Consider the following 57,671-nt stretch of genomic DNA (forward strand, 5'->3'; position numbering starts at 1 on the left):
CTGATCCTTAACTGATCGGCATTACGCCATCCGGCGGGTTTTTTTCGTCTGCTTCAGTAAAAAGTACAAAAACTTGACCGCCAGGCAGGAATTAACAATTCAAAATGGGTTATAGTTTTTTGAATAAATTATTCTTTCACAGGAGTGCGTGATGCAGATCGACCTCAGCCAGATGATCACCGAAGGCCGTAACCCGGCGAGCCAAAACATTGACGAGCTATCCACCGAAGCGATGCTGCGCGTCATCAATGATGAAGACAAAAAAGTGGCGCTGGCGGTGGAGGCGATTGTGCCGCAGATCGCACAGGTAGTGGATGCGATTACCGCAGCCTTCAGCAAAGGCGGACGCCTCATTTATTGCGGAGCGGGCACGTCGGGCCGTCTCGGTATTCTCGATGCCAGTGAGTGTCCGCCAACTTTCGGCACGCCGCGCTCGCAGGTCGTCGGTTTAATTGCTGGCGGCCACACCGCGATTTTGCAGGCGGTGGAGAACGCGGAAGATAACGTCGAACAGGGCGCACAGGATTTAAAGGACATCAATTTCAACGCTAATGATGTACTGGTGGGGATTGCTGCCAGTGGCCGTACGCCCTATGTATTGGGCGCGTTAGCCTATGCGAAACAGCAGGGTGCTTTCAGCGCGGCATTAACTTGCAATCCCAACAGCCCCATGTCGCAAGCCGCCGATGTGGCGCTCACCCCGGTGGTGGGGCCAGAAGTCGTCACCGGTTCCTCGCGCATGAAAGCGGGTACAGCGCAAAAGCTGGTGCTCAATATGCTGACCACTGGCGCCATGATCCGCAGTGGCAAGGTGTATGGCAACCTGATGGTCGATGTTGAAGCCACTAACCAAAAGCTGGTGCAGCGCCAAATCAATATCGTGAAACAGGCCACTGACTGCGACGAAGCCACCGCGCAGCAGGCGCTGAACGCGTGTCATGGGCACTGCAAAACCGCCATTGTGATGGTGCTGGCAGGATTGGATGCCAACGAAGCCAAAGCGCTGCTGAAGCAAAACAGCGGCTTTATCCGTAACGCATTGCGTGACGCAGGAGCGCAATAATGGCCGCCATCACCGAAGGACTGCTGCGCGATATCCTGCAAGCGGTAGGAGGCGCGCATAACATCGTGCAGTGCGGTAACTGCATGACGCGCCTGCGCCTCACGCTCGCGGATGCCGCTCTGGTGGATCACGCCAGGTTGAAAACGCTGCCCGGCGTATTGGGGGTGATCGACAGCGATGCGCAACTGCAAATCGTTCTTGGTCCCGGCAAAGCGCAAACTGCCGCAGAGAAAATGCAGGGATTACTGAATAACGATGAAGCGGAAAAGCCGCAGGATCTCAGCACCCTTGCCGCCGCTCAAAAGCAGCAGATGAAAGCGAAGCAAACCAGCGCGCTGCACCGTTTTCTTTCCTGTTTTGCCACCATCTTCACCCCCCTGATCCCCGGTTTTATCGGTGTCGGTTTGCTGCTGGGATTTGTCACGCTGATTGAGCAGATTTTCCACCTCAACCAGCCCGGCGAACATGCGCAGTGGCTGCTGGATACCGTGGCCTACATGAAAGTGTTCGGCAAGGGGCTGTTTACCTTCCTCAGTATCCTGATTGGCTATAACGCGCAGAAAGCCTTTGGTGGCACTGGAGTGAACGGTGCCATTATCGCCTCGCTGTTTGTGCTGGGTTATATGCCAAAAGCCACGGTGGGTTATTACAGCGGAATGTCAGATTTCTTTGGCATGGCGATTGACCCGCGCGGTAATATTATCGGCGTATTATTGGCGGCGATATTCGGTGCGTGGATTGAGAAACAACTGCGTAAAATTATCCCCGATAATCTCGACATGATTTTGACATCGTTACTCACGTTATTAATTACCGGTGCCATTACCTTTATGGTGATTATGCCGATTGGCGGTGAGTTATTTAAAGGCATGTCGTGGTTGTTTATTCATCTCAATAACAATCCCTTTGGCTGCGCTATTTTGGCCGGTCTGTTTTTGATTGCGGTGATGTTCGGGATTCATCAGGGCTTTATCCCGGTCTATTTCGCGTTGATGGAAACTCAGGGATTCAACTCGCTATTCCCGATTCTGGCGATGGCGGGCGCAGGCCAGGTGGGCGCGTCATTGGCGCTGTGGTGCAAGGCCGATAAGCATTCTCTGCTGCGTACGCAAATCAAAGGCGCAATCGTGCCGGGCCTGTTGGGCGTGGGCGAACCTCTGATTTATGGCGTTACGCTGCCGCGCCTGAAGCCATTTATTACTGCCTGTTGTGGCGGTGCGTTGGGTGGATTCTTCATTGGCTTGGTGGCCTGGCTCGGTCTGCCGGTGGGGATGAATACGGTGTTTGGGCCTTCCGGATTGGTTACGTTGCCGCTGATGACCTCTTCACAGGGGATCTTTGCCGGTATGGCAGTCTACCTCGCGGGGTTAATTGTCGCGTGGGTCGGCGGATTTGCCTTCACCTGGTGGGGCGGGACCAAAGGCGTCGATTTGAGCTGACACCGTCGCTGTTCACCGTAGTGGCGCAACGTATTGTGTCGCTGCGGTGGACCGGAAAGTGAGTCTGATATCGCCCGCACAGTGGGGAAAAGCCGCTGTCCCCCTCGATATCGCGCGCTCGAAAATGTGATTTTTGTCACATTTTTGCATTTCACCGTATCGCTTAGCCTGGTGCTAATGTCGCCAATAATGCCGTGCCATTTGTAAGTAAACTGCTAAGGAAAAATAAAGAAATTATTAATAAGATAGCAGGCTAATGATTGTAAACTTCTGGACTCAATTATCGCCCAAAGTATTTCCCGTCTCACAAATATTTCGCCATGATGACAACGGGTTATCCCGAATTACCTTTTGCGTCCGATGGCAGAAAAGTCTATACCTAAAGCCAATTAATCTATAAAAACAGAATTAACTCTTTATTCGCTGCACCAGACTTTCTTCACACAGTGGTTCTCTGAAATGAATTGCACATCGGGGTTGGTGTTATTCCTGCCGCTTTATCCCCTCGCGATGAATTTAACGCTGTTGCAATAACAGCGTCGACGCTGCACGCCCACTGGAGGAAGTATGAAGTTCACATTAAATCCGATTGCGTTCGGAATATTAGCCGCGCAAGCGCTGTTTTATCCGGCAATAAGCGCGCAAGCCATTACGTTGGGAAGCTATTCACCGCAGGTGAATGACAACCTTTTTGGCGAGCAGAATATTAACGTCAACGGCAGCAATGAAACGCTGACCGGCAATCCAGATTTTGCCCCGGGAAAGGATGGTTCCGTGAGTTCGAGCCTGGGGCAGGTGAATATTACATCGGGTGCGCAGTTTCTGAATCAGACGCGTCTTGATCCCGGTCCGCAGAACTTCGCCATCACCGTACCCGATCCGACCACGGGCGGTAACACCACCTTCCAGGTCTACAACTCCGCCAGCCTGGTGGCACAAACGCCAGTGACTTCCGATACCGCCGTGCCGGACGTGGTCAACGTTAACGGCGATCAATACATCAACACGCGCATCGCGGATGTTTCCAACGGTGGTCTGCTTGATGTGAATATTGGGCAAGCGAATGCCGCCAGCAGCGCCAGCACCAACAGCTGGAGCATGGCAGCGAAGCAAACCACGCTGTTTCAGGTAGGCAGCAACAGCACGCTGAACTGGAATTCCAACAATCGCATCAGCTTCTTCGGCACTGCCGCGACACCGGATGGTGCAGGCGCCACGCAATCCTTTCAGGTGCAGAACCTTGCGACCTACAACGGCAGCGTGAATGTGCAAACGCTGGATGGCGTCACACACACCTTCACCGTCACCAGCGCCAGCGAATTGCAGACTTACAATAACTGGCTGATTGGTCAGTTGCAGATGGGCAATCTGGATAAAGCCAACTACCTGACCGAGTTCAACAAAGCGGTTACCGTCACCAATGGCAATATTGTGTACGACGTCAGCGCCACGCCGCCGGATGAAGTCACGCAGCCGATTGGCAACCGCATCGTGGTCAATGCCGATGGTCCAGACGCCCGCGTCAATCTCGCGGCGGGCAACACACTGGAAGTCGTGGGTTCGACAGGCGGGGCGATTAAAGCCTCCAACGGCGCGCAGGCGGTGATTGATGGCAAGCTCGCCAGCCGCGGCACCCTCGCCAATAACGGCACGGCACTGGTGCTCTCTGACCAGAGCAGTGGCAGCACCAGCACCACTGGCGTCATTAATGGCGGATTCCTCAATCGTCAGGATGGCACCGGCATCGGCTCCACCGGTTATGGTGCCAACGGTGTGCTGGTGCAGAGCGGCAGTGCGTTTAACAACAACGGCATCGTGAATCTCGCGACCATCGGCAGTAACTCGCAATATGGCGTGGCGGGGATTCGGCTGGAAGATGAGGCGACATCCAGCAACAGCGGCAATATCAACGTTGGCGTAAATGGTTCCAGCGCACGCGGCACCGCCTCTGGTGTGCTGCTGACAGCACCGACCTCCCTCTTCACCAACAATGCCGATGGGCAAATTTATATTGGCCGTGGCCCGCAAAATAGTCTGACCGACAGCGTAGCGGATACCGCGATGAATCAAAGTGGACTCACCAGCGGGATTGCGCTGGTGGCCAACGGCAGAGCGATCAACAACGGCAATATCGTGATTGGCTCAAAGGTGCAGAACGCGGCAGGCATGTCTGCAACGGGAGCCAGCGGCGTCACCATGGTCAATAACGGCACTATTGATGTGAATGGCGCTGCCGCGAGCGTGCCGCGTGAGAACGTGGGGATGTTGGTGACCAACAGCAGCGGCACCATCGATAACAGTGGCACCATCAACCTTAACGGCGTCAACGGTACGGGTGTGAAGGTGGTTGCCACCAATGGCAATACCGCGTCTGCCAGCTCAACGGGGAGCATCAACGTGGCCGGGGGGGCCGATCCGGCCAGCGGCACGCGTAACTTTGGGGTGTGGGTGGAAGGTCAGGGCTCCGGGCAGGCGAGCGCGGACGTCAACGGCCCGGTGAATCTAAGCGGCACGGGCGCGATTGGCGTGCACGCGCGCGGCAATGCCACAGTGGAAGTTGATGCCAACGCGATACCGACGTTCAGCAACGGCAGCAATCAAATCGCTTTCTTTGCCTATGGCCCCAATGCGCGCATCAACGTGGCGGGCAATAATCCCTTCAATGTCACGACGTCCAATTCGACACTGTTCCGCGTTGAGCAGGGCGCAGATTTTGATGGCACCGATCTGTCGCTCACGGCATCAGGTGCAGGTTCTGTGGCGGTAAACGGCAGCGGCACCGGCGGTACCGAAGTAAACACCCGCAATGCCACGCTGAACGTCAGTGGTGCGGGGGCGACCGGCGTCAACATCGAAGGCGGCGCAACAGGCACCATCGACAATGACACCACTATCAACCTCACCGGCAATAACGCCATTGGCGCAATCGTTGATGGGCAGAAACATACGCTGGCGGGCAGCAACAGCGGGGCGCCGGTGGCCAGCACCACGTTGAGTTCTGCAGCGGCACTCAATTCGTCGCAAAGCGGGTTGATCGGCTATCTGGCACGCAATCGGGCCCAGCTCACTAACACCGGCGACATTGCTTTCAGCGGCGCGAATGCCACCGGCATACGCGTGGAGAGCGGTGCGACTGGCACCAACAGCGGTAATATCAATATTAATGACGGCGGAACCGGCATTGCGCTCAACAGCAGCGGCAGCACGGCCAATACCACGGCTAACAACAGCGGCAATATCAATGTCAACGGCGGCAGTGCCACCAACCGCAGCAGGGGCGTAAGCGCCAGCGGTAGCCGGGCGATTGCTAACCTCAACAGTGGCAGCTTGAATCTTAACGGTACTGGTGCGATAGGCGCGGAAGCGCTCAACGGCGCATTGGTGAATATCGCGACTGGCTCGGCGCCTGACTTCAACAGCAGCGATCAGATTGCTTATCACGCGGCGGGCAATGGTTCACGTATCAACTCTGCCGCCAACGCGCTGGACGTGAATACGCTGAATTCCACCGGATACCGCATTGATGATGGCGCTGGGCTGAGCTTCAGCAACCCAGCGACGCTCACCGCCAGCGCGGCCAACAGCACCGGCGTGATCGTCTCTGGCCGTGGCAGCACGCTGAACACGGCGAATGTCAATCTTACCGCCAGCGGCCAGGGCAGCACCGCGATCCGTACCGAGGGCGGCGGCGCGACCACACTCGATAGCGGCAGCAGCATTAACCTGAGCGGCAATCGTGCCGTCGGTGTGCTGGTCAATAATCTGCGCACCGATCTGAGCAACGCGCTGGATGGCACGTCAGCAGCCACTATCGTTACCAGCAATGCCAATCTCAGTGGCGCAGGCAGTAATGCCATCGGCTTTGATGTCACCAACGGTGCCACGGTGGTCAACAACGGGACGGTAGACCTCACCGGCAGCAACAATATCGGTATCCGCTCGCGCGCGGGCAGCACACTGACCAATAACGGGTCGGTCAATGTGGCGAACGGCACCGGGTTGGATGTGTCTGGCAGCGGCAGCACGCTGGCCAAAGGCGGCGTGATCAATGTCGATAACGGTGTGGCAGGCGTGCGCATCAGTGACGGCGCACAGCTGGCATTAACCGGCAGCGATACCGTGATCACCACGCGTGGCAGTGCGCACGGCATCCTGGTCGATAACGGTGCCAGCGCGCTCAGCGCCAGCGATGCCACAGTGAATGTTTTGGGGAGCGGCAACGGCATCGAAAACCGCGCCGAACTCAGCAATGTTAGCTTGAGCAACCTCACGCTTAATGTGGCGAATGGCAACGGTATCCGCACCGCAGTGCCGTTTGATCCTGACTCAACGGTGACCACCAATGTGTCAGGCAGCGGCACCGGCTTGAACATCGCCAATGCGGATGGATCGACTACCCGTGGCGATTTAACGCTGGGCTCGGGCTATCAATTTAATGTCACCGGCGCGGGTGGCACCGGTATTCGCGCCAACACCACCGGCAATGTCACCACCGCCGCAGATGTCACGATCGATAATCCGGCGGGCGGATCGGCACTGATCTCCAGCACGGCGGGCACTATCGTCAACACCGGGACGTTCACCTCCAACAGTCTGACTGCGCCGGTAGTGGATTTGCGCGGCGGTAAAACCCTCTTCGAAAACTTCGGCAACATCATCACCGTCAATCCACAAACCGTGGCGGTGGCAGGCAGCAATGCCAATGATGAAATCCTGCTGACCGAAGGGGAGGTGCGTGGCGATATCAACCCCGGCGGCGGGTCCGATGTGTTCCGCTGGACGGGCGGATCGCTTAACGGCAGCCTGACCATGGGCAATGACAATAACAATAACGCGGAGGTCAGTAAGGTGGATCTCGGCACCACCTATCACCTCACCAGCGGCAGCGGAACCGGAAATACGCTGACGTTTAATCAGATCGATTCTCGTGGCGGCAGCCTGGGCGCTGACGATCTCAATAAAGGGGTAAACCTGGGCAGCGGTTGGAGCACCATTAACTTTGCCGATACCCAATGGACGCTCACTGACAACCTCAAACTGGCGCACAGCACCATTAATATCGATGAAAATTCAACGCTGTATGCGGGCAACAATGTGCATCCGACGTTAGCGGGCGGCACGGCGGATTCACTTACTGTGAACAACGCCGGTATTCTCGACCTGACTAACGGCGCGGGATCGCCGGGCAACACCTTGAATATCAATGGTTCGCTGGCTTCCAGCGGCGGTCAGCTTAATCTGATCACTGACCTTAACGCAGGCGGCGCGCTGAGCAACCAGTTCACCGACCATCTCAATGTCACGGGTAATGCCACCGGCACCACGCTGATCAACGTCAAACTGACCAACAGCAGCACTGGCGGATTAACGGACTTGAATCGCAATGGCGGCATTGAGGGTAACGAGGGGATTTCACTGGCACAGGTCGTGGGTAACGCTGGCCCTGATAGCTTTGCCCTGAAAGACGGCTATCTCGCTGCGGGGCCGTGGCAATATCGTCTCTACACTTTTGCACCGGGCAGTACCGATCCCAGCCAGCGTTTGGTTAGCGGCAGTGGCAACAATTACTGGGATTACCGGCTGGCAAATTATTACGTGTGTGAAGATGGCGCCAGTTGCCCATCGACCTTTATCACCGATGCATTTGGTTCTGAGCACTCCTACAATACGCGTCCCGCAGTGGTGCCGCAGGTACCCTCCTACATCTCCGCACCGGTTGGGCTGGCGTATTACACCTCCGCGATTATCGACGATTTGCATAAGCGTCTCGGCGAATTGCGTCATGAGCAGACACGGCCGGAAGGTGAGGGCGGCGAGATGTTCCTGCGCTACATCGGCTCCAACCTGAAGTACAAAAGTGACCAGAGCTTCCGTGATTACGGTTACGACTTCGATCTGGATTACAGCGCGGTGCAGGTGGGTGGCAACGTTCTGCGCCTCGACGGTGACAAAGACAGCCTGCGCGGTGGCTTAGCCTACACGCGCGGTAATACGCGGATTCGACCGGATGCCACCGACGGCTACAGCAGCACCACCTTCGACAGCGACAGCCTGGCCTTTTACGGCACCTGGCAGCGTCAAAACGGGTTCTATCTGGATGGCGTGCTGTCGTTCGACTGGCATCGTGGTGAAACCGATATCGCACGGCAAAAACAAGAGGCGAAGCTAAAAGGTCATGGCTGGACGGCCTCACTGGAGAGCGGTTATCCATTTGATCTTGGCGATGGCTACAAACTGGAGCCGCAGGCGCAGTTGATGTACATGAAGCTGAACATGAACGACTTTACTGATGAAGACGGTAACAAGGTGCGCTACGGCGACTACAACCAGACCATCGGACGTTTAGGCGCAAGGCTTGATCGCACCTGGACGGATGACAGCAACCGCCAGTACACCCCTTACCTGCGCGCCAATTATTACAAAGGTTGGGGCGGCACGGCGGACACCAACATCTCTTCGGTGGAGAACCCTGCATTGAGCGCCACTTTCACCAGCGGCCACTTTGGTCAGATGTGGGAAGTGGGCGCAGGCGGGACCGCCACGTTGCAGAAAGATGTTTCACTGTATGCGGAGGCGGATTATCGCAAAGAGATCAGCGGCAACGGTGCCAAAGGTTGGCGCTATAACGTGGGCGTAAGGTGGCAGTTTTAAGTGAGGACATTGCAAGAGTCGCCTTAAATATCGTCGTCAATGGACTGCGGTATGTGGACAAGTCGCGATAAATAGCGTCAATAAGCGGATGCGGTGTTCGGCCTTGTCGCCATCAATTGTGGGATGGGCTTAGGTACACATTGATGTGCACCTTGCTCATCTTGCGCCCCGGCAAAACCTTGATTTCATATACTCTAAATAAAATTTTATCGATCGATTTCTGCCATAAAAAACAGGGATATTATTCACTGCGGCTTTAATTCAGGATAAAAATTAATTCTCATCGCTAAAGACCGCTCCCTGCGCTGCCGAAAAGGTAAAAAAGTGTAATTGATTTTTTCCTTTAGCCTGCATCTTGCAAGGACAACACACATGCGGAACAACCAGCCCATCACACAGCGTGAGTTCATTTTTGATGATAACGCTACGCTGATGTCGACCACCGACCTCAACAGCTATATCACCTATGCCAACGACGCCTTTATTGAGGTCAGCGGTTTCGAGCCGGAGGAGGTCAATGGGCAACCGCATAACATGGTGCGTCACCCGGATATGCCGCCGGAAGCGTTTGCCGACATGTGGGCCACCCTGAAACAGGGCGAACCCTGGACCGCGCTGGTGAAAAATCGTCGTAAGAACGGTGATCACTATTGGGTGCGAGCCAATGCGATTCCGGTGGTGCGCGAAGGAAAGGTGCAGGGCTTCATGTCGGTGCGCACCAAACCTTCCGCCGAAGAGATCCGTCAGACCGAAGCGCTGTACCGTGATTTCCGTGAAGGGCGTGCTAAAGGCCGTCGTTTCCATAAAGGGCTGCTGGTCGGCACCGGCTGGCGTCGTCTCGGCTCACTGCTGAAAACCCTGCCGCTGCGCTGGCGGATTCGATCCACCTTGATCGCCGTGCTGCCGTTGTCCGTGATCGGCGTCTGGCTGCTGGGAGTCGCACCGATGGCGCTGGGCGGTTTTGCCGCTGGCATGGCCGGTTTGTTGCTGTTGGCGAGTCTGTGGCTGGAGCAGCAGATTTCCCGTCCAATGGAACGTATTTGCCGCCAGGCATTGAGCGTCGCCACTGGCGCCAGTCATAAGGTGGATCAGTTAGATCGTGTGGATGAAATCGGGATCACGCTGCGTGCGATCGGACAGCTCGGCCTGATGTTCCGCTGGCTGGTGGATGATGTCAGCGGCCAGGCGATCAATGTACTCAGTGCCAGCGGTGCGATAGCGCGCAGCAACGACGAATTGAGCCGTCGCACTGAGCAGGCAGCGGCCAACGTGCAGCAGACCGCCGCCACCATGAATGAAATGACCGCCACGGTGAAAAGCAACACCGATACGGCTAATGAAGTGAATAAGCTGTCAGAAAATACCAGCCACGCCGCGCTGAAAGGCGGTGATGTGATGCAGGAAATGGTGGGGATGATGGCGGAGATCGCCGACAGCTCGAAACGCATCGCCAATATTACCAGCGTGATTGACGGTATCGCTTTTCAGACCAACATTCTGGCGTTAAACGCCGCGGTGGAAGCGGCGCGTGCCGGTGAGCAGGGCAAAGGGTTTGCAGTGGTCGCGGGTGAGGTGCGCAGCCTGGCGCAGCGTAGCGCCAAAGCCGCCAGTGAAATCAAAACGCTGGTGGAAACCAGCGCGGGTCGCGTGCAGTCGGGTAGTCATCACGCTGATGCGGCCGGGCGCACCATGCAGGATATTGTCGACCAGGTGCAAAACGTCACGGCATTGATTGCCCAGATCAGTTCTGCCACGGCGGAACAGTCCATCGCGTTAAGTGAAGTGAGTACTGCAGTGGAAGATCTCGACGATATCACGCACCAGAATGCCGCTCGCGTGGCGGAAAGCGCCGAAGCGTCCGGGCGCATGACGCGTCAGGCGAATCGCCTGGTGGAAGCGATCAGCGTATTCCGTTAAAGGAACTCGCACGCTGCGCGAAACGCGCCAAAGCGTCAGCCGAATCGCGTGCTGGAAGCGATCGGCGTGTTTCGTTAAAAGGTTTCGCTCGCTGCGAGGAATACGCCGAAGCGTCAGGCTAATCGCCTGGTGGAAGCGATCAGCGTGTTTCGTTAAAAGGTCTCGCACGCTGCGCTAAATACGCCGAAGCGCGTGCTGCAAGCGATCGGCGTGTTTCGCTAAAGTGTCTCGCGCGCTGCACGTAATGCGCCGGGTGGTGAGCCGACAATGCGTTTAAACGCCCGGCTAAACGCCGCCAGCGAGCCATAACCGAGGTGGAAGGCGACGCTTTCCACCGCTTCGCCCTCATTGACGATCCGCTCTACCGCCAGCCGCATGCGCAGTTCAGTGAGATAGCGCAGCGGCGTCATGCCAGTGGCCGTTTGAAAGCGGGCAGCAAACACCGAGCGTGAACTGCCCGATTCTTTCGCCAGACGTTCCACCGTCCAGTTTTCGCCCGGCGCACGATGCATGGCCGCCATCGCCTGGCTCAGACGCGGGTCGCGCAGCGCCTGCACTAATCCGCTGCCCTTACCGCAGCCGTTCTCAACCCAGCCGCGCACAATCTGCGCTGCCACCACATCTGCCAGACGGGAAAGAATGCCAGCGAAACCGGCTTTGCGGTCGCGGGTTTCGCGCTCCATCGCATCAAGAATCGGCTGGATTTCAGGGTACTGCGCCAGCAAGGTACTCACCAGCATGACATCCGGCATGGTGTGTACCAGCGGCTGCATACCGCCGAGTTCAAACGCCATGCAGGCGCTAAACAGAATCACATCGCTGTCGTCCGGGCAGCCTTCGCTGCTGTCACCAATGTCACAGACGCTGTCACAGATCGGTTTGCTGTTGAAGGTGTCGATCGGTTCACAGATGGCATCCTCGCTGGAGATCAGCGCGTGCGCTTTGCCATGCGGGATCAGCAGCGCATCACCCGCCTGCAACGGATAGATCACGCCAGACGCTGAGCGGATCATTAACGATCCACGGCCAACAAAGTGCAGCTGTGCCTTGCCCGGCGCGTCATCGTATTGCAAACCAAAAGGGGTATGTAAGGCGATACGCTGATATTTCACGCCATTCAGGCGCATGCCCATCAGCAGTTCACTGGTCAGATCTTCATAGCGGCTCATACGAATCCAGACGAATTATCAAAAAACAAAGTTTTTGTATCATAGATCGTCTTGCGTCGTCTCACTATGCTTACAACCTGAATTTTTGTGATGGGGATCGCAGATGAGTCTGGATACTGAAGTAGTCGAAACAAGTATAGCGGTGGATAAACCTGCATGGGGCGCGGTGTTTGCCATGGCTTTTGGCGTGTTCGGTCTGATATCTGCCGAATTTCTGCCGGTGAGCTTGCTGACACCGATTGCCGACTCGCTGCAAGTGAGCGAAGGGCAAGCGGGACAAACGGTGACCGTGACCGCGCTGGTGGCGCTGCTCACCAGCCTGGTGATCGGTAACATTACGCGCCGTCTTGACCGTCGCCTCGTGATGCTGGCCTTCACGCTGCTGCTGATTGCCTCGGCGCTGCTGGTGGCATTTGCAGAGAACCTGCCGATGATTCTGCTGGCGCGCGTGCTGCTCGGCATGGCGATTGGTGGCTTCTGGACGCTCTCGACCGCGATTACCATGCGGCTGGTACCGAGCGATCAGGTGCCGAAGGCGCTCTCGATAGTGTTCAGCGGTATTTCACTGGCGACCATTATTGCCGCCCCGTTGGGAAGCTATCTCGGGGGCCTGATTGGCTGGCGTAACATTTTCCTGCTGACTGGTGTATTGGGTGTGCTGGCGCTGTTCTGGCAGTTCTTCACGCTGCCTGCGATGCCGCCAGAGAATAAAGCGCGCAGCGGCGGCGTGCTGGATCTGCTGCGCAACAGCCTGATGCGCTGGGGCATGCTGGCGGTGATCATGATGTTCACCGGACACTTTGCCTTCTTTACCTATCTGCGTCCGTTCCTGGAAAGTAGCGCACAGCTCAACATCAATCAGCTGTCGCTGGTGCTGCTGGCGTTTGGTGTGGCGAATTTCTTCGGTACTTCGCTGGCGGGCTTCCTGGTGACGCGTAGCGTCTCTCTGACGCTGACCGGCATGGCGCTGGTGATGAGCGTGACGGCGGTGGTGCTGGTGAGTTTTGGCAATCTGCCGTGGCTGGTCGGTGCGGGCGTCGCCATGTGGGGCCTGGCGTTTGGTTCGATGCCAACGGGCTGGTCAACCTGGATCTCCCGTGCGGTGCCGGATGATGCCGAATCCGGCGGTGGTTTGCTGGTGGCAACCATTCAGCTGGCCATCACTGCGGGTGCTGCGGCAGGTGGCTGGATGTTTGATCTTAACGGTGCGGGCGGTGTGTTCCTCGCCAGTGGCGTGCTGATGCTGCTGGCGGCGATCACTATTTTCACGCGCGTTCGTCATCACGGTTAATTACCTGTGGCACCGGTGTGAAGTAACGCGTGATCACGCAGGCTGGGGCCGCTTTGGGACTGGCGTCCTCGCGCCGCTCCGCGGTGCCCTCACGTCATTCGTCGGCCTGACGGAACGGCGGGGGATGGCACATCCATGTGCCGCCCCGCCTTTCGTCCGCGTCCTATCCTGGCAGACTCATGCTGTTCGGCGCTGCGGATTGCCCGTCCTAAAGCGGCCCCAGCCTGCTCCTAAACACTTGTGCGTATTGTTATCAATCTCCTGGAAATGCCTGCATCAAGCCATGAACGGCGACAGATTGGAAAGCAGATGTTCCAGACATAAATCCTGTACCACTATAAGAATCCAGTTTTTTAACCCTTTGCACACAGGTTAATCCAAATGTGCTTTTTTTGTTCAAATTAATCGAATAAAAACGGCAAATCTCTCCGCTTTTTTGTGATCGGTTTCACACCTATTATTATCTCAACAAGGCGATGCTGCCTTATCCGATAAAAAAACATTGAGGAATTGACCATGAAATCTATCAAAACTTTTGTTGCTGTTATCGCTCTCTCTGCTCTGCCATTTGCTAGCTTCGCGCAAAGCGTCACCGCATGTGCTTCAACGCTGGATGGTGCCGAAGCGCAAATCGCTGCTCAGGCGCATAAAGCTGGTGCTTCCTATAAAGTGACTGAAGCCAACTTCAATAACGGCGTGCACATGACTGCCGAACTGACCAAATAAGTCTGCGTTAACGTTCTGTGCTGACAGGGTGCCTTAGGGCGCCCTGGCGGCGTTGGTAACCTGATAAAAACCTGTCGCTTTCCTCTCTAAATGATTACTATTCTCAAAAAAAATCATCCTTCGTCAGCTCGCCTCGGGCTGTCTTTTTGAAATTGGTTGCACTGTCGAGCTTTCACTTCACTGCCATGAGGCGGTGGATTTGCTATGGAGAAGTTATGAAAGCGATTAAAACAACATGGGCGCTGCGTCCATTGCTGCTGGCAACGGCGCTGTTATCTTCCTCTGCGGTGCTGGCTGCGGAGTCTCAGCCGCTGAACCAGGTGATTTCCAAAGGGGCCTACGAACTGGCGTTCAGCAACAGCGATAACGCGCTGTTCCTCGCCACGGCGCAAAACGCCAGCGGCAAAGGTGGCACCGTCTATCGTCTCGATCCGCAGGATCTGTCGGTGAAGCAGACCATCAGCACCGATCTGCCCACCTTTGGCGCTGCCATCAATCAGAAAACCAACACGCTGTTCTTTGGTAACACGCGTGACGCGGCGCTGACCTCGGTGGATGCCAGCAGCGGTAAAGTGCTGAACTCGCTGGTGCTGGATGCGCGTCAACGCAGCGAAACTGTCCGTCCACTACAGCCGCGTGAAGTGGTCGCCGATACGGCAACTGACCGCGTGTATGTCACTGGTCTCGGTGAGCAGAGCGTGGTGTGGGTGGTGGATGGCAAAACCCTGAAGCTGGTCAGCACCGTACCGAACACCGGTAAGATGGGCACCGGTTTAGCTATCGATTCTGCGGCGCAGAAATTGTATGTGACCAACGCCGATGGCGAACTGGTGACCATCAACACGCGCCTCAACGCGATTGAAAAACGCCAGAAAATTGATGGTGATAAAGATCACTTCTTCCTGAATATCGCGCTGGATACCCAGGGCCATCGCATCTTCCTGAGCGACTCTAAACAGCCTCAGGTGCTGGTGCTGGATTCCCGCACTCAGCAGGTGATTCACAAGATTGATGTGCCAGAATCTCTGGCGGTACTGTTCAATGCCGATCGCAACGAACTGTACGTCACGCATCGCAAAGCGGGTGAGATCAGTATCATCGACGCGAGCAGCTATAAAGTGAAACGCACGGTGAAAGCACCTGGCCTGCCGAACAGCCTGGCGCTGTCAGCAGACGGTAAAGCGCTGTTTGTCAGCATCAAGCAGCCGGGCACGCGTAAAGAGCCACCAAAAAATCCGGATAGCGTTTTGAAAATCCATCTCTGATCGTAGTTTTCCGAATTAAAGGGCGGCGCGTGCCGCCCTTTGCATTTCCGCACTTTCCTTTCCCGATCCCCCCGCGATATACGCTACCTTTACCTCGACAACACCAATGGAGAGGAAGCAATGAGCCAGTTTTTTATGCATGAGAAAAACGATCTGGTGAACGAAGCCATCGAAGGGGTTTTGCTGAGCACGCCATGGCATAACCTGAGCCGTCTCGATCTCGGTGATGAGATCCGCGTGGTGGTGCGTACGGATTGGGATAAGAGCAAAGTGGCGCTGATCTCCGGCGGCGGATCGGGGCATGAACCGGCTCATGCCGGTTTTGTCGGTAAAGGCATGCTCACGGCGGCGGTGTGCGGAGACATTTTTGCCTCACCGAGCGTCGATGCGGTGCTCAATGCCATCATCAATGTCACTGGCGATGCCGGTTGCCTGTTGATTGTGAAGAATTACACCGGCGATCGCCTGAACTTCGGGCTGGCGGCGGAGAAAGCGAAAAACCTCGGCTACAACGTCGAGTTGGTAATGGTGCAGGACGATATTGCGCTGCCGGAAAATCCACAGCCACGCGGCATTGCCGGGACGGTGCTGGTGCATAAGATCGCCGGTTTTGCCGCCGAGCAGGGGCAATCACTGGATGAGGTCAAAGCGCTGGCACAACGCGCGATTGATGCCACCTCATCGATTGGTCTGGCGTTCGCGACCTGCCATATTCCTGGCGAAAAGCGTGATGAACGCGTGGAAGCAGGCCATAGCGAACTGGGCATGGGCATCCACGGTGAGCCGGGCGTGGTGACGCTGGATACTCAAAACAGCCGAAAAATCAGCAGCATTATGACCGATAAACTGGCGCAGTCCTTGCCAGACGGCAAACAGGCGCTGCTGTTGATTAATAACCTGGGTGGCTTCTCCCAACTGGAGCTGGCGGTGTTGACGCGTGAAGTGTTGCAGTCGCCACTGGCGGCGCGGGTCACCCATCTGATCGGCCCGGCAACCCTGGTCAGCGCGTTGGATATGAAAGGGTTCTCACTGTCATTGCTGGCGCTGGAGGAACCGTTTCTGGAGGCACTGAATGCGCCAGTGCAAGTGCTGGGTTGGGTGCCGGTCTATGACTTCGCCCCGATCAGTTTGCAGAGTGCTGAAAAGGTTGGCAGCGTGCTGGATTTCGATCCGTCCGAGAATGCTCAGGTGGCTGAGTTGGTGGATCGCGTGACGCAGACGTTGATCGATCTGGAAAGCGAACTCAACGCGCTGGATGCCAAAGTCGGCGACGGTGATACCGGCTCAACCTTTGCGGCAGGTGCGAAGAAGATTCAGCGCGGTCTGCGTGACAAGCAGCTGCCGCTGGATGAGCTGCCAACCCTGATGGCGTTGATCGGTGAACAACTGGCCACGGTGATGGGCGGCTCAAGTGGTGTGCTGATGTCGATTCTGTTCACCAGCGCCGGTCAACAGCTTGAAGAGGGCAGCGCTTTGCCGCAGGCGTTGATGCACGGTCTGGAACGTATGAAGCATTACGGTGGCGCGCAGCCGGGACATCGTACGTTAGTGGATGCGCTGCAACCGGCGCTGGAGGCGTTAGTGGCGGGTGAGTCACTGGCCGCTGCGGCGAAAGCCGCTCAGCAAGGCGCGGATGCCACAGCAAAAATGCAGAGTGCCAAAGCGGGACGTTCGGCTTATCTGAACCAACAGAGTCTGGATGGGGTGAAAGATCCGGGTGCTTACGCCGTTGAGAAGGTGTTTGCGGTGCTGGCTGGTTGATTGTTGCTGTTCTAATAGCATGCAACTTTATGGATTTTAGGGGGGAGCCTAAAGGCTCCCCTACGCATAATGGTAGCGGCGCGATGTATCGCGCGCACATGAAGCGATGTTACTGCTTACGACTGTTCATTGTCGTTCCCCTACTCGTTGGAGTAGTGCCCAACTTTCGGGGTTCACTTCATCAATTACGCCGCTAAAACGCAACCTTACTCAGCCGACTCCCGCATCATCTCTTGATGCGGGATATCCGCCAGAATTTGCTCGAAGCTGCGCAGACGTTTGTAGATCGACATCAGTTCTACCAGCGTTGACCACGACGAGATCAGATACTGGAACGACGATCGTACCTGATCAAACACATTGGTTATCTGGTTGAGCAAACCGAGCGTAATGGTCCCGGCCACAATCGACGGGAACAGCAGGAACAGCCCGAACACGTTATCGACCTGTAGATAGAGAATGCGGGTGATGTTGAAATAGAGATAGTGGAAATAGAGACGGAAATAGTTAAAGCGCACGCGGCTAAACAGCTCATTCACCGTCGGCGGTGACGCGCGATCGGCGTTGTCTTCGCCATACACCAACTCTTTACGATAGGCAGCTTCAACTCGCTGATTGCGGAACTCCAGCCCCGGTAATTTAATCCCGACGATCGCCAGCAGTCCGGTACCAAACACCGACCACAGCACCGCCGCAATCACCAGCGCATACGGAATGTTGCCTAGCAGCGGGATATCTTTGACGTGGTGTGACAGGGTGATCAGCACCGGCAGGAACGCCACCAGCGTCATAATCGCCTGAATAAAGCTCACGCCCCAATCTTCCAGCGTGCTGGCAAAGCGCATGGTGTCTTCCTGAACACGCTGTGCGGCACCTTCAACATGGCGCAGGCGCTGCCAGTTATGCATGTAATAGTTGTTCATCGCGGTGCGCCAGCGGAACACCCAGTGGCTGATAAAGAATGAGTTCATCACGCCAATTACTACCGCAATCAATGCGATACCTAAAAAGGCGAGAACCTGCTGGTAAAATTCAGCAATCTGCACCGATCCAGCTTTGGTTAAGGCCTTTTGAATCAAATCATAGAATGGACCATACCAGGCATTGACCGCTACGCCGACCTGCACACCAAACCAGGTGACAAAGATGATTAAGGCTGCGCCCCACACTGACCAGCGCTGCCACGGATGGTTATCAATCACCTTCCAGGCAAGGGCGAAAATCGCTGCAACAATCCAGTAATAGGCATAGAACCATAACTGGCTGGCGTGAATAAAACGGCTGGCATTGGTGGGCAGCGGCTGTTGCATTGCCGCATGCAGCGAAGGCCACAGGGCAGGCAAATCATTGGCAAAGCCGAACCAGGCGAAAATCGCAATCAAACTCCAAATCGCGGCTGAGCTGAAAAACAGCGCTGGCCGCGGAAAATAGGACTTAAACATAGGCACTCCGCTGTTGTGTGTACTCTTTTATACCGCGTCAGACAGTGTTTTGTCTGTTGTGGGTTGTATCTGACGATGACAGCATCGGCGCAGTTATGTAAAGCAGTGCTGCGAGTTGTTAAGTAATTTGTGCGCATTTGTTTCTAGAAACTAAATTAATACTGTTAGTAGTGTTACACTATGCGCACTGTTACCGGTAACAGTGACGCTGTATCCCTTAAGCCACAACTAAAAAAACAATACAACGCAACGAGTTAACTTTCATACCGCATTCATGTGGTAATGAGGCAATGTCATGTCAGAACAAAAAAATGGTCACAGTCGCAGGGATTTTCTGCTGAGAACCATCACCCTGGCGCCAGCCATGGCCGTTGGCGGTTCGGCGATGGGCGCGTTGGTGGTACCAATGGCCGCAGGAGCAGCAGAGCAACCCGTCGCACCTCAACAAGCACGCGCTTATCAGCCCACCTGGTTTACGGCGGAAGAGTTCGCCTTTATCACTGCGGCAGTGGCGCGCCTGATCCCCAATGACGAACGCGGCCCTGGCGCACTGGAAGCTGGCGTGCCGGAGTTTATCGATCGTCAAATGAACACGCCTTACGCCACCGGCAGCAACTGGTACATGCAGGGGCCGTTCAATCCCGATTTGCCCAAAGAGCTGGGCTATCAGTCTCCGCTGGTGCCGCAGCAAATTTATCGCCTCGGCCTCGCTGATGCGGATGGCTGGAGCAAAAAACAGCATGGCAAAGTGTTTGCCGAGTTAACCGGTGAACAGCAAGACGCACTGCTCACTGCGTTTGAAAGCGGCCAGGCGGAATTTCCGCAGCTGGCAGCTAAGACCTTCTTCTCCTTCCTGCTGCAGAACACCCGCGAGGGTTACTTCAGCGATCCAATCCATGGTGGAAACCAGGGCATGGTGGGCTGGAAGCTGATTGGCTTCCCGGGCGCACGCGCCGACTTTATGGATTGGGTAGAGCGCGGTGAACGTTATCCGTTCCCGTCAGTGGATATTCGCGGGGAGAGGGCGTAACCGTGGCAAATGAATTGAAAAAAGTAGATGCAGTGGTCGTGGGTTTCGGCTGGGCTGGCGCGATCATGGCGAAAGAACTCACCGAGGCCGGTCTGACGGTGGTCGCACTGGAGCGCGGTCCGCATCGTGATACCTATCCTGATGGTTCTTACCCGCAGTCGATTGATGAACTGACGTATAACATCCGCAAAAAGCTGTTCCAGGATCTGTCAAAAAGCACCGTCACTATCCGTCACGATGCTTCGCAAACGGCGGTGCCTTATCGCCAGCTGGCAGCATTTTTGCCGGGCACCGGTACCGGCGGTGCGGGTCTGCACTGGTCCGGCGTACATTTCCGTGTCGATCCGGTGGAGCTGAACCTGCGTAGCCACTACGAGCAACGCTACGGTAAAAACTTCATCCCGGAAGGCATGACGATTCAGGACTTTGGCGTCAGCTATGATGAGCTGGAGCCGTTCTTTGATCAGGCTGAAAAAGTATTTGGGACGTCCGGCAGCGCCTGGTCGATCAAAGGCCAGCTGCAGGGCAAAGAGAAAGGCGGTAACCCTTACGCGCCGGATCGTTCTAGTGCTTTCCCACTGCCTGCACAGAAACGCACTTATTCTGCACAGCTGTTTGCACAGGCCGCTGAATCAGTGGGTTATCACCCTTACGATATGCCGTCGGCAAACACCTCAGGCCCGTACACCAACACCTATGGCGCACAGATGGGGCCGTGTAACTTCTGCGGTTACTGCAGCGGTTATGCCTGCTACATGTACTCCAAAGCGTCGCCGAACGTAAATATCCTGCCTGCACTGCGTCAGGAGCCGAAGTTCGAACTGCGTAACAACTCCTACGTGCTGCGTGTGAATCTGACGGATGACAAGAAGCGTGCCACTGGCGTGACCTATCTGGATGGCCAGGGCCGTGAAGTGGTGCAGCCAGCGGATCTGGTGATTCTATCCGCATTCCAGTTCCACAACGTGCATCTGATGTTGCTGTCAGGCATCGGCAAACCGTATAACCCGATCAGCAACGAAGGTGTGGTAGGCCGTAACTTTGCCTATCAGAACATCTCGACCCTGAAAGCGCTGTTTGACAAGAACACCACCACTAACCCGTTTATCGGGGCTGGCGGTGCGGGCGTGGCGGTGGATGACTTCAACGCGGATAACTTCGACCACGGTCCACACGGTTTTGTCGGCGGCTCACCGTTCTGGGTGAATCAGGCGGGTACCAAGCCGATCTCCGGTCTGCCAACGCCAAAAGGCACGCCAAACTGGGGCAGCCAGTGGAAAGCTGCTGTCGCCGATACTTACAACCATCACATTTCGATGGATGCGCACGGTGCGCACCAGTCGTATCGCGCTAACTATCTCGATCTCGATCCGAACTACAAAGATGTCTATGGCCAGCCGCTGCTACGCATGACGTTCGACTGGCAGGATAACGACATCAAGATGGCGCAGTTTATGGTCGGCAAGATGCGCAAAATCACCGAAGCGATGAACCCAAAAATGATCATCGGCGGCGCCAAAGGACCCGGCACGCACTTCGATACTACCGTGTACCAGACCACGCACATGAGCGGCGGTGCGATCATGGGTGAAGATCCGAAAACCAGTGCGGTAAACCGCTATCTGCAGAGCTGGGATGTGCCGAACGTGTTTGTCCCTGGTGCGTCTGCGTTCCCGCAGGGCCTCGGCTACAACCCAACAGGCATGGTGGCGGCGCTGAGCTATTGGTCAGCCAAAGCTATCCGCGAGCAGTATCTGAAAAACCCCGGCCCACTGGTTCAGGCATAAGGAACACGGCGATGATCAAAAGCATTTTGGCCCTGTTTCTGGGCACGATGACGTTCGCCGCGATGGCGGACGAAGCAGGTTCGGACGCACTGGTAAAGCGCGGTGAGTATCTGGCGCGCGCGGGTGACTGCGTGGCCTGTCACAGCACTGCAGGCGGCAAGCCGTTTGCCGGTGGCTTACCGATGGCGACGCCCATTGGCACCATTTACTCCACTAACATCACCCCGGACAAAACCACCGGTATTGGTGACTACAGCTACGACGATTTCCAGAAAGCGGTGCGTCACGGCGTGGCGAAAAATGGCGATACGCTCTATCCAGCGATGCCTTATCCGTCTTACGCGGTGGTCAGCGATGACGACATGCAGGCGTTGTATGCCTACTTTATGCATGGCGTACAGCCGGTGTCGCAGGCTAACAAAGACAGCGACATTCCCTGGCCGCTGTCGATGCGCTGGCCGCTCTCCATCTGGCGCGGCATGTTTGCACCAGACGTGAAAGCGTTCCAGCCAGCCGCGCAGGAAGATCCGGCGCTGGCGCGTGGTCGTTATCTGGTGGAAGGATTGGGTCACTGCGGTGCCTGCCATACGCCACGCAGCATCACCATGCAGGAAAAAGCGCTGACCAATGGTGAAGGCAATGATTACCTGTCAGGCAGCAGCGCACCGATTGACGGCTGGACCGCCAGCAATCTGCGCGGTGACAACCGTGATGGTTTAGGCCGCTGGAGCGAAGATGACCTGAAACAGTTCCTGCGCTATGGCCGCAACGATCACACCGCTGTGTTTGGTGGCATGACCGACGTGGTACAGCACAGCCTGCAGTATTTGAACGACGAAGATATCGGCGCCATTGCTAAGTATCTGAAATCGCTGGGTGCGAAGGATGCCAGCCAGACAGTGTTTACGCAGGACGATGCCGTTGCCAAAGCATTGTGGAAGGGCGATGACAGCCAGCCAGGCGCATCAGTGTATGTCGATAGCTGTGCGGCCTGTCATAAAACCGACGGCAGCGGCTATCAGCGCTTCTACCCGGCGCTGCGTGGCAATCCGGTGGTGATGGCCGAGGACCCAACTTCACTGATCCATATCGTGTTGGTGGGCGGCACCTTGCCTGGCGTGCAGGGTGCACCGTCAGCCATCACCATGCCGGCGTTCGGCTGGCGTCTGAACGACAACCAGGTCGCTGATGTGGTGAACTTCATCCGCGGCAGCTGGGGTAATGGCGCGAAGTCGACGGTAACGGCGAAGGATGTGGCGAAACTGCGCAAGGATGAAGCGGTAGAGTCGAAGCAAGGCAGCGCGGATATTAAGGTGCTGGAAGGGCAGTAAAGTAACACTGTGTTTTAAAGCACGATAAATCGCGCCGCTACAGACTGCACTGATAGCGGCGCAATTTATGAAGTGAACCCTTAACCTGGACAGTTAAAACATCGCGTGTTCATGCTGTGTTCGGTATTGTACCGGACTCAGTCCACCTAACCCCGTATTGATCCGTTCGTGGTTGTAATAGTGTATCCAGCTTCCTGTCGCTTTCTTTAACTCACCGACCTCACTGACTAAATGAAGCATTCATACCTACCGTTGCAATAATTGTGTTCTTCACCCCCCTCAAAAATTACATCCCTACAAGCCTTGTCTCATTTTTCATCCCTCTCATTGCAAGGCCATCGTTAAGCGCACATAATTCCGGTTTATAAAATTGTAAAAGTTACTTTTTTTATAAACCAACGGAGGTCAGTGTGTTTGGAGAACGTTTATTGCGCGCGCGCTCCGCTGCGGGCTTATCCATGAAGCAGCTGGCTGAAAAGGCCGGCGTCAGCGCCAATATGATCAAGAAATACGAGCATAACGAAAGCATGCCGGGGTCTGCGGTGCTGGTGAAAATGTCGCGCGCGTTAGGCGTGCGTAACGAATATTTCTTCCGCCCGACGACGGTGGCACTGAAAAATATCGAGTACCGCAAACGCCAGACGCTATCGGCCAAAATGTTGGCGCAGATCCATGCTGATGTGATTGATCAGGCTGAACGGTGGCTTGAACTTGCCAATCTGTGGCCTAACTTCCCTGTGCCTATATTTGCTCAACCTCAGCTGCCTGCTGGGCAAGTTGAGAACTATGAGCAGATTGAAACGATTACCGATCACGTTCGGCTGCAGTGGGGACTGGGTCAACAGCCCATTACCCACTTGATTGATGTGCTGGAAAGCCATGGGATTCTGGTTATCGTCACGGATATCGATCACTCTGACAAGTTTGATGGCTGCCAGGCGATGATTGATGCCATACCTGTCATCGTTATTTCTGCTAAATGGCCCGGTGATCGCCAGCGGTTTACCCTGGCGCATGAACTGGGGCATTTGATTTTACAGGGTCGCCTTGCATCTCATCTTGATGAGGAGAAAGCCTGTCATCGCTTTGCGGGGGCTTTGCTTTTCCCTGCGAGTGCCGTGTTTCAGCACTTTGGTCACCGGCGTGCTCGTCTTGAGGTGAAAGAACTTTACCTGCAAAAAATGGATTATGGTCTGAGCATGTTGGCCTGCGTTTACCGCGCTGCCGATCTGAACGTGATAACAGAGGGCAAACGTAAAGATCTGATCATGATGTTCTCTGCGCGAAAATGGCGTAAACAGGAGCCTGGTGATCAGGTTGCGCGTGAGAGCACTATGCTTTTTCCCCAGTTAATTTATCGCGCGTTAGGCGAAGGGATTATCAGTGAAGGTAAAGCGGCTGAGCTAATGGGCATCTCGTTAGTCACCTTCCTCCGCGAGCGACAGATGGGGTGGTCTGATGATCATTCTCATCAGTGATGCCAACATATTAATTGATATGGAAGAGGGCGATTTATTAGATGCGCTCTTCGAATTGCCCTACCAGTTTACCGTGCCAGATTTACTCTATTTTGATGAGCTTGAAACCCACCATGCCGATTTGCTTGATAAAGGATTGGTCATTGGAGAATTAAGCTCAACCACTATGACTTACGCCATAAAACTCATTGGGCGTGTGCGTGCGCCCAGCCGAAATGATTGTTTTGCGCTAGCCCTGGCTAAACAGGAAATCTGCCCGCTATTAACCGGTGACAGAGCGCTTAATCGAGTTGCCAAGAAGAGGGTATAGAGGTTCGTGGAACGCTTTGGGTTGTGGAAGAAATGATTGAGCATCAGATTATTACAGTGGATGGCGCACGCCGGGCTTATTGTCAGATGCGAGACAGTGGCAGGCGTTTGCCATGGGATCTCGCCTTCGCGCAGTTAGACAAACTTGCGAAATAGTGGGCGGCATATTCCCGCCCACGGCCGATTGATTACTCAAATATTCTCCAAATCCAGCCCGCGCGTCTTCGGACCGTAAATCCCCACTGACAGCATGACCATCAGCATGCTCAGCACGATAAAGGCGATCACGCCCTGACTCCCGGCGTACTGCAAAATAAGGCCAATCAAAATACTGCTGAACACCGTCGACAGGCGGCTGAACGAGTAGCAGAAACCCACCGCGCGAGCGCGAATATGCGTAGGGAAAATCTCGGTCTGATAGGCGTGGTAGCTAAAGGTCAGCCACGCGTTGCTGTAGGTGATCAGGAAGCCACAGATGATCATCAGCACCGGATTGGTTGCCAGCGCAAACAGCGTACCGAACACCACCGTCATCAGGGAGGAGAAAACGATTTGCCATTTATTCTCGAGTTTATCGGCGTAGCGGCTGCAAATCAGTGAGCCCAGCGGATAGGCGAGAGTAATGAAAAAGGCATAAAGCAAGCTGTGCGTCACGGTCGCACCTTTACCGGACAGCAACGCAGGCAGCCAGTTACCGAAGCCGAAGAAGCCAATCGCCTGGAAAAAGTTCATCACCACCAGCATCAGCGTACGCTTGCGGTAAGCCGGTGACCAAATCTCGCTGAAGCGACCTTTTTTCGGCAACGCTGCGGAGGCATCGCTGTCAGAGAAATCTTCGCCCGGCGCAATACCGCAGCGTTTCTCCATCTCACTCAGCACCCTGTGCGCTTCCTGATGACGGCCCTGCTGTGCCAGCCAGCGTGCCGATTCCGGCAGGTTTTTACGAATCAGCCAGATTACCAGTGAACAGACAGCGCCAGCGATCACCACCCAGCGCCAGCCTTCAAGGCTCAGGATAGTTTGTGGCACCAGCCACCATGACATCAGCGCCACCGCGGGTACGGACAGGAACTGGATAAAGAAAGAGTAGGCAAAAGCGCGGCTGCGGAGATGAGCAGGCACCCATTCAGACAGATAGGTATCGATGGTCACCAGCTCAACGCCGAGGCCGATACCGACCAGGAAGCGGAACAGGATGATCATTTCAGCGCTCTGCTGGAACGCCATCAACAGCGAGAACACGCCGTACCATGCCAGTGCGCACATAAAGGTCAGACGACGACCAAAGCGGTCGGCATAGGGTGCTAACAGGCTGGCACCGACGAACAGGCCGAGGAAAGTGGCAGAAGCAAAGGCAGCCTGGTCAGCAATGCCGAAGACCCCTTCCGAGCCGGTATGAAACACGCCAGCAGCCAGTAGACCAGAGCTGATATAGCCGGTTTCAAACAGGTCGTAGAGCTCAAAAAAACCGCCCAGTGCCAGCATCGTAATAAAACGCCATAAGCCTGCGGATGAGGGCAGCGCATCGATGCGCCCGGCTAAGGTGCGGCGATCCGCTGCGATGTGATCGTTCGCCATCCCTGTCGAAGTGAATGTTGTCATTATTGGATAAACCTCGGTGTTTGCAGAACTCGCCCGGTTTTATGGGTTTTAAAAATAATTAACCGTTAGCAAGCGAAGGAATAGCAGGATAATCAATTCATCGCGGGTTGCCGAGAGGGGCAACGGTGACATTTTCGCAATCTACGTTGCAGTTCACAGAAGTGTGATCGCCGTCCATGGCGATGCATTTAGTGCAGGCTCGGGTAGACGCCTGGACCAATCGGTAAACCTAGTGCGTACCATGCCAGCAGCAGCACGATCCAGCTGATAAAGAACACCACAGGATACGGGAAGATCAGCACATAATAGGTACCAAGTTGCGCATCTTTTTGGTATCGCTGCAGGAATCCAAGGAACAGTGGCAGGAACGGCGACATTGGCGCCAGTGGCAATACGGCAGAATCCGCGATGCGGAAAATCATCTGGGCAAATGCCGGATGGAAGCCGAGCAGCATAAACATCGGCACGAATACCGGCGCCAGAATCGACCAGATGGCCGAGCCGCTGGCGATAAACATGCACAGAAATGCCGACAGGAACATCAAACCGAGGAACGCGGGCGCGCCACTGATGCCGGCACTTTCCAGCATATCGGTCAGACCGATCGCCATGAATTTGCCCATGTTGCTCCAGTTAAAGAAGGCGACAAACTGTGACAGCGGGAACACCATCACAATAAAGCCTGCCATGCTCTTCATCGGATCCACCAGCAGCTGTGGGATGTCATCAGCCCGACGAATCTGCTTTGTCACCGCGCCGTAAGCAATCGCCACCACAAAGAAGAACAGGATGATGATCGGCACAATGCCCTGAATAAACGGCGAAGGGATGATACCGCCAGTTTTTGGGTTACGCAGCGGGGCATGTTCCGGCACCACCAGCAGAGCCATCAGCGCGATAAATACCAGTGCGGCAATCCCTGCGGCTTTCAGGCCACGGTTCTCCAGTGCGGTCAGCGGCGGCAGGCGATCGTTGTTGACGCCATTCCATACAGGCAGGCGTGGCTCGACGAATTTATCAGTAAGGATGGCACCGGCAATCGTCAGCACAATCACCGAGCTGGCCATAAAGAACCAGTTATCGATCACACTCACGTGCACGGTATCGCTCACCGCTTTCGCCGCTTCGGTACTGATGCCGGAGAGCAGCACGTCGGTGGTAACGATCAGCAGGTTGGCGGTAAAGCCGGAAGCCACACCCGCGATAGCCGCCAGTAAACCCGCCACCGGATGACGACCCACGGCGAGGAAGATCAGCGCGCCCAGCGGTGGCATCACCACCAGCGCGGCATCGGATGAGATATGGCTGAAGAAGGCGATAAACAGCACCATATAGCTGGCGTAGCGGCGGCTCACGCGTGAGGCCATCTTCACCATCAGCGATTGCAGCAGGCCGACTTTCTCCGCCAGGCCCGCACCAATCACCAGCGCCAGAATCGAGCCCAGTGGGGTAAAGCCGCTGAAGTTTTTGATGATGTTCGGCAGAATCCATTGAATCCCTGCCACGCTCAGCAGATTGTTGACCCGCACCAATTCGCCATTGGTGGGATTTTTCACTGCCAGATCGAAATAGCTGATAATCGCGGTGGCGACCATCAATACCACGATCAAATAGACAAACAGTAAGAACGGGTTGGGCACTTTATTGCCGACCCGCTCAATCCAGCTAAACAGCTTCCCTGGGCTGCGGTTCTCCGTGGTCACTTCCATCGGTATTTCCTCGTCATGTCTGTTGTATTTGCATGCCCGCGTTGGGGCTGTCATTTTTATAGTGTTTTGGCTATTTCTGGGCGCATAAATGCGCCCACTACAACTGCGGTAAACCTCCAATTGCGGCATGCCCCATAACTGCAGCAAACCTACAATTGCGGTACAACCCATCACTGCGCCCAAGCCCCGCAGTGTGCGCATTTCTGCGCACTGAATCTGAGCACCGCGTTTATTTCAGGATGACAACTTCGATGGCGTCACATCCGCCGGAATTGGGCAGTTATAAGGCTGTTCGCTGCGTACGCGACGGAACTCTTCTGTGCAGCGTGCCAGTGCTTCTTCATCCTGTAACAAGGTCAGCGCGGTGGCGGCCATGACTTTGGCAGCCAGGCACATGCCTTTGTGGCCTAGCGAGGTGCGACCCTGCGCCACCAGTTGCCAGGTGTGCAGCGGCGTACCAAAGGCGAAGCAGGGCGCAAAGCACTGCGCGGTTGGCGTCACCCAACTCACATCGCCGACATCGGTTGAGCCATACAGCAACTCACGCGTCACGGCGTAGGGTGCCACTTCGTCCATCAAAATTTTGTCGCCCAGCGCCTCGGTCCAGGCGATACCGGCTTCACCGCCAGTGCGCGCTGCGTTCAAACGCGCATTGCGCAGATCGTCCTTTGTTAGCGTGGCACGAATCTCGGCGGCGAACTGCTGCTCCTCCGCGCTGTACTCGGGCAAGCCAAACTGATGCAAGTTGCGCTCCATTACCGCTTCCAGCGCGCGATTGGGAACGTAATTAGAGCAGGCTTTGTCGAAGCGTACCGTCATGGTGGTGTCGGTCATCAGGGCCGCGCCTTTGGCGATGTTGATTACCCGCTGATAGATATCCTGTGCCTGATCGAGTTCTGGCGCGCGAATCAGATACAGCACTTCAGCATCGGCTTGCACTACATTGGGGGAGACGCCGCCGGTATTGGTCACGGCGTAGTGTACGCGCGCTTCCTGCACAATGTGCTCGCGCAGGAAGTTGGCACCGGTGTTCATCAGCGTCACGGCATCCAGCGCACTGCGTCCCAGATGCGGTGAGTTAGCCGCGTGTGCAGCTACGCCTTTGAAGTGAAAAGCGGCCTGGATATTAGCGAGCGTGCTGAGATTGAACATGCCGCTGAAACCTTCGGGATGCCAGGTCACTGCCGCGTCGACATCATCAAACAGGCCTTCGCGCACCATGAAGGTTTTGCCGGAACCGCCTTCCTCGCCCGGACAGCCGTAAAAGCGCAGTGTGCCGCGTTGGCCGTTTTCGGCCCACCATGCCTTGATGGCAAAGGCAGCGGCCAGTCCGGCGGTGCCCAGCAGATTATGGCCGCAGCCGTGCCCATTGCCGTTTTCCACCAGCGGTTGTGGTGTGGCACAGCCTGATTGCTGGCTCAAACCGGCCAACGCATCAAACTCACCAAGGATGGCAATCACCGGCTTACCGCTGCCGATGCTGGCGATAAAGGCGGTGTCGATGTTGCCCACACCACGTTCAACGGTAAAGCCTTCCTGCTCCAGCGCATCGGCCAGAATCGCCGCGGATTGCGTCTCTTCAAAGCGCGTTTCGGGTACATCCCAGATCGCATCGCTGAGGGCAGTAAAGCGCGGCTGGTTTTCGTTGATGTAATGATCGATAAAGTCGTGATGGCTCATCGCTGGCCTCCAAACTGCGCCTGATTCAGCGCTAAGGTGGCGAGCGTTTGCACTGCGGTGGCCATGATCGCTTCGTCAAAATCGAACTTCGCGTTGTGGTGGCCTGCCGCCAGGTCGCAGCCGAAGATCACATACGATGACTGGCCGCCGCGCTGCTGCACGCGCTCCAGCATGTAAGTGGCATCTTCTGAACCGGCGGCCTGCTTTTTGGTGTCAATCACCGAGCTGAAAATCCCCATGGCATCGGCCTGCTGATGAATAAAGTCGACCCACGGCTGACTAGGGGTGCAGCTGCGCGCGCCGCCCATCAGTTTGATGTCGTACTCAACGCCATACATCGCTGCCGCGCCGGAAATCACGCGCAGGGCCTGCTGATAGATGTCGTCATTGACCTGATTGCTGACGCCACGGGTCTCCACTTTCATCAGGGCATAATCGGGTACCACGTTGCGTCCGGATCCCGCCTGCAACACACCCACGTTGACGCGAGCTACACCGCCGCTGTGTTGTGGCAGGTTGTGTAACGCCAGTGTGGCTTGCGCGGCGGCCAGCAAGGCGTTACGACCCTCTTCTGGTTTACCGCCCGCATGGGCACCTACGCCGGTGAAATTGACATCCAGTTTGGTGGTGGCCAGGAAGCTATCGCTGCCGCAAACGATTTCGCCTGCGGGCACGCCTGTGCCGAGATGGATAGCGGTAAACAGATCCACATCATCCACCACGCCCGCAGCGACCATGGCTTTTGCACCGCGCACACCTTCTTCCGCTGGCTGAAAGATAATTTTAATCGTGCCGCTGAGCTGATCTTTCATCTCCATCAACACGCCCGCCAGCGCCAGGCCGATAGTGGTATGGCCGTCGTGGCCGCAGGCGTGCATCATGCCGGAATTGCAGGAGGCAAAACCTTCGCGAGTGGGGATGTGGTCAGCATCGCGGCTTTCGTTCTGGTCCAGCGCATCCATATCGACACGAAAACCCATCACCGGGCCGGGACGGCCGGTCTCCAGCGTGGCGACCACGCCGCAGAAACCACCCGAGAAGTGTGAAATCCACTGTGGCAGGGCGCCTTGCTCCAGTGCACGAGCTTCCTGCTGCGCCAGCACTTCATCAGAAGGCAGTCCCATGCGCGCATCGGCATCGATCACTTCACGGCCCAGCTTAAGCTGATAACCAAGACGATGCAGCTCTTCTGCCACTATCGTTGCGGTACGGAACTCCAGCCAGCCCGATTCGGCAAAATGGTGCAGATCGCGACGCCAGCTTTGCATCTGTGGAATCCGCGCGTTGACGAGGTCGGAGAGGGTTTTCATAGGCATATCCTTTGTGTTGGTTTTTTATGCATTATCCCGAATCTACACAATGGTATTGGTGCGCATAAGATGCGAATATCTTGTCACTGATAAACAACGGTTATCACAAAAATTATGCCTGCCAACCTTAAACTTCATCAGCTGCGCGCCTTTGTCGATGTGGCCCGCCAGGGCAGTATTCGCGCTGCCAGCCGCTTATCGGGACTTTCACAGCCTGCGCTGACCAAAGCGATTCAGGAACTGGAATTGGCACTCGGTGCGCGCTTGTTCGAACGTCGTCAGCAGGGCGTCACGCTGACGGATATCGGTGATAACTTTTTCCGCCACGCCAGTCTGGTGCTGGAAGAGCTACGTGTGGCGCAGGAAGATATTCAGCAGCGATTGGGATTGGCGGGTGGAAGAGTGAATATCGGCGTGGGCGGCAGCATTGCGCGTACCATCATGCCGCAGGTGATCACTCAGTTTCATCGTGAATATCCGCTGGTGAAGGTGCGCATTGTTGAGGGGCAACTGGTGTCGATGGTGCATGAATTGCGGCAGGGCGCGCTGGATTTCACCATTAATACCTACGATCAGCATCACCTGGATCAGGAGCTGATCTTTGAAAGACTGATGCAGCGCGACTATCAGGTGGTGATGCGCAAAGGGCACCCGATGGCGCATGCCCGCTCGTTAGCGGAATTGCAGCACTGCGACTGGACCATGCCAACGCCGCAGGGCAGCTATTACCGCTTGCTGCACGATCTGTTTGGCGAACGCGGTATGGCACCAAAGATCGTAGTGACCTGCGAAACCTTTATGGCCTGCACCAGCCTGGTCGCGAAAAGTGACTTTGTCAGCATTATCTCGCGTGATGTCATCGAAGATCCGACGCACGGTGGCCAGCTCATTGCCCTCGATCTTGACGATCCGCTGCCGAAAGCGACTTTCTATTTGATCCAGCGAAAAGACACCGCGCTGACGCCCATGAGTGCTTACATGGCTCAGCTGTTCCGGCGCTATTGTCAACAAAGGTAAGAGTGCGGCCTGGCTCGCAGCGAATGAAAATGATTGTGTGAAACCTCATAAAACCACAAAGTAACTGTGTGTTATTGGTTGCTTTTGCTTTATATTAATGAATCTATTGATATTAACAATAAATTTTCATCCTGGATTTTTCAAATTATATAATGGTGAGAATTTCATGAGGTGACCCGCTTGGTAAAATATGAGTGTTCAATGGACTTTCACTCGGTCATAAACACAAGGAGCGACAAATGCAGTACAGGACTGAAGTTATTTCTTATTTACAATCCAACAAAATCTTATCGTTGAAGCTAGATCATGCAGTTTCTGAAGTAAGCGAGCAAGTGGTTAAACAGATTAAAACTTTAGGTGCAGGTTCTCAACGTATATTGTTTTATGCGTCTTGCTTTACTGAAGAATACCTGGATGTATGTCAGCAACAGAAATCTGAGGACATCAGGTTTTTATTGGGTATAACTAAATTAATCGAAAATAATAATATTATCTTTGATATGCTTAAACTCTATTTCGATGAAGTTTTCAGATTCAAAAATTATGAGCAATTAGAAAATATTAATAAATATCTGATGGCGTTAAACGTACGCATTTCCGTCAGCACTTTAACAGGTGCTGGCTTGGCGCTATCCGTAGCAACCGTGGTAGCGCTGAGTATAAATATGAGGCTTGAAATGAGCGCGCTGGCTGGGCGAAGAGTGGGCGCGATAGCTGGACTGGTCAGCATATATGGCATAGTTCAGAAAGCAGCAGATTGTGCCCATTATCTGCAACTCAGGTTTCCTAACTACTACGCTGCACTTTATACCAGAGAACTCGAAATGATGTACTTCCTGATTGAGCCTATATTTGTGCGTTCAGGAGCATACAGAGGAGAAAATGTTTCCGAATATGAGTTGGCTAGAATTATCAACCGGATGATCAATAATCATGATTAACTATTTAAAGAGGTTTATAAAATGGCAGTTTAAATTTTTATTTTCATATTATGGACCTGCGTTGCTAACCATCATCTTTGGCGTTGTTTTTGTGCATTACTTTCCTCAGGGGCCTATTTGGCCAGTGGGGGCTTTTGCCCTTCTCATGGTTATCCTCGTTTTTCGTTATTTGAAATAAAAAATTGGCTTATCGCATATCTTTAAGAGTGAAAGTGATTTTTCCACGATTTAATTAAAGATCCCACGCACGGTGGCCAGCTCATTGCCCTCGATCTTGACGACCCGCTGCCGAAAGCCACCTTCTATATGATCCAGCGAAAAGACACCGCGCTGACGCCAATGAGTGCATACATGGCTCAGCTGTTCCGCCGCTATTGTCAACAAAGGTAAGAGTGCGGCCTGGCTCGCAGCTGATTACTTATTGCCCACTACACTTGCACTGGACGTTCCAATTGTGGAGAACTGACCATGCAAATTACACCTTATGTGTTTTACAACGGCCGCTGTGAAGAGGCGATCGCCTTCTATCTCGCGGCCACTGACGGCGAATTGCTGTTCAAAATGACTTTCGGTGATATGCCGGATGAAACCCCTGTTGAGGATGAAGGCTGCCCCTCTGGCGCCACCTTCTCGCCAGAACAAATCATGCATGCCCATTTACGTATCGGACAGGGTGAATTGATGATGAGTGATGGTGCACAACAAACAGACTACGCCGGATTTTCCGTGAGTCTATCCACGCCAGATGAAGCGCAGGGAAAACGCTGGTTTGATGCGTTGTCAGCGGGTGGGGAAGTGACGAAAAAGTGGGAACCGACGTTTTGGGCGCACGGTTTTGGCATGTTTACCGATAAATTCGGGGTGCCCTGGATGGTGAATGCTTATAAACCGCAAATTTGACGGCCCGGTTTTTTACAGCCCGTCAGCAACGTTGCGGCGCAATTTAATGCACTTCTGAAGCGATATTAAGGCTTAAGAAACACGCGAAAATTGCGCCGCTATAGCATCAGCGTATTAGAAGTTGTAACCCACGACCAGGTAGTAACCCCAGCCCGTCGATTTCACTTCAAACGGACCGTTGCCGAAGTTCAGCTCCTGACCATCCGCCCACTGGCCGCCATTGTGGAAATAACGTGCCACGGTAGAAACGTGCCAGTGATCGTAGTTCAGCGAAAGAATATGGCTGGATGCGATCGAGTTGCTGGTACGGCCAGAAGCATCACCCAGATCGGAACCCCAGTCGAAGTTGGTGAAGCCGATGTAGCTCAGCTTGCCGCCCCACAGATCGGTAATCGGCACAAAGTATTTCACTTTGAAGCGATATCCATCCCAGCTATTTTCGTTCGCTGCACCGTAGTTCTGCCACTGGTATTTTGCATAAACGTTCAGAGACAGGCCGATATCGCTATGGGTATCGATGTCGGTACCCAGACCCATGTACCAGGTATTCTGACGCTGTGAAGCGTTGCGACCCATGTCATAGATATAGTTATTCGCGAAGTACCACTCTTTAAACGGACCAAATGCCAGGCTGGTGCCGGTCAGTTTATCAATTGAGAAACGTGGCTCAATTTCCATGAACAGCGGCGAACCGTGGTCGAAAATGCCGTTAGCGTTGCTGTTACCCACGCCAAAGAAGTTGGTCAAATCCGCATAGCCGTAGAAATCGAACCAGTCTTTTTTAGCAAAGGCTTCGTATTCGAGATACACGTCATTGTTGAACTGCGGTCCGAAGCGGGTGTGGGTGCTACCCACCACGTTAACGCTCTGGTGCCACCAGTCTGAAAGATACTGCGGATCGCTGTCTGCCGCTTGTGCCGCGCCGGTCCAGCTGCTGGCCAGTAAGGCCCCTGCTATCAATGCTTTAAATTTCATTATTTTATTAACCACATGCTAGTGATTGCTGCGGTTACGCCGCAATCGAGTGAAATCGATCCCAGGGGATGGGCCGTGTGTTGTTTTTATCCGGTCTGAATCGCCGAATTTTCAAATGTGCGTAATGTGCCTGTAACAGAGCGATAGGAAATAGATTTTGATCACGTTTGTCAAAATTTGTTGCATTTTGATTCACTGAATATGTGACTATGATCACATAAATGCTGTGTAACGAACGGAACCCCGCAACCGTTTACGTTGTCGCGTACGGTGGCAAAGAGGTCAGATGTGGATAAAGGATAGGGCGGCACGATTCATCGTGCGTCTTTGGAATTTAATAGCGGAAAAATGTGTGATTCATCGCGTGCCGAGGGAGTTTAATGATGTGGAAAATGACCCAAAGCCCAAAGCCCAAAGCCCAAAGCCCAAAGCCCAAAGCCCCAGGCCAAAGCTCAAGGCCAAAGCTCAAAGCCCAATAGCCGATACCCCCGCCGCTACCACGCTTGATATTCAAGGCGGTAGCGACACGCTGGTCATGGCAAGGTAACGCGTACCTGCAGGCCGGAAATCTGCCCCTGGGCGTTATGGCAGTTAGACAGCGCGACCTGCATCTGATGCTTCTGCGCCACGCTGCGCACAATCGACAGACCTAAACCGCTGCCTTGCGCCTGCACATCTGGCGAACGGGTGAAGCGATCAAAAGCGCGTTCGATAAAGGATTCCGGCATGCCTGGCCCGTTATCAACGATATCCACCACCGTGTGGTTACCAACACGATGCAGCAGCACATCCACCAGGCTGCCTTCCGGGGTGTGCAACATCGCGTTGCCGATCAGGTTATCAAACAGGCTACGCAAATCGGAACGGCTGGCGTGCAGGCGATAGTGCGTGGTGCCATTAAATCCGATATCAATACCGCGTTTATCGGCGACGACCATCAACTGCTCAATGCTCTCTTTCAGCAGATCATCGAGCTGTATGGTTTCCACCGTGGCCACCACCGACTGATCTTCCTGGCGCGAGATATTCAGCAACTGCGTCACCAGATGGCGCGTCCGCGTGACGCCCGCTTCCAGCTGATCAAACTGACGGCTGGCTTCACCCGGCTGAATGTGCTGGCGCAGATTTTCCAGCTGTAAGGTGACCGCGGTGACCGGTGTGCGCAGTTCATGGGCGGCATCTTCAAGGAACTGGCGCTGTGATGACCATGCCGCACGCAGTTTATCCAGCAATGAGTTGTAGGCCGCCACCAGCGGCAGCACTTCATCCGGTAAGCCATCCGGTGACACCGAGTGCGGATGCATCGTCTCCTGAGCCGCAATCTGGCGCGAGGCAACGCGTAAATCCCGCGTGATGGCGCGCACCACCAGCCAGATCACCAACAGTGACAGCGGCATCATCAGTATCAATGGAATGATGGCGGACAACACGCGTTTCACCATCAGACTTTTCATGTAACCGATGTTGTGCAGTACCTGAATATTCCCGATTTCACTGCCCAGTTCGCCGGGGCGGGTATACACGCGCCAGTCACAGTCATCGCCACAGTCGCCAACTTTTAAGTCGGACCAGCCTTTTTTCGCCTGCAGCGGCGCCTGTAAGGCAGGCCATGAGCTGGCACGCAGATGATTGTTGGTGTCCCATAACTGAACGATATAAGTGCTTTTCAGCTTCTCTTGCTGCATCACCATGGGCATTAACGCGGGCATGCGCTGACTGGAAGACCAGGCATCGGCGATCTTGGCGAGCTGATCGTCCTTCATGGTACCCATCATGTCGCCATAACAGTGGTAGAAATACCAGGTGACGCCGCCGATCATCGCCAGATGCAGCAGCACCAGCGTGGCGAGCAGTTTGTTACGCAGGGATCGCATAAAGGTGAAAGGTTTCATATTGCCGGTACCCGCCAGCCTAAACCGCGCACGTTGCGAATCACTTCGTTATCGAGCTTGCGGCGCATACCGTGGATCAGCACATCAACAGCGTTACTGGTGACTTCTTCACCCCAGCCATAAATGCGGTTCTCTAATTGTTCGCGTGACAGAATCGCGCCCGGTCGCTCCAGCAGGGCGTAAAGCAGGGCATATTCGCGGGCAGTTAACTGTTCGCGTTGGCCTTTGTACAGCACTTCGCGCGTCATCATATCCAGCTGCACATCGCCACTGCCTAACAGGGAATCCGCCGCTCCGTGACGACGTCGGGTGATTGCACGCATGCGCGCCAGTACCTCTTGCAGATCAAAGGGTTTAAGCAAATAGTCATCGGCGCCACTGTCGAGACCCTGAATACGTTGTTGCACCGTGTCACGCGCAGTCAGCACCAGCACGGGCGTCATGTCGCCTCGCGTGCGTGCGCGCTTCAGCACGTGAATACCGTCTTCACGCGGTAAGCCGAGATCGAGCAGCACACAGGTGTAGCCGCCGTCGGCCCAGGCATTGGAGGCATAGACGCCATCACGCACCCAGTCCACTGACCAACCTGCCGCTTCTAACGCCTGCTGCAAGTTGGCGCCAATCATTTCATCATCTTCTACCAGCAGCACACGCATAGTGTTCTCCCAAACTGATGGACGCAGTGTAACGCCAGATAATTAGGCCAGAATTACCCTCAGTCATCCTTCCCGCTACAGATGTGTGAGCAGTGAGCGCTTATCCCGAGACTGACTTAGGCAAGCTCCCGAGGATTCCTACTTTTACTGCCTTTCTGCCGCTGGAATGATTTAGACGGAGTACGCGTTTTCCCCCCTTGCTAATTCTGCGCTAATTTTCTGCTAATTAAGGGATAAATTTAACGCGCTACAGTGACTGCACTGGACATTTTGTCGAAGCAGGAGGTTCCCATGAATCAGCGCGAATTTATCCGTAGTTTGCTGGACTGGATTGAAGACAACTTAGGTCACGATTTGCATCTGGATGAAGTAGCACGCCGCTCGGGATACTCCCGCTGGCATCTGCAGCGTCTATTCCGTCAGCACACCGGTTTTTCTCTGGCAGAGTACATCCGTCAGCGTCGGTTAACTGAGTCAGCGCTCACGCTGATCAACAGCGACGAAGCGATTTTGCAGGTGGCGATGAGCTACGGCTTTGATACGCAGCAGGCGTATACCCGCACCTTTAAGAACTATTTCAGCGTCACGCCGGGCCAATTGCGTCGTCAGCGCCGCGTTGAACAGGAACGTCTGTTGTTCCCGCTGGCGGTGGCCAGTTGATCGATGACGCTGAGATTGATCTGCACAGAAGACGTAGCGGCGCAATTTATTGCGCAGTAAATCGCGTAGGGATTGCGCGATAAATTACGCCGCTCCACCACGTTCGCTGATTAAATTCGGTGCTTATTGCGGCTTTTACTTTTAAGCTGCTGTTCTCCGTTTGTTACCCACCAGAGAACATGGACAACAGCGATAATCTCACCGCCATGATGCTGTTTGCGCGCGTCGTTGAGCGGCAAAGCTTTAGCGAAGCCGCGCGCACCTTAGGCGTCTCTAAATCGCATGTCAGTCGCGAAATCGCGCGGCTGGAAGTGCGGCTCGGCATCAAACTGTTGCAGCGCACCACGCGGAAAGTCGCATTGACCGAGTTGGGTCAGGCTTACTATCCGTTTTGTACTCGCATGCTGGAGGAGATGCACCGCGCCGATGCGTTTGTGCAGCAGGTTCATCAACTGCCCGCGGGTAATGTGCGCTTGCAGGCACCGATTACCTTTGGCTGTCAGTGCGTCGTTCCCACTCTGAATGACTTTATCCGCCGCCACATTCATATCAACGTCGATCTCGAATTGACCACCAGCGACGACCCGCAGCCCAGCGCAGATGTGGCGATAGTGATTCGTGCGCGTGCGCCGGAAGTGGCCAATTATCGCGAGCTGAGCACCATCGAGTGGGGACTCTATGCCACACCGGAGTATCTGGCGGCGCATCCTGCTATCGACCATCCTGAACGCCTGACGCGGCATGATTTGTTGCTGTTTCACGGCCCCGCGCACACGGCCGCACTGCCGTTTCGTCGTGAAAAACAGCGGCTGGCGCTGGATGTGCACAGCCGTTTTCGTGCCAACAACAGTATGGCGCTGCTAAATGCGGCTCTGGCGGGCACCGGCATTGCTTATCTGCCTGCGTATATGACGCAGGACGCCCTGCGGCGGGATGAAATCCAACAGGTACTGCCCGAATGGCAAATGGACCGCTTACACAGTTATTTGTTGCTTAAAGAGCAGCCGCAACCCTCATCACCCGTGACGCTACTGTGTGATGCATTGATCACGGCACTCAGCGGCAACTGATTGTTGTTTGCTGGCAACAATACTGCGCTGGTTGGCAAATATCCCTCCCTCCCTGTTTTAAGTCGTGCTCCCCTGTTAGCCTGCTAAAAAAAGCAATAACAGGGAATCACTATGTCGCAATCATCAACCGTGTTAGCGCCTGAGCAGCAACACTGGAAGCGTAATTTGTTTGTCTGCGTGCTGGGTTCGTTCAGCACCATTGTGGCGATGACGTTGCTGCTGCCATTTCTGCCACTTTATGTGCAGCAACTTGGCGTGCAGGAACCTGCCGCGATTGCGCGCTGGTCGGGTGCTGCGTATGGTGCCACTTTCCTCAGCGCCGCGTTAACCGCGCCGTTGTGGGGCAAACTGGCGGATCGCTATGGCCGAAAACTGATGTTGATCCGTGCCAGCCTCGGGATGGCGATTGCCATGTCGCTGATTGGTATGGCGACGGCGCCGTGGCAACTGGTTGCTTTGCGTTTGCTGGCGGGATTGTTGGGGGGCTACGCATCGGGTTCAACCATCATGGTCGCGGCGCAAACGCCAAAAGAGCAGACGGGTTGGGCGCTTGGCGTGTTGTCCTCCGGCATTATGGCAGGCAACGTGGTGGGGCCACTGCTGGGAGGGGTATTGCCACCGCTGATAGGGATTCGCCACACTTTCTGGCTGACTGGGGCCGTGATTTTCCTCGCCTTCCTTGCTACGACTTTTTTATTAAAAGAAGCACCGCGTCAGCCGGGTAAAAAAGTGGCGCAAACCCACAATGAGAGCGAAACACCGGTCAATCTGCCGCTGGTACGACTGATGTGGCTGTCCGGTATGTTGCTTATTTTCGCCAATATGTCGATTGAACCGATCATCACGCTGTATATCGGTCAATTCGTGCAGGGCGATCATGCGATCACGGTGACGGCGGGCGTGGTGATGGCGGCGGCTGCGCTGGGCAGTATTCTCTCGGCTCCGCGTTTAGGACGCCTGGCGGATCGGGTAGGTCATGGGCGTGTGCTGGTTTACGGCCTGGTTGTTTGTGCCCTGTTGTTGATACCACAGGCATTTATCACCCAAGCCTGGCAACTGGTGCTGCTGCGTTTTCTGATGGGCATGGCGCTGGGCGGTTTGATGCCGTGCGTGACGGCGCTGATTCGCCACAATGTGCCGCAGGGGCAGGTGGGGAAAATGCTGGGTTATTCGACCTCGGCACAATACGTCGGCCAGGTCTCAGGTCCCTTATTTGGCGGGTTTGTCGGCGGTGCTTTCGGTATGCGCCCGGTATTTCTGGCGACCTGTGTGATCATGGCGCTGTGCGCGCTGTTAAATGCGCGAGTGTTAAAAAAGCGGTAGCGGCGCAAGGCACTGCGTTTTGAACAGCTTATAAAACGTCTTTCTGGACACGCCTTAGGCTGGGTTGCGGCTGGAGATGCAGGCCGTAAGACAATAAAAAGGCGGGCTTTGCAGCCCGCCTTTATCACATCAAACCAGAAACTTATTTAGCATCTGGCAGTGCGTAGGCAATGACGTAGTCGCCCAGCTTGGTGCCAAACGAACCGTGACCACCCGCAGCAATGACAACGTACTGCTTGCCATCCACTTCATAGGTCATCGGTGTTGCCTGGCCACCGGCTGGCAGACGTGCCTGCCACAGCATTTCCCCGGTGTTGGTGTCGAATGCGCGCAGGTAGTTATCCGCCGTCGCACCAATGAAGAACACGTTACCAGCAGTGGTAATTGGGCCGCCCAGCATTGGCATACCCATTTTGAACGGTACCGGAACCGGCGCGCTGTCGCGAACGGTACCGATACGTTTTTTCCACACGGTTTCGTTGGTTTTCAGGTCAACCGCTGAGACATAGCCCCATGCCGGTTGTTTACATGGCAGACCCAACGGAGACAGGAACGGATTCAGTTCCACGCCGTACGGAACACCGTACTGCGGCTGGATACCGGTTTCAGTACCTGAACCGCCTTTGTCATCGGCTGGTGGCTCGATCGGGTTACCCGGACCGCGTGGCACCAGTTTAGAGACAAACGGCAGCGCCATTGGGTTCGCAATCGCGATCTGACGATGTGGATCTACCGCGATACCGCCCCACTCGAACATACCGAGGTTACCAGGGAACACCAGCGTACCTTGCTCAGACGGCGGGGTGAACGGACCTTCGTAGCGCAGACGCTTGAAGATCACGCGGCACACCAGCTGGTCGAACATGGTCGCGCCCCACATGTCCTTGTCCGTCAGGTTGTTCTTCGGACGGAAGGTCAGTTCGGAGTACGGCTGAGTTGGGGATACGTGATCACCTTTCGCAGCGCCCTGTGGCACAGGGGTTTCCGGTGCGGGGACAACTGGCTTACCAGTACGGCGATCCAGTACAAAGATGTTACCGGTTTTGGCCGGGGCATAAATCACCGGAACGGTGTTGCCATCTTTATCAGTGATATCGGCCAGCGTCGGTTGTGACGGCAGGTCCATATCCCACAGATCGTGATGCACGGTCTGATACGACCACACCAGCTTACCGGTGGTGGCGTTCAGGGCCAGTACGCTGCTTGCGAAACGTTCCTGGTCAGGCGTGCGGTTACCGCCCCAGATGTCTGGTGTGGTCACGCCCATTGGCAGGAATACGGTATCCAGTTTTGGATCGTAGACCGCCGGTGCCCAGGAGTTCGGCGAGTTCATGGTGAAGGTGTGTTCATCATCTGGAATCGCGTTAGGATCTTTCGCGCCCGGATCGAACACCCACAGCAGTTTACCGGTGTTGACGTCAAAGCCACGAATGGCGCCAGACGGTTCACGGGTTGAGTAGTTATCGGTGACGGCACCCGCGATCACGATAGTGGTATCCGTGATGATCGGTGGTGAAGTCGGCTCATACTGGCCTGGGGTCAGTACGGGCTGTTTGTGCTGCAGATCCAGCTCACCGTTGTTACCAAACGCAGCACAACGTTCACCCGTTTCCGCATCCAGCGCGAACAGGCGACCATCGTTTACCGGCAGGTAAATACGGCGCGAGCACAGCGCAGGTTGGGTATTAGATGCATCGGCAGCAGCAGGCATTTCATGATACGAAACACCACGGCAGGTCACGTGCTGGAAGGTTGGATTCGGTTTGAGGCCCGGATCAAATTTCCACTTCTGCTTACCGGTTTTCGCATCCAGCGCAAACAGAATCTGGTGCGGCGAGCAGAGATACAAGGTGTCGCGGATTTTAATCGGCGTCACTTCGTCGGTGATTTCACCTGGGTCGTTCGGGGTTTTCAGATCGCCCGTCTGGAACTGCCAGGCAACCTGCAACTCTTTCACATTACCGGTGTTGATTTGCTTCAGTGGAGAGAAGCGCGTGCCTTGCTGATCGCGGGCATAAGCAGGCCAGTCAGCATCCTTGATGTTGCTTAGCGGCTGCGCTTGCGGGGCATTATCTGCCGCAGCAGGAATTTCACCGTTCAGCTCTTGTGGATCGTGGAACACTGCCCACGCCAGCACCAGCACGCTGGCAATCAGCGCAACGGCCATCAGACCCAGCGCGCCTTTACCTGCGTGATTCAGACCGCGATATACAAACGGCAGAATCAACCAGATGCCGAAGATCACCAGCACATCGGTACGTGGTGCCAGCGCCCAGAAGTCGAAACCAACTTCCCAAACACCCCACACCAGCGTTGCCAACAGCAACAGTGCATACAGCATGATCGCTGCGCCGCTACGACGCCACAGCAGGATAGCGGTGATCAACATAATCACACCGCCAATAACGTAGTACCAGGAACCACCAATTGCGGCTAGCCATACACCGCCTACCAGCATAAATGCGCCCGTGAGCAGTGCGAACAGCACCGTCAAAAAGCGAATCACGCCAAAAGATGAGGAAGCTTTCCCCATAATATTAACCTCTTTCTTTGCCATAAACTTAAAAGGAAACAACGCATTAGGATGTTTCCCGACATAGAGTACGAAGTGACTTAACATGTTCGATCGCAGCGCTTCCGTTACGCCAGATGATCCCTTTGCGTTAAATTTTATCTTAAAAACGTTAACGGGTTTGATTTTTTTAGTGCTTTGCGCTTGTGGAATGGTAGTAGTGCGACATTTTATGAGGAGATTCTAAAGTTATGCCCGAAGAGATCGGGACATAACGGCAAGAGTCGGAATTTCGTGTAAGCGTTTACACTTCAAACAGGGTGCTGCTGGTGCGTTGTTCCTGCCAACCTGAAAGTTGCAGGTCTTCATAGACAGACAACGGCAGAGCTAATTGCGGAGTACGTAATATCACCTCTGCTTCTCTTTCGCGGCAGGAGCTGAGCAAAAAGGGAAAGCTGAACTTGAGATAATTATCATTGAAGAAATCATCGTTCAGAACAATTCCCCTAAAGGGAAAAGAGGCAATATTCTTCCAGCACGTTCCTGGCGGAGCCAAATCATAAAGCCAGAATGCGTAATGCTGAGCGGCCTCTCGCAATGCCGCTTCATCCTTAACTAAACTGGCATAATTGATGGCAAGGGACACATTTTCCAATTGCAGGCTGGGATAATTTTCCGGCGCCTGTAAAAAGCGCGCAAGACTATTTCCCACTAAAGGGATAATTATTCGCTCGGGCGTATCGGGCAACTGATTGTGCAGTGAAATTATGTTGCTTCCGTTAAGTAATGCTGTGCTTTCCTGTTCACAATGCATAAAGGGGGCTGAATAACACACGCCCATCAGTGCGCCGTCGAGGCGACGGATACGCTCAGTAACATAAGGATTGTATGAACTGTTTTCCATTTATCTCTATGAATAAATTAATTAACTGGAACGTCTTAATTATTATAAGGACGGCAAGGTTGCTGTGATCTTTACGCTTCCAATATAGATCGAATTGTTTGTTAAGGTCACCTTTTTTAGCTGTCTCTGATAGAGAGATATGGCGGTTAAAAGATGTATTTAATATTGAATTATTGGAATTTCTGGAATGATTCGGATATTTTCAGATGAAAACAATCAGCCTGCTAATATTCAGAACTCTATGCTTAGTTGAATTTTAGATAAGCAACTGTTTTTAAAGCGCACGGCTAGCCATTGCTTGCCAGCGTCAGATGTCGCACTCTGTGGCCGCAAAATGATAATGAGAGTCGGTAAACGGCTTTTCACCAGGCTGGTGCAATGATGCTGGCCGGATGATGATTTAGGATGGGATAAAATATGGCTTCACCGTTATCCGCAGCAGAAGACTCTCTGTTGCGGCACAGGTCGTTTGTCGCCTTCTGGTTGGCACGCACCTGTTCATCGTTTGGTTTCCAGATGTTCTCCGTGGCGGTGAGCTGGCAAATCTACGCCCTTACCCACAGCGCGATGGCGTTAGGGATGATTGGCCTGATGCAGTTCCTGCCTTCGGTGTTACTGGCTCTGCCGGCCGGCCATCTCGCCGACCAGTTTGATCGCCGCCGCATTGTGCTGGTCGGGCAATTGATTGAATGGCTAGTCCTGCTTGGCCTGGTGGCACTGACGCTGATGCACTGGGCGGATAAAATTGAAATTTGGGGACTGGTGTTTCTGATCTCGGTTGCTAAAGCGCTGGAGTGGCCGTCGATCACCTCTATGCTCCCTGCGCTGGTTCCTCCACCGATTCTCGCGCGTGCCATGGCGGCGAGTTCAGTGGGCGGTCAGGCTGCGGTGATTGTCGGCCCAACCTTAGGGGGTCTGCTGTATGTGGCTGGCCCCGAGGTGGTTTACGGCGTTTCAGCCCTGTTTTATCTCTTCTCGCTGGTGTTGATCAGCCGCCTCCGCTATGAACGTCCACCTCAAACGCGTATGCCGATGAATCTCACGACCATGTTTGCGGGAGTGCGTTTTATTCGTGAGCGCAAAGATGTGCTGGGTGTGATCTCTCTCGATCTGTTCGCCGTGCTACTGGGGGGCGCCACCGCGCTGTTGCCGATCTTCGCGCAGGATATTCTGCATACCGGCCCCTGGGGATTAGGCATGCTGCGTGGAGCGCCTTCTGTGGGGGCGCTCATTGTTGGCGTGTGGCTGAGTCGCCACAAGCTGGAAAAGCACGTCGGCATGATTATGTTTGGTTCTGTCGCGGGCTTTGGTGTGGTTACGCTGGTGTTCGCGCTCTCCACGCAATTATGGCTGTCTCTGCTGGCGCTGGCCGCGCTGGGCGGGTTCGATATGGTGAGCATGGTGATTCGCGGCGCGCTGGTGCAGCTGGATACGCCGGATGACATGCGCGGTCGCGTGAATGCGGTCAACGCCATCTTTATTAATACCTCAAATCAGCTTGGTGAGTTTGAATCAGGCATGCTGGCAGCGTGGATGGGGGCGGTGCCTGCCGCAGCGCTTGGCGGTATCGGCACGCTGGTGGTGGTGGTGGTCTGGATGACGATTTTCCCGCATCTGCGCAAACGGCAGAAGCTGGAGAACGAAAACGCAGGATAAGCGCCAACAAAAACCGGCTCGCGAGCCGGTTAATGATGTCACCACTCTGCACTGCCATGAAAAGCCCCGCGCAAAGGGGGACCTGCGCGGGGAGGTTGACCTTAAACGGTCGCGGTTTTCCCCAGGCTGGCGTCAAATTGTTTCCAGCTGTCTGTCATATCCACCACGGTTTTCGATTTTCGTGCTTCATCGATTTTAATCGCGGTCAGGCCCGCTTCCAGTGCATCCACCACAGAGACTTTCAGTGGCGTTCCCTGTTTAATGTGTTTGACGATCTCTTCAGCCATCAACGCATCGGCACCGTAGTGACCGTCATAGGCATTGCCGCTGTAAGTGGTATCGACTTCGCGCTCGCCGGTGCGGGCGTTGTGCACGCGGAAGTAGTTACGCACAAAGTCACCCTCAGCCATGCCATCGGTGCCCATCACGCAGAAACGCCGAAACTCATCCGGCACGTTAAGGTTGGCGTGGAAGGCGAGCGTTGCGCCATTGGCGTATTCGATCAGCGCTGTCTGGTAGTCGACGATGTCGGCATCGCCATCAAACACCGCATCCGTGCTTGACCAGCCGCTGGGTTTAACGTGATACACCTCAGATTGCGGTGTGACAGCCCCGGTGGGTGCATGTTGCGGCGTGAAGTTTTTACGCCCACCAAAGCTGGCGACGCGCACCGGACGTTCACCGACTAATCCTTGATAGAGATCGATATCGTGGCAGCATTTTTCCAGAATGTAAGGACCGGCGTATTTTTCCAGACGTCGCCAGTCGCGCTGGAAGAAGGCCCCATGGTAAGGCTTGATGTGTTCCGTGGCTTCGATTGAGGTGATCTCGCCCAGGCGATGTTCGTCACGCGCGTTTAAGAGATCGTGGTACAGCGGTGAGTAGCGTAAAACTAAGCCGACCAGAATTCGTTCATGCCCATATTGCTGCACCAGCTGTGCCATCGCCATCGTCTGTTCTTCATTGATCACCACCGGTTTCTCGGTGAACACGGTGTAACCGGCGGCCAGCCCCTGGCGAATATGCTCAAGGTGCATAAAGTTGGGTGACCCTACCAGCAGCAGATCGAACCCACCGTGCTGGAGTAGCGCATCCACGTTGTCGAACGCCTTCCCGGCATCAATGCCGAAGGTGTGGAGATTCGGCAAGCCAGCGGGAGCCGGATCGACGTAACCCACCACGGAGAACTCTGCGTCAGCTTTGTTGAACTCTTTCACGACATGAGAAAGACGAAAGCCCAGACCAATAATGCCCACTTTCATGTTGTACCCCTGAAGCCCGTTGCTTGTTAGCTGCCCGACCCATCAGGCTGCTGATAATCTGACCGTTAACTTATTACGGCAGAAAAACTAATGTCAATCCGTAACGCCGATCCAAAATTGGAATTTTTTGTTATCTTTATGTTTTAAATGGATATTAATTAACTATACGGAATGCGTATTTATTTGTGATTGCGATTTAAGTTTTTTTCCCCTATCTTTCGCACATCTATAAGCATCATGCCGTTGGTGGCAGGCAGGAGGAAGCGCGTGCAATCACTTTTGCTGGGTATTGATGGCGGTGGTACGCACTGTCGCGGTCGCCTGACGGATCACGCTGGCCACGTGCTGGCGGAAGCGACGGGCGGCCCCGCCAATGTCTGGTCGCAGTATGATGCCGCCATCAACGCCATTGAATCGGTCATCGACACGCTATTTCAACAAGCGGGGCTTGCTGCTGATGCGCGTGACCGCACCCTGCTGGTGGCGGGTTTAGCGGGTGCCAATGTGGCATCGGTGCATTCCCGGCTGCAAAGCTGGCAGCCTCGTTGTCAGGCGCGTTATCTGTTTACCGATGTCGAAATCGCCTGTGCGGGTGCGCACGATGGTGCACCCGGCGCGGTGTTGATTGTCGGGACGGGCAGTCAGGGCGCAGCCTGGGACGGCACGCAGTTTACCCTGCTGGGCGGCTGGGGTTTTGCCCTGTCAGATGCCGGTTCAGGCGCCATTCTTGGGCGCCGGGCACGCCGCTTAGCGCTGCTGGCGCACGAAGCTATCGTGCCTGCTTCGGCGTTGACTGAACGCATCATGGCGCTGCATCAACACAGTCCGGAACAGATGCTACTCTGGTCACAGCAGGCAACACCCGCCGAATGGGGCAATGTGGTGCCTGAGGTCTTTACCGCCGCGCAGCAGGGCGATCCTCATGGTATTGCGCTGGTGCAGCAGGCCGCTGCCGATATCGTGCAGATGGTGCAGCCCTTGCTGGCGCGCAGTCACGGCAAATTGGCCCTGATGGGGGGACTCGCGGTGCCGATTCAGCCCTGGTTACCCGCTGACATTGCCGCGCAGCTTGTCCCGCCGCAGGGTGATGCCTTAAGCGGTGCATTGCGCCTTGCCAGCCAGTTCAGCCAGCAACCGGCTTAGCCTCTTCCAACTTAAAAAAGAGATCCATGAGCGCTCCCAACGTAACTGCACGCATTTTGCGCCTGATTGTCGAAAATGCGCCAATCAGCCAGTCTGATCTTAAAGTTCGTAGCGGCCTGAGCATGTCTACGGTATCGCAGGCCACTAATCGTTTGCTGTCCGGCGGTATTGTGCAGGAGCTGGGGCTGCGTCGCGTCTCAATGGGACGACCGAAAACACTGCTCGGCCTCAATCCGGATCACGCCAGCGTGGTCGGCATTCAACTTAATGCCGAACGCAACCTGATTGTCTTAACCGACCTGAGCGGCAACATCATCGGCGAGCAGCAGATCCCGTCCGGCGCGATGACTCCTAAACAACTGGGTGACGCGCTGGCGAAGTTTTTGCGTGGCGTGGAAGGAAAGAAAGTCGGTGCCATTGGGCTGGCGCTTTCAGGTCTGGTGGATGCCAGCAACGGCGTTTGCGTGTTGTCACGCGCGCTGGGCTGGAACAACGTGCCGATTGCGCGCCTGCTGGAAGAGCGTTTTTCGCTGCCGGTCTTTATCGAAAATGATGCCAATGCGTTAGCCATGGCCGCACTGGTGTTTGGTCAGCTGGGCCATGCACAATCCGCGGTGATTGCCACTTTTGGCAAAGGTATTGGGGCGGGAATTTTGCTGGACCGCCAGCTCTATCGTGGCCGTCATGGTAAAGCTGGAGAGATTGGCGTGTCATTGCTCGGTGATGGTTCTGAGCGATTGCTGGAAGATGTGGCCTCATCACAAGCGATTTTGCAGCGCGTGGCGGTTTCCCTGAAAGAGGCGCTGCCGCAGACATTACGCGATCTGGATAGCCAGCCCACGCCTGAAGTGCTCAGTGCACTGGCGGAAGCCGGACAGCACCTGGGCATGTCGCTGGCGAATCTGTCGGTGGCTTATGATCCTGACGTAGTGTATCTGGCGATGGAGCCGCAGATGGCATCGCGCATACTGCTCGACCATATCACGCAGAGTTTCCAGACCTACCGGCTGAAGATCACGCCGCAGATGACGCCGCTGCAGTTCCTCACCGAGTCGAATCGTATGTGGGCACAAGGGGCGGCAGGCTTTGCGGTGAATAAGCTGTTAGATTTGCTGGCGGCGCAGGCCGATGAAGAGACGGTGCCTTAAAACGGCAATCTGAGTCTTGGCGCGCCCGGAATCGAAACTTACCGTCTGTTCAGAGAGGGCGCCGTAGCAAAACCACGGCGCTTGCTTCGATGAGGCGCTTAACGCAGGCGCAATCCCTGCTCATCAAACAACATCCCGCGTTCAGCATTGATCTGATAACTGACGCGGTCGCCAATCTCATGCTCTGCCGCGTTGCGTTCCTCAATCACCAATAACTTCTCCTCACCGATATCCAGATAAAGATAGTTGGTGTGCCCCAGCATCTCACTGAATGACAAATCGGCGCTGAAGCTCAGCGTATCGGTTTCCTGCTGCGCCGGAGAGAAATGCTCGGGTCGAATCCCCAGCGTGACTTTTTGTCCTTCATGGCAGGCTGCATCTATCTTCATGGTCAGCGTGTGAATGCCCAAGGCAGGCACGCGCAGTTGCACGGCACCTGGCGCGACTGTGGCAATTTCCGCCTGCAGGAAGTTCATCTTCGGTGAACCGATAAACCCAGCGACAAACAGATTGTCGGGATCGTGATACAGCGCCATCGGTGCACCCACCTGCTCAATTTTGCCCTGACGAAGTACCACGATGCGGTCGGCCAGCGTCATCGCTTCCAGCTGGTCGTGCGTGACATAAATCATGGTGTTGCCCAGAGAGGCATGCAGGCGAGCGATCTCAATGCGCATCTGTAACCGCAGCTCAGCATCCAGATTGGAGAGCGGTTCATCAAACAGGAAAATGCGTGGATGGCGGATAATGGCGCGGCCGATGGCCACACGCTGACGCTGGCCGCCGGAGAGCGCACGTGGCAGGCGATCCAGCAGTTCTGTCAGATGCAGGCGCGCGGCCGTCTGGTTAATTGCTTTCTCGATTTCTGCTTTGGATTTCTTCATCACTTCCAGCGGGTAAGCCAGATTGCCGCGCACCGTCATATTCGGATAGAGCGCATAAGACTGGAATACCATGGCAATGCCGCGCTCGGTGGCGGGCTGATGCGTCATGTCTGCGCCCTCAATCAGTAACTTGCCGTCACTGATCTCCTCCAGCCCGGCAATCATGCGCAGCAGCGTCGATTTACCGCAGCCGGAAGGGCCGACAAACACCACAAATTCGCCGCTGTTAATAGTGAGATCGATACCGTGGATCACATTCACATGGTCGTAGGACTTTTTAACGCTTTGCAGGTGCAGGCTGGTCATGGTGAGGCCTCAATCAGAGTAGTTGACCCATGTAGATGGCGTTGCTGCGCATAATCGGCGTGAAACCGAGACGTTGATAAAAGCCGCACACCTTCTCATTTTGCAGACTCACGCCCAGATAAACACCCGGCACGCCAGCGGCACGCAGATCCTGCAACAGCTGCTCAATCAGTTTTCTTCCCCAGCCGCCCTGTTGCGCTGGCGGCAGCAGATTGATATGCAGATGCGCGGGCCATTGCGCCACCAGTTGCTCTGCAGCGGCATCCGGCTGAAGGATGGCATCCAGGACTTTACTGTCGAGTGGCGCGCGCGGCGTGTAATCGCGATATTGCTGTTGCAGTTGTGGCCACCACTGCGCATTCAGTTCTGCTTCGAAGGCGCGTGTATCTGCCACCGCCACCGCATAGCCCATCACTTCCCCATTCATTTCAAGTGCATAGGAAAATTCGGGTGCAAAGCGTGCGTAAGGAATGACAAAACGCAGGCCAGGCAGCGCCGGGTCAGAATAGAGCGCGGTGGCGTCAGTTCCCGCATTGGCCGTTTCTAAGCAGATGCGCGACAGGGCTGGAAAATCGCTCTCGCGGGTTCGGCGAATAACACCTTTAGCCGTCATGGTGGAGCCTCTGTGGTCATGAGATGAACAGATTTTACGGTAAATAAAGCTGACTTAGTTTTCAAGTTGTAATAATTGCGCGACCGCACAACACGGAGGTAAATCACTGGTAGTGAGGTATCGCGCAAATGTCTGCCTATAGCGACGCAGAGCCTATGCCGCCTGCATTCAGCGCTGATTTTACCGTCGCAGCCTGTCGAACATCACATTAACTATAGAATTTTCATATGGTCTGTCAGTAGGTTAATGCTGGTGATTAGCGTGAGTGAATTGTGCTGGCAGCAGCTGTCAGGCATCTTCAGGTGTACGCTTTTGTGTCTGGCAGACAGGATTCTCTGCTGTGTAGTCCGCTTTTCTTCTCACAATTTGCACTGTATCACAGAGCAAAAATTCCGCAGTGAGGGTGTTTGACTTTCTTTTGTGCATAAAGTAAGTATGAATTAACGTCGTTATTGCTGCTGAATCAACCTGCCAGGACCTGCAGGTGTCGCAATGAAGGGATGCCAGTCATCTGTTGGAGAAACCGAGCATGATGTGTGATTCAACCAAACGTCCGTCCCGTATGAAAAGCTCACTGCGCGTGGTATCGCGTCTGGTTTCAGCCGGGATCTTGCTCGGTGCAACCCTGGCGACGGCGCAAGCGGTGACGCTGAACGAATGGGATATTTATAACTATCCACAGCAGACCGAGGCGGTGGATGAAGCGGTGAAAGCGTTCCAGCAAAAGAATCCGGGCATCACCATTCAGCGCTCGGTGCACTCTTTTGAAGATACGCGTATTCCACTGAAGCTGGCGCTGACCGCCGGTGATGGCCCGCAAATCGCCCAGGTCAATCAGGGCGGTGGCGATATGGGTTCGCTGGTGAAAGACAAACTGCTGTGGCCGCTTGACGACTACGCCAAAACTTATGGCTGGACCACGCGCTTCCCGGACTCGATCCTCAAGCGTAACCGCTGGTCAGATAAGCAGGACTTTGGCAGCGGTCAGCTTTACGGTGTCGCCAGCCTCGGTGAAATGGTGGGGCTGTATTACAACAAGGCTTTGCTGGACAAGGCGGGTGTTGCCGTACCGAAAACCCTGCCTGAACTCGAAGCGGCAATGGAGAAGCTGAAAGCGGCGGGCACGCCACCGATGATGCTCGGCCTGCTGGACGGTAATATGGGCCAACAGCTGCTGAGTACCGTATGGGAAGCACAGATTGAGAGCAAAGATCGCAAAGCCCTCGATGATCTGATTTACGACGTGGGTGGCACCTTCAAAGACGACAAGCTGGTGAAAGCGGCGAGCATGATGAAGAGCTGGAAAGACAAAGGCTACTTCTTCCCTGGCTTTGAAGGCATTGGTCATGATGATGCGGCCACCCTGTTCCAGAATGGGCAGGCCGCGTTCCTGGTGAGCGGCACCTGGTATCTCGGCCAGTTCAAAGACAATAAAGATGTGCACTTTGCAGCGATGCCGATGGGGGAGGGCGTGCAGCATGCCTTGATGGTGGGTGGCACCGATCTGGCGTTCTCGATCACCAACACGGCAAAAACCAAAGAGCAGCAGGATGCGGCAGCCAAATTTATCGACTACGTCGTTTCCGACGAGATGGCGAACCGCTGGTTGAAAGTCGGCTTCCTGCCGGCGGGCACCAGCAAGAATGCACAAATCCCAGCGGATAACCCGTTGCTGGCGGAGGCGTATCAGGTATGGGTGACCCTCAACGAGCATGATGGCCTCGGCCATTATCTGGATTGGGCCACGCCGACCATGAATGCTGAGCTGAATCAGAACGTGCAGCTGTTACTGGCAGGACGACAGACGCCGGAGCAGATGGTCACTAATTTCGACAACAACTATCAACGCTACCTGAAAACCCTGAAGCACTGATGACGTCCGGCCTGGCGACGATGCCGGGCCGTGAATTAGCCTGCAAGCGAGTAAGGTTATGCTGAACAAATCTGCCTGGCGCAACGCGCTCTATCTTCTGCCCGCCGTACTGGTCTATGCGGTATTTCTACTCCTGCCGCTGCTGGCCTCGCTCGGCATCAGCTTCACCGAGTGGGATGGTACTTCCCTGCCGATTTTCACCGGTATCAGCAACTATGTGCGTATGTTCCAGGATCCGGTGTTCTGGGTGGCGCTCGGTAACAATGCGCTGCTGATGTTGTTTTATACCTTGTTGCCGATTGGTGTCGGTTTACTGCTGTGCAGCTTCCTGTATGAAACGCGTAACGGCAAAGAGCGCAGCGTGCTGCGTATTCTGTTTTTCCTGCCGTATATCATGCCGATGGCGGTTTTGGGCGTGGTGTGGCGTTGGTTATATAACCCGGCGTTTGGCCCTATCGATCAGTTCCTGCGCGCCATCGGTTTACCGCAGTTGGCGTTGTCGTGGCTGGGGGATTTCACCTGGGCATTACCGGCTGTGGGTTTTGTTGCCACCTGGTATTTCTTCGGATTCTGTCTGGTGCTGTTTATGGCCGGTTTGCAGCGCATGGATCCTTCACTGCTGGAAGCCGCCGATTTGGATGGTTCTTCGCGTCGCCAGAAGTTTATGCGCATTACGCTGCCTTCGCTGCGTCCGGAATTGCGCATTGCGCTGCTGCTGACGGTGATTGCCAGCCTGAAGGCCTTTGACCTGGTGTATGTGATGACGCAAGGCGGGCCGGGCACTTCGACCATGGTGACCAACATCTTTATGTATAAGCAGGGCTTCGATTTGCACTACTTTGGCTACGCGTCAGCGGTAGCCGTGTTCAGTATGTTGATTGTGCTGATGATCAACGCCTGTATTCATTTTGCTATCCGGGAGCGTCACTGATGCGCGGTACGCCTGTTGTTTCTCGCGCGCTCATCTGGATTGTCGCGTTAATGACTATCCTGCCGTTTTTAATGGCGCTGATGACCTCATTCAAAACCCAGATGGAGCTGTTTCAGGGCGTGTTCACGCTGCCTGCGTCGCTGAACTTCAAAAACTACGTGACGGCCTGGCAACAGGGACATTTCAACGTCTACTTTATGAACTCGGTGCTGGTGGTGATTCCGGTGGTGCTCAGCAGTATTTTGTTAGGGATTCTGGCAGGATTTGGTTTTGCCTGGCTGAAAATTCCCGGTAAGAAGCTGATAGCAGCGATGCTGGGCTTAGGCATGGTGCTGCCGAGCGAGGCTTTTATTATCCCGCTTTACCACGAACTGCGTTGGATGGGGCTGACGAATACTTATCTGGCGCTGATCCTGCCGCAAATTGCCTTATCGCTGCCGTTTACCACGCTGATGATTGCCACTGCACTGCAACAGGTGCCGCGCGAACTGGTGGAAGCCTCGGTGATGGATGGCGCTTCAAGGCGCAAGATATTGTGGGGCATTCTGGTGCCTGCCATTTGGCCCACGCTCTCGACGCTGGCACTGCTGCTGTTTATCTGGACGTGGAATGAGTTCCTGATTCCGCTGATTCTGGTCAACAAGGATGAACTGCGTACTTTGCCAATCGGCATGATGTTCTTCCAGAACAAAAACACGATTGATATTCCGGTGCTGATGGCAGGCGCAATGATCGTGATTCTGCCGCTGGTGGCGGTGTTCCTGGTGTTCCAGCGTAAGTTTATCAGTGGTGTGACGGAAGGGGCGGTGAAGTAGGGTGCCCCTTTTGGGGCTCCTGAACTGTAACCTGTGATGGAATGCACAGTGTTGGACTATCCTGGGATATTTAATTAACACCCACAAACTGTTTGTGGTTATTGTGCCATGGTTAATTTCAGGAGGAAATTACATGGCTATTAACGGAAAGTTTATTCTTACGGGCACTCAGTTCTCTCCACTCATATTGCCGGGCATTGGCCATTTCATGGCTTTCTCAGGCAATAATCGTTATCGAAATCGCCCAGCATGTGCATCGGTTCCATTTAATGGACCTTTGCCCTTAGGTCTGTATTACATCGTCAAGCGACCCACGAATGGTGTGAAGAGCATGTTATATAATATGAGTCGAGAGTTTTGGTCATGGCCAGGCAGTTCACCTGTTATTCATGCCGAATGGTTTGGAGTTTTTCGCCACGACACACTCATTGACGATTATACGTTTGTTGAAGGTATTAAACGCGGTAACTTCCGTCTGCATCCAATTGGCCCTGCCGGCATATCACAAGGTTGTATTACCTTACAGTATCGTAGTGATTTTCTAAAAATTCGTCAGGCATTGATGACTTACACTTAAGGAAATAAAAACATTCTAGGCACCAGTTTCTATTCGTATGGGACAATTGAGGTCATTGATGGGAGTATTTCAGATGTCTGTAGCGCATAGTTCTGGTGTCAGGTTTCCATTAAAAATGGTATTTTTCTTCCTTGCTTTTCTTATCCTCATTCCGATTAATCACACAATAGCTTTCGCTTTTCTTAACGGAAATCAGTCTGCATTTGTCGATTTTACAAATGCATATGGCTTGGGTGATGCTGAGGGATTTTACGGTCAATTGATTATTGCTTTATCTGTGATTGAAAGCGCGAGTCTTTTGGCACTCACGCTTTATCTGATAAAGATATTCAAGAATCGCCATTGACCATGGTGTGGTTAACTTCGTTCATTCCATGCGTCAGTGTGTTGTACATTTCCATCACAATATCGCCAGGTGACTTTTTCATACATCATCGCAACGGATTCGACATGGTTAGTTTGATGGCTGCTCGCTTTTATGTTTGCCATGCCAGGAATTACGGAAACGATTTTAACACCTTCAAAAAGCATATTGAAGTATTCAACCTCTTGTCCCGCATCACTAATACAGTACCATTTAAATTCTGCTGAAGTTAATGTCTGTCCTGATGTGACAGCTTTATAGAGATAGGGGCTCGATGAGTCGAATTCCTTTTCAAAACTTACCGGCATATGTGTACGAGTTCCCGTAATCTTACCCGTAGCACCATCAACCGGTAAAGTGACTCCATGAGAGAACCCTTGCACTTCAATGCTGTGTTCTCTTGCTGTTACATCCACGGAGCCTTTAATAATCGCTCCACCATCATCCTTTAACCACAAATAAGCCGGGATAGGCATATTATTTCCTTATTACCGTTGTCCTGAAAATAAGGTACATCAATAAAATTCATATCCCTTGCTTATTTTATGGTTATTGTGATCTTTATTGACACTTAATTTTTACAGCGCTGCCGCGATTGCCACACCCAACTCTTCTGTTGAAGCGCTGCCGCCGAGGTCGCGCGTCAGGCTATTGCCGGCAGCCAGCGTGCGTTCAATCGCGTCCAGTACGGCGGCACCCGCTTCAGCGTAACCGAGGTGCTCCAGCATCATCGCACCACACCAGATCTGTCCAATCGGGTTTGCTACGCCTTTGCCCGCGATATCCGGCGCTGAGCCGTGTACCGGTTCAAACAGGCTAGGGAATTTCCCTTCCGGGTTGATGTTGGCGGAAGGCGCAATACCGATGGTGCCGGTACAGGCCGGGCCGAGATCTGACAGGATGTCGCCAAACAGGTTGCTGGCCACCACCACATCAAACCAGTCCGGGTGCAGCACGAAGTTCGCCGTCAAAATATCGATATGATACTTATCGACTTTCACTTCCGGGTAACTCGGCGCCATGGCTTCGACGCGGCTGTCCCAATAGGGCATGGTGATAGCAATGCCGTTGGATTTGGTGGCAGAGGTCAGGTGTTTTTTCGGACGCTTCTGCGCTAACTCATAGGCAAACTTCAGGATGCGATCGACGCCCGTACGCGTCATCACCGTCTCCTGAATCACCACCTCGCGGTCGGTTCCAGGGAACATGGTTCCGCCTACCGACGAGTACTCGCCCTCGGTATTTTCACGCACCACGTAAAAATCGATATCGCCGGGCTGACGATTGGCCAGCGGCGCTTTGACGCCCGGCATCAGGCGAACCGGACGCAAGTTGACGTACTGATCAAATTCGCGGCGGAACTGCAGCAGCGATCCCCACAGCGACACGTGATCCGGTACCACATCTGGCCAGCCCACCGCGCCAAAATAGATGGCATCAAACTGGCTCAGAGTGGCGAACCAGTCATCCGGCAACATCTTGCCATGCTGCTGCCAGTACTCGGCGCTGGCAAAGTCAAACCATTGCCATTCCAGAGAAATATTGAATTTCTTTGCCGCTGCATCCATCACGCGGATGCCTTCTGGCATCACTTCTTTGCCAATGCCATCGCCAGGGATGACGGCGATTTTGTAGGTTTTGCCGCTCATAGGGTTCTCGCAGGTTGCTGTTGATGTTCTGAACGCAGTATAACCATGCATCACCGGGAAATAATTAGCCTGAGCGGCAAGCCAATGTTGAATAAAAGTAGAGAATCGCGTACCTCGACTGACGATCTGGCCTTCTTTGTGCGCGTCGCAGCGCTGGAGAGTTTAACCGCTGCGGCGCGTGAACTCGGGCTATCGCTGCCCGCCGTCAGCAAACGTCTCAGCCACCTTGAACAGCGTCTGGGGGTGCAACTGCTGAAACGCACCACGCGGCGACTGGAGCTCACCGCTGAAGGAAAACGCTATCTGGAAGGGGCTCGCCCGTTGCTGGATCAACTGGCAGAGCTGGAGGAGTCGGTGAGCAGCCAGGCGGCGGTGCTGCGTGGCAGCCTGAACATTAACGCCTCATTTGGATTTGGTCGCCGCCATGTTGCCCCCTGCGTGTCCCGCTTTGCTGCGCTGCATCCTGAAGTCTCGTTATCATTACAACTCAGCAGCCAGCCATTGAATTTCATCGATTCGCACATCGACATTGATATCCGCATTGGCGAACCGCCCGATGCGCGGCTCATCGCGCGTAAGTTACGCACTAATCCGCGCGTGCTATGCTGCGCCCCAATTTATGCGGAGCGTCACGGCCTGC

General features: G+C 54.6%; 45 protein-coding genes and 2 pseudogenes (1 of these 47 running past the window's edge). 30 read left to right on the forward strand and 17 right to left on the reverse strand.

What is annotated here, in order from left to right; all coding sequences use genetic code 11:
* Positions 1 to 151: 151 nt before the first annotated feature.
* The 4 genes from murQ (at position 152) to VI01_RS16720 (ending at position 11,070) form a co-directional block, all read left to right on the forward strand.
* Positions 152 to 1,063: an N-acetylmuramic acid 6-phosphate etherase gene (gene murQ, locus VI01_RS16705; protein ID WP_045815961.1), complete on the forward strand. Its 912-nt coding sequence runs from the start codon at positions 152 to 154 to the stop codon at positions 1,061 to 1,063.
* Positions 1,063 to 2,502, forward strand: coding sequence for a PTS N-acetylmuramic acid transporter subunit IIBC (gene murP / locus VI01_RS16710; protein WP_045815962.1), 1,440 nt, complete (start codon positions 1,063 to 1,065; stop codon positions 2,500 to 2,502). Before murQ ends, murP begins: the two co-directional genes overlap by 1 nt.
* A gap of 567 nt (positions 2,503 to 3,069) precedes the next feature.
* Positions 3,070 to 9,153: an autotransporter outer membrane beta-barrel domain-containing protein gene (locus VI01_RS16715; protein ID WP_045815963.1), complete on the forward strand. Its 6,084-nt coding sequence runs from the start codon at positions 3,070 to 3,072 to the stop codon at positions 9,151 to 9,153.
* A 372-nt stretch (positions 9,154 to 9,525) separates the two neighbouring features.
* On the forward strand, positions 9,526 to 11,070 hold the full coding sequence (locus VI01_RS16720) for a PAS domain-containing methyl-accepting chemotaxis protein (protein WP_045815964.1): 1,545 nt from the start codon (positions 9,526 to 9,528) through the stop codon (positions 11,068 to 11,070).
* A 218-nt stretch (positions 11,071 to 11,288) separates the two neighbouring features.
* Here VI01_RS16720 and VI01_RS16725 read toward each other — a convergent pair whose 3' ends face one another.
* A complete protein-coding gene (locus VI01_RS16725) occupies positions 11,289 to 12,239 on the reverse strand; it encodes an AraC family transcriptional regulator (RefSeq protein WP_045815965.1) in 951 nt (316 codons plus the stop codon).
* Positions 12,240 to 12,342: 103 nt separating this feature from the next.
* On the opposite strand from VI01_RS16725, the gene VI01_RS16730 reads away from it, so the two are divergent.
* The 4 genes from VI01_RS16730 (at position 12,343) to VI01_RS16745 (ending at position 17,282) form a co-directional block, all read left to right on the forward strand.
* Positions 12,343 to 13,530, forward strand: coding sequence for an MFS transporter (locus VI01_RS16730; RefSeq protein WP_045815966.1), 1,188 nt, complete (start codon positions 12,343 to 12,345; stop codon positions 13,528 to 13,530).
* A 516-nt stretch (positions 13,531 to 14,046) separates the two neighbouring features.
* Entirely contained in the window at positions 14,047 to 14,256 is a 210-nt protein-coding gene (locus tag VI01_RS16735; protein ID WP_045815967.1) for a DUF1471 domain-containing protein, read from the forward strand.
* A gap of 215 nt (positions 14,257 to 14,471) precedes the next feature.
* Positions 14,472 to 15,521 carry a YncE family protein gene (locus VI01_RS16740; protein WP_045815968.1) on the forward strand — a complete coding sequence of 350 codons (1,050 nt, stop codon included), beginning with the start codon at positions 14,472 to 14,474 and terminating at the stop codon, positions 15,519 to 15,521.
* A gap of 120 nt (positions 15,522 to 15,641) precedes the next feature.
* Complete coding sequence (locus VI01_RS16745; RefSeq protein WP_045815969.1) at positions 15,642 to 17,282, forward strand: dihydroxyacetone kinase subunit DhaK; 1,641 nt, start codon at positions 15,642 to 15,644, stop codon at positions 17,280 to 17,282.
* Positions 17,283 to 17,488: 206 nt separating this feature from the next.
* Here VI01_RS16745 and sbmA read toward each other — a convergent pair whose 3' ends face one another.
* Entirely contained in the window at positions 17,489 to 18,724 is a 1,236-nt protein-coding gene (gene sbmA / locus VI01_RS16750; RefSeq protein WP_045815970.1) for a peptide antibiotic transporter SbmA, read from the reverse strand.
* Between the two features lie 295 nt (positions 18,725 to 19,019).
* Between sbmA and VI01_RS16755 the strand changes: the two genes are divergently transcribed.
* Genes VI01_RS16755 through VI01_RS16765 form a run of 3 tightly spaced genes read left to right on the forward strand, consistent with a single transcriptional unit; the run spans position 19,020 to position 22,872 of the window.
* A complete protein-coding gene (locus tag VI01_RS16755) occupies positions 19,020 to 19,754 on the forward strand; it encodes a gluconate 2-dehydrogenase subunit 3 family protein (RefSeq protein WP_038643585.1) in 735 nt (244 codons plus the stop codon).
* 2 nt (positions 19,755 to 19,756) lie between these two features.
* Positions 19,757 to 21,541: a GMC family oxidoreductase gene (locus tag VI01_RS16760; protein WP_038643584.1), complete on the forward strand. Its 1,785-nt coding sequence runs from the start codon at positions 19,757 to 19,759 to the stop codon at positions 21,539 to 21,541.
* A gap of 11 nt (positions 21,542 to 21,552) precedes the next feature.
* On the forward strand, positions 21,553 to 22,872 hold the full coding sequence (locus tag VI01_RS16765) for a cytochrome c (protein WP_045815971.1): 1,320 nt from the start codon (positions 21,553 to 21,555) through the stop codon (positions 22,870 to 22,872).
* Between the two features lie 93 nt (positions 22,873 to 22,965).
* Here VI01_RS16765 and VI01_RS24995 read toward each other — a convergent pair.
* Positions 22,966 to 23,091, reverse strand: a pseudogene (locus tag VI01_RS24995) (IS3 family transposase); the annotation flags it as partial.
* Positions 23,092 to 23,282: 191 nt separating this feature from the next.
* On the opposite strand from VI01_RS24995, the gene VI01_RS16770 reads away from it, so the two are divergent.
* Positions 23,283 to 24,350 (forward strand): helix-turn-helix domain-containing protein, encoded by a 1,068-nt coding sequence (locus VI01_RS16770; protein WP_045815972.1) that lies wholly within the window; start codon positions 23,283 to 23,285, stop codon positions 24,348 to 24,350.
* Positions 24,331 to 24,660 carry a PIN domain-containing protein gene (locus VI01_RS16775; protein WP_231638547.1) on the forward strand — a complete coding sequence of 110 codons (330 nt, stop codon included), beginning with the start codon at positions 24,331 to 24,333 and terminating at the stop codon, positions 24,658 to 24,660. Before VI01_RS16770 ends, VI01_RS16775 begins: the two co-directional genes overlap by 20 nt.
* Before the next feature lie 191 nt (positions 24,661 to 24,851).
* Here the strand turns inward: VI01_RS16775 and VI01_RS16780 are convergent, their stop codons facing one another.
* The 4 genes from VI01_RS16780 to VI01_RS16795 all read right to left on the reverse strand — a co-directional run bounded on the left by VI01_RS16780 (position 24,852) and on the right by VI01_RS16795 (position 30,960).
* Entirely contained in the window at positions 24,852 to 26,261 is a 1,410-nt protein-coding gene (locus tag VI01_RS16780) for an MFS transporter (RefSeq protein ID WP_045815973.1), read from the reverse strand.
* Between the two features lie 188 nt (positions 26,262 to 26,449).
* The gene (gene abgT, locus VI01_RS16785) at positions 26,450 to 27,970 is read right to left on the reverse strand and encodes a p-aminobenzoyl-glutamate transporter (protein ID WP_045815974.1); all 1,521 of its coding nucleotides are present in this window, start codon (positions 27,968 to 27,970) and stop codon (positions 26,450 to 26,452) included.
* A 234-nt stretch (positions 27,971 to 28,204) separates the two neighbouring features.
* Positions 28,205 to 29,650 (reverse strand): M20 family metallopeptidase, encoded by a 1,446-nt coding sequence (locus tag VI01_RS16790; RefSeq protein WP_045815975.1) that lies wholly within the window; start codon positions 29,648 to 29,650, stop codon positions 28,205 to 28,207.
* Positions 29,647 to 30,960 (reverse strand): amidohydrolase, encoded by a 1,314-nt coding sequence (locus VI01_RS16795; RefSeq protein ID WP_045815976.1) that lies wholly within the window; start codon positions 30,958 to 30,960, stop codon positions 29,647 to 29,649. Before VI01_RS16795 ends, VI01_RS16790 begins: the two co-directional genes overlap by 4 nt.
* A 114-nt stretch (positions 30,961 to 31,074) precedes the next feature.
* On the opposite strand from VI01_RS16795, the gene VI01_RS16800 reads away from it, so the two are divergent.
* From VI01_RS16800 to yjdN, 4 genes and pseudogenes are all read left to right on the forward strand, one after another.
* A complete protein-coding gene (locus VI01_RS16800) occupies positions 31,075 to 31,977 on the forward strand; it encodes a LysR family transcriptional regulator (protein WP_038643576.1) in 903 nt (300 codons plus the stop codon).
* A 239-nt stretch (positions 31,978 to 32,216) separates the two neighbouring features.
* Positions 32,217 to 32,918, forward strand: a complete 702-nt coding sequence (locus tag VI01_RS16805; protein ID WP_045815977.1) for a hypothetical protein — start codon at positions 32,217 to 32,219, stop codon at positions 32,916 to 32,918.
* 225 nt (positions 32,919 to 33,143) lie between these two features.
* A pseudogene (locus tag VI01_RS25755) lies at positions 33,144 to 33,308 on the forward strand (LysR family transcriptional regulator); the annotation flags it as partial.
* A gap of 78 nt (positions 33,309 to 33,386) precedes the next feature.
* A complete protein-coding gene (gene yjdN / locus VI01_RS16815; protein ID WP_038643575.1) occupies positions 33,387 to 33,818 on the forward strand; it encodes a VOC family metalloprotein YjdN in 432 nt (143 codons plus the stop codon).
* A gap of 114 nt (positions 33,819 to 33,932) precedes the next feature.
* Here the strand turns inward: yjdN and VI01_RS16820 are convergent, their stop codons facing one another.
* The gene (locus VI01_RS16820) at positions 33,933 to 34,793 is read right to left on the reverse strand and encodes a nucleoside-specific channel-forming protein Tsx (protein ID WP_045815979.1); all 861 of its coding nucleotides are present in this window, start codon (positions 34,791 to 34,793) and stop codon (positions 33,933 to 33,935) included.
* 286 nt (positions 34,794 to 35,079) lie between these two features.
* Here VI01_RS16820 and VI01_RS16825 point away from each other — a divergent pair, with 286 nt between their 5' ends.
* Positions 35,080 to 35,340: a hypothetical protein gene (locus VI01_RS16825; RefSeq protein ID WP_045815980.1), complete on the forward strand. Its 261-nt coding sequence runs from the start codon at positions 35,080 to 35,082 to the stop codon at positions 35,338 to 35,340.
* Here the strand turns inward: VI01_RS16825 and VI01_RS16830 are convergent.
* Positions 35,327 to 36,685, reverse strand: a complete 1,359-nt coding sequence (locus VI01_RS16830; RefSeq protein WP_045815981.1) for a HAMP domain-containing sensor histidine kinase — start codon at positions 36,683 to 36,685, stop codon at positions 35,327 to 35,329. The two genes, VI01_RS16825 and VI01_RS16830, sit on opposite strands and share 14 nt — an antisense overlap.
* On the reverse strand, positions 36,682 to 37,341 hold the full coding sequence (locus tag VI01_RS16835) for a response regulator (protein WP_045815982.1): 660 nt from the start codon (positions 37,339 to 37,341) through the stop codon (positions 36,682 to 36,684). Before VI01_RS16835 ends, VI01_RS16830 begins: the two co-directional genes overlap by 4 nt.
* Positions 37,342 to 37,632: 291 nt before the next feature.
* On the opposite strand from VI01_RS16835, the gene VI01_RS16840 reads away from it, so the two are divergent.
* The 3 genes from VI01_RS16840 (at position 37,633) to VI01_RS16850 (ending at position 40,394) form a co-directional block, all read left to right on the forward strand.
* On the forward strand, positions 37,633 to 38,001 hold the full coding sequence (locus VI01_RS16840) for a helix-turn-helix domain-containing protein (protein WP_034826803.1): 369 nt from the start codon (positions 37,633 to 37,635) through the stop codon (positions 37,999 to 38,001).
* A 179-nt stretch (positions 38,002 to 38,180) separates the two neighbouring features.
* Positions 38,181 to 39,071, forward strand: coding sequence for a LysR family transcriptional regulator (locus tag VI01_RS16845; protein ID WP_045816010.1), 891 nt, complete (start codon positions 38,181 to 38,183; stop codon positions 39,069 to 39,071).
* Positions 39,072 to 39,182: 111 nt separating this feature from the next.
* The gene (locus tag VI01_RS16850; protein WP_045815983.1) at positions 39,183 to 40,394 is read left to right on the forward strand and encodes an MFS transporter; all 1,212 of its coding nucleotides are present in this window, start codon (positions 39,183 to 39,185) and stop codon (positions 40,392 to 40,394) included.
* A 142-nt stretch (positions 40,395 to 40,536) separates the two neighbouring features.
* On the opposite strand, the gene VI01_RS16855 is transcribed toward VI01_RS16850, so the two are convergent.
* Together VI01_RS16855 and VI01_RS16860 are read right to left on the reverse strand one after the other, a co-directional pair.
* The gene (locus VI01_RS16855) at positions 40,537 to 42,927 is read right to left on the reverse strand and encodes a glucose/quinate/shikimate family membrane-bound PQQ-dependent dehydrogenase (RefSeq protein WP_038649714.1); all 2,391 of its coding nucleotides are present in this window, start codon (positions 42,925 to 42,927) and stop codon (positions 40,537 to 40,539) included.
* A 283-nt stretch (positions 42,928 to 43,210) separates the two neighbouring features.
* The gene (locus VI01_RS16860; RefSeq protein WP_045815984.1) at positions 43,211 to 43,810 is read right to left on the reverse strand and encodes a hypothetical protein; all 600 of its coding nucleotides are present in this window, start codon (positions 43,808 to 43,810) and stop codon (positions 43,211 to 43,213) included.
* A 417-nt stretch (positions 43,811 to 44,227) separates the two neighbouring features.
* On the opposite strand from VI01_RS16860, the gene VI01_RS16865 reads away from it, so the two are divergent.
* Positions 44,228 to 45,466 carry an MFS transporter gene (locus tag VI01_RS16865; protein WP_045815985.1) on the forward strand — a complete coding sequence of 413 codons (1,239 nt, stop codon included), beginning with the start codon at positions 44,228 to 44,230 and terminating at the stop codon, positions 45,464 to 45,466.
* A gap of 101 nt (positions 45,467 to 45,567) precedes the next feature.
* Here VI01_RS16865 and VI01_RS16870 read toward each other — a convergent pair whose 3' ends face one another.
* Positions 45,568 to 46,728 (reverse strand): Gfo/Idh/MocA family protein, encoded by a 1,161-nt coding sequence (locus VI01_RS16870; protein ID WP_045815986.1) that lies wholly within the window; start codon positions 46,726 to 46,728, stop codon positions 45,568 to 45,570.
* Positions 46,729 to 46,995: 267 nt separating this feature from the next.
* Here VI01_RS16870 and VI01_RS16875 point away from each other — a divergent pair, with 267 nt between their 5' ends.
* Together VI01_RS16875 and VI01_RS16880 are read left to right on the forward strand one after the other, a co-directional pair.
* The gene (locus VI01_RS16875; RefSeq protein ID WP_197079600.1) at positions 46,996 to 47,871 is read left to right on the forward strand and encodes a BadF/BadG/BcrA/BcrD ATPase family protein; all 876 of its coding nucleotides are present in this window, start codon (positions 46,996 to 46,998) and stop codon (positions 47,869 to 47,871) included.
* Positions 47,872 to 47,897: 26 nt separating this feature from the next.
* A complete protein-coding gene (locus VI01_RS16880) occupies positions 47,898 to 49,019 on the forward strand; it encodes an ROK family transcriptional regulator (RefSeq protein ID WP_038643563.1) in 1,122 nt (373 codons plus the stop codon).
* A gap of 98 nt (positions 49,020 to 49,117) precedes the next feature.
* On the opposite strand, the gene VI01_RS16885 is transcribed toward VI01_RS16880, so the two are convergent.
* On the reverse strand, positions 49,118 to 50,209 hold the full coding sequence (locus VI01_RS16885; protein WP_045815988.1) for an ABC transporter ATP-binding protein: 1,092 nt from the start codon (positions 50,207 to 50,209) through the stop codon (positions 49,118 to 49,120).
* Between the two features lie 13 nt (positions 50,210 to 50,222).
* On the reverse strand, positions 50,223 to 50,822 hold the full coding sequence (locus VI01_RS16890) for a GNAT family N-acetyltransferase (RefSeq protein WP_045815989.1): 600 nt from the start codon (positions 50,820 to 50,822) through the stop codon (positions 50,223 to 50,225).
* Between the two features lie 529 nt (positions 50,823 to 51,351).
* Between VI01_RS16890 and VI01_RS16895 the strand changes: the two genes are divergently transcribed.
* The 5 genes from VI01_RS16895 (at position 51,352) to VI01_RS16910 (ending at position 55,364) form a co-directional block, all read left to right on the forward strand.
* Positions 51,352 to 52,695, forward strand: coding sequence for an extracellular solute-binding protein (locus VI01_RS16895; protein WP_156149372.1), 1,344 nt, complete (start codon positions 51,352 to 51,354; stop codon positions 52,693 to 52,695).
* 58 nt (positions 52,696 to 52,753) lie between these two features.
* Positions 52,754 to 53,626 (forward strand): carbohydrate ABC transporter permease, encoded by an 873-nt coding sequence (locus VI01_RS16900; RefSeq protein ID WP_038643559.1) that lies wholly within the window; start codon positions 52,754 to 52,756, stop codon positions 53,624 to 53,626.
* Positions 53,626 to 54,441: a carbohydrate ABC transporter permease gene (locus VI01_RS16905; protein ID WP_045815990.1), complete on the forward strand. Its 816-nt coding sequence runs from the start codon at positions 53,626 to 53,628 to the stop codon at positions 54,439 to 54,441. Before VI01_RS16900 ends, VI01_RS16905 begins: the two co-directional genes overlap by 1 nt.
* Positions 54,442 to 54,574: 133 nt before the next feature.
* A complete protein-coding gene (locus VI01_RS25000) occupies positions 54,575 to 55,018 on the forward strand; it encodes a DUF2778 domain-containing protein (RefSeq protein ID WP_075564113.1) in 444 nt (147 codons plus the stop codon).
* Positions 55,019 to 55,091: 73 nt separating this feature from the next.
* Positions 55,092 to 55,364 (forward strand): hypothetical protein, encoded by a 273-nt coding sequence (locus VI01_RS16910; RefSeq protein ID WP_156149373.1) that lies wholly within the window; start codon positions 55,092 to 55,094, stop codon positions 55,362 to 55,364.
* Positions 55,365 to 55,375: 11 nt separating this feature from the next.
* Here VI01_RS16910 and VI01_RS16915 read toward each other — a convergent pair whose 3' ends face one another.
* Both VI01_RS16915 and VI01_RS16920 read right to left on the reverse strand, forming a co-directional pair.
* Positions 55,376 to 55,858 carry a type VI secretion system tube protein TssD gene (locus VI01_RS16915; RefSeq protein ID WP_045815992.1) on the reverse strand — a complete coding sequence of 161 codons (483 nt, stop codon included), beginning with the start codon at positions 55,856 to 55,858 and terminating at the stop codon, positions 55,376 to 55,378.
* A 102-nt stretch (positions 55,859 to 55,960) separates the two neighbouring features.
* Positions 55,961 to 57,031, reverse strand: a complete 1,071-nt coding sequence (locus VI01_RS16920; RefSeq protein WP_038643556.1) for a tartrate dehydrogenase — start codon at positions 57,029 to 57,031, stop codon at positions 55,961 to 55,963.
* A gap of 84 nt (positions 57,032 to 57,115) precedes the next feature.
* Between VI01_RS16920 and VI01_RS16925 the strand changes: the two genes are divergently transcribed.
* Positions 57,116 to 57,671, forward strand: the 5' portion of a protein-coding gene (locus VI01_RS16925; RefSeq protein ID WP_045815993.1) for a LysR family transcriptional regulator. It continues 350 nt past the right edge of the window; the window shows 556 of its 906 coding nt (coding positions 1-556); its start codon is at positions 57,116 to 57,118; its stop codon lies beyond the right edge, outside the window.

This window comes from Pantoea sp. SM3 (assembly GCF_000963995.1).
In the GTDB taxonomy this organism is placed as follows: Bacteria; Pseudomonadota; Gammaproteobacteria; order Enterobacterales; family Enterobacteriaceae; genus Pantoea; species Pantoea rwandensis_B.

Bases quoted from the DNA above. Each gene is read 5' to 3' on its own strand.
- VI01_RS16795 (WP_045815976.1), bottom strand. From the start codon at position 30,960: ATGAAAACCCTCTCCGACCTCGTCAACGCGCGGATTCCACAGATGCAA.
- VI01_RS16885 (WP_045815988.1), bottom strand. From the start codon at position 50,209: ATGACCAGCCTGCACCTGCAAAGCGTTAAAAAGTCCTACGACCATGTG.
- VI01_RS16740 (WP_045815968.1), top strand. From the start codon at position 14,472: ATGAAAGCGATTAAAACAACATGGGCGCTGCGTCCATTGCTGCTGGCA.
- VI01_RS16825 (WP_045815980.1), top strand. From the start codon at position 35,080: ATGTGGATAAAGGATAGGGCGGCACGATTCATCGTGCGTCTTTGGAAT.
- yjdN (WP_038643575.1), top strand. From the start codon at position 33,387: ATGCAAATTACACCTTATGTGTTTTACAACGGCCGCTGTGAAGAGGCG.
- VI01_RS16850 (WP_045815983.1), top strand. From the start codon at position 39,183: ATGTCGCAATCATCAACCGTGTTAGCGCCTGAGCAGCAACACTGGAAG.
- VI01_RS16895 (WP_156149372.1), top strand. From the start codon at position 51,352: ATGATGTGTGATTCAACCAAACGTCCGTCCCGTATGAAAAGCTCACTG.
- sbmA (WP_045815970.1), bottom strand. From the start codon at position 18,724: ATGTTTAAGTCCTATTTTCCGCGGCCAGCGCTGTTTTTCAGCTCAGCC.
- VI01_RS16890 (WP_045815989.1), bottom strand. From the start codon at position 50,822: ATGACGGCTAAAGGTGTTATTCGCCGAACCCGCGAGAGCGATTTTCCA.
- murP (WP_045815962.1), top strand. From the start codon at position 1,063: ATGGCCGCCATCACCGAAGGACTGCTGCGCGATATCCTGCAAGCGGTA.
- VI01_RS16820 (WP_045815979.1), bottom strand. From the start codon at position 34,793: ATGAAATTTAAAGCATTGATAGCAGGGGCCTTACTGGCCAGCAGCTGG.
- VI01_RS16720 (WP_045815964.1), top strand. From the start codon at position 9,526: ATGCGGAACAACCAGCCCATCACACAGCGTGAGTTCATTTTTGATGAT.
- VI01_RS16860 (WP_045815984.1), bottom strand. From the start codon at position 43,810: ATGGAAAACAGTTCATACAATCCTTATGTTACTGAGCGTATCCGTCGC.
- VI01_RS16735 (WP_045815967.1), top strand. From the start codon at position 14,047: ATGAAATCTATCAAAACTTTTGTTGCTGTTATCGCTCTCTCTGCTCTG.
- VI01_RS16845 (WP_045816010.1), top strand. From the start codon at position 38,181: ATGGACAACAGCGATAATCTCACCGCCATGATGCTGTTTGCGCGCGTC.
- VI01_RS16835 (WP_045815982.1), bottom strand. From the start codon at position 37,341: ATGCGTGTGCTGCTGGTAGAAGATGATGAAATGATTGGCGCCAACTTG.
- VI01_RS16780 (WP_045815973.1), bottom strand. From the start codon at position 26,261: ATGACAACATTCACTTCGACAGGGATGGCGAACGATCACATCGCAGCG.
- VI01_RS16855 (WP_038649714.1), bottom strand. From the start codon at position 42,927: ATGGGGAAAGCTTCCTCATCTTTTGGCGTGATTCGCTTTTTGACGGTG.
- VI01_RS16790 (WP_045815975.1), bottom strand. From the start codon at position 29,650: ATGAGCCATCACGACTTTATCGATCATTACATCAACGAAAACCAGCCG.
- VI01_RS16920 (WP_038643556.1), bottom strand. From the start codon at position 57,031: ATGAGCGGCAAAACCTACAAAATCGCCGTCATCCCTGGCGATGGCATT.
- VI01_RS16715 (WP_045815963.1), top strand. From the start codon at position 3,070: ATGAAGTTCACATTAAATCCGATTGCGTTCGGAATATTAGCCGCGCAA.
- VI01_RS16915 (WP_045815992.1), bottom strand. From the start codon at position 55,858: ATGCCTATCCCGGCTTATTTGTGGTTAAAGGATGATGGTGGAGCGATT.
- VI01_RS16745 (WP_045815969.1), top strand. From the start codon at position 15,642: ATGAGCCAGTTTTTTATGCATGAGAAAAACGATCTGGTGAACGAAGCC.
- VI01_RS16730 (WP_045815966.1), top strand. From the start codon at position 12,343: ATGAGTCTGGATACTGAAGTAGTCGAAACAAGTATAGCGGTGGATAAA.
- VI01_RS16880 (WP_038643563.1), top strand. From the start codon at position 47,898: ATGAGCGCTCCCAACGTAACTGCACGCATTTTGCGCCTGATTGTCGAA.
- VI01_RS16900 (WP_038643559.1), top strand. From the start codon at position 52,754: ATGCTGAACAAATCTGCCTGGCGCAACGCGCTCTATCTTCTGCCCGCC.
- VI01_RS16830 (WP_045815981.1), bottom strand. From the start codon at position 36,685: ATGAAACCTTTCACCTTTATGCGATCCCTGCGTAACAAACTGCTCGCC.
- VI01_RS16775 (WP_231638547.1), top strand. From the start codon at position 24,331: ATGATCATTCTCATCAGTGATGCCAACATATTAATTGATATGGAAGAG.
- VI01_RS25000 (WP_075564113.1), top strand. From the start codon at position 54,575: ATGGCTATTAACGGAAAGTTTATTCTTACGGGCACTCAGTTCTCTCCA.
- VI01_RS16765 (WP_045815971.1), top strand. From the start codon at position 21,553: ATGATCAAAAGCATTTTGGCCCTGTTTCTGGGCACGATGACGTTCGCC.
- VI01_RS16725 (WP_045815965.1), bottom strand. From the start codon at position 12,239: ATGAGCCGCTATGAAGATCTGACCAGTGAACTGCTGATGGGCATGCGC.
- VI01_RS16870 (WP_045815986.1), bottom strand. From the start codon at position 46,728: ATGAAAGTGGGCATTATTGGTCTGGGCTTTCGTCTTTCTCATGTCGTG.
- murQ (WP_045815961.1), top strand. From the start codon at position 152: ATGCAGATCGACCTCAGCCAGATGATCACCGAAGGCCGTAACCCGGCG.
- VI01_RS16755 (WP_038643585.1), top strand. From the start codon at position 19,020: ATGTCAGAACAAAAAAATGGTCACAGTCGCAGGGATTTTCTGCTGAGA.
- VI01_RS16905 (WP_045815990.1), top strand. From the start codon at position 53,626: ATGCGCGGTACGCCTGTTGTTTCTCGCGCGCTCATCTGGATTGTCGCG.
- abgT (WP_045815974.1), bottom strand. From the start codon at position 27,970: ATGGAAGTGACCACGGAGAACCGCAGCCCAGGGAAGCTGTTTAGCTGG.
- VI01_RS16840 (WP_034826803.1), top strand. From the start codon at position 37,633: ATGAATCAGCGCGAATTTATCCGTAGTTTGCTGGACTGGATTGAAGAC.
- VI01_RS16865 (WP_045815985.1), top strand. From the start codon at position 44,228: ATGGCTTCACCGTTATCCGCAGCAGAAGACTCTCTGTTGCGGCACAGG.
- VI01_RS16805 (WP_045815977.1), top strand. From the start codon at position 32,217: ATGCAGTACAGGACTGAAGTTATTTCTTATTTACAATCCAACAAAATC.
- VI01_RS16910 (WP_156149373.1), top strand. From the start codon at position 55,092: ATGTCTGTAGCGCATAGTTCTGGTGTCAGGTTTCCATTAAAAATGGTA.
- VI01_RS16800 (WP_038643576.1), top strand. From the start codon at position 31,075: ATGCCTGCCAACCTTAAACTTCATCAGCTGCGCGCCTTTGTCGATGTG.